This is a genomic window from uncultured Microbacterium sp., from assembly GCF_937927635.1.
In the GTDB taxonomy this organism is placed as follows: Bacteria; Actinomycetota; Actinomycetes; order Actinomycetales; family Microbacteriaceae; genus Microbacterium.
The window spans coordinates 1-49,448 of sequence record NZ_CALBRW010000046.1 but is presented as its reverse complement, the minus strand read 5'-3'; the positions used below and the strand labels follow the sequence as shown (position 1 = coordinate 49,448).

The 49,448-nt window shown below is 69.2% G+C and carries 44 protein-coding genes; 35 read left to right on the top strand and 9 right to left on the bottom strand.

Going from position 1 to position 49,448, the window contains the following annotated elements; all coding sequences use genetic code 11:
* The 7 genes from Q0568_RS17160 to Q0568_RS17130 all read left to right on the top strand — a co-directional run.
* Nucleotides 1-961: CDP-glycerol glycerophosphotransferase family protein (locus tag Q0568_RS17160; RefSeq protein WP_298868734.1), on the top strand; the 961-nt coding region annotated here is incomplete at its 5' end.
* The gene (locus Q0568_RS17155) at nt 961-1,749 is read left to right on the top strand and encodes a biotin--[acetyl-CoA-carboxylase] ligase (RefSeq protein ID WP_298868732.1); all 789 of its coding nucleotides are present in this window, start codon (nt 961-963) and stop codon (nt 1,747-1,749) included. The genes Q0568_RS17160 and Q0568_RS17155, both read left to right, overlap by 1 nt.
* 72 nt (nt 1,750-1,821) lie before the next feature.
* Nucleotides 1,822-2,367, top strand: a complete 546-nt coding sequence (locus tag Q0568_RS17150; protein WP_298868730.1) for a PH domain-containing protein — start codon at nt 1,822-1,824, stop codon at nt 2,365-2,367.
* A gap of 25 nt (nt 2,368-2,392) precedes the next feature.
* Nucleotides 2,393-3,553 carry a 5-(carboxyamino)imidazole ribonucleotide synthase gene (locus Q0568_RS17145; protein WP_298868728.1) on the top strand — a complete coding sequence of 387 codons (1,161 nt, stop codon included), beginning with the start codon at nt 2,393-2,395 and terminating at the stop codon, nt 3,551-3,553.
* 281 nt (nt 3,554-3,834) lie between these two features.
* Nucleotides 3,835-4,152 carry a hypothetical protein gene (locus Q0568_RS17140; protein WP_298868726.1) on the top strand — a complete coding sequence of 106 codons (318 nt, stop codon included), beginning with the start codon at nt 3,835-3,837 and terminating at the stop codon, nt 4,150-4,152.
* 105 nt (nt 4,153-4,257) lie between these two features.
* The gene (purE, locus tag Q0568_RS17135; RefSeq protein WP_298868736.1) at nt 4,258-4,725 is read left to right on the top strand and encodes a 5-(carboxyamino)imidazole ribonucleotide mutase; all 468 of its coding nucleotides are present in this window, start codon (nt 4,258-4,260) and stop codon (nt 4,723-4,725) included.
* Complete coding sequence (locus Q0568_RS17130; RefSeq protein ID WP_298868724.1) at nt 4,722-6,179, top strand: LCP family protein; 1,458 nt, start codon at nt 4,722-4,724, stop codon at nt 6,177-6,179. Before purE ends, Q0568_RS17130 begins: the two co-directional genes overlap by 4 nt.
* Before the next feature lie 123 nt (nt 6,180-6,302).
* Here the strand turns inward: Q0568_RS17130 and Q0568_RS17125 are convergent, their stop codons facing one another.
* Both Q0568_RS17125 and Q0568_RS17120 read right to left on the bottom strand, forming a co-directional pair.
* Nucleotides 6,303-6,857 carry a hypothetical protein gene (locus Q0568_RS17125; protein ID WP_298868722.1) on the bottom strand — a complete coding sequence of 185 codons (555 nt, stop codon included), beginning with the start codon at nt 6,855-6,857 and terminating at the stop codon, nt 6,303-6,305.
* Nucleotides 6,858-6,996: 139 nt separating this feature from the next.
* The gene (locus tag Q0568_RS17120) at nt 6,997-8,775 is read right to left on the bottom strand and encodes a DUF4012 domain-containing protein (RefSeq protein WP_298868720.1); all 1,779 of its coding nucleotides are present in this window, start codon (nt 8,773-8,775) and stop codon (nt 6,997-6,999) included.
* Nucleotides 8,776-8,867: 92 nt separating this feature from the next.
* Here Q0568_RS17120 and Q0568_RS17115 point away from each other — a divergent pair, with 92 nt between their 5' ends.
* The 18 genes from Q0568_RS17115 (at nt 8,868) to Q0568_RS17030 (ending at nt 29,945) form a co-directional block, all read left to right on the top strand.
* Entirely contained in the window at nt 8,868-9,941 is a 1,074-nt protein-coding gene (locus Q0568_RS17115) for a glycosyltransferase (RefSeq protein ID WP_298868718.1), read from the top strand.
* A gap of 107 nt (nt 9,942-10,048) precedes the next feature.
* The gene (locus Q0568_RS17110) at nt 10,049-12,517 is read left to right on the top strand and encodes a VCBS repeat-containing protein (RefSeq protein ID WP_298868716.1); all 2,469 of its coding nucleotides are present in this window, start codon (nt 10,049-10,051) and stop codon (nt 12,515-12,517) included.
* 118 nt (nt 12,518-12,635) lie between these two features.
* Nucleotides 12,636-13,571 (top strand): ABC transporter permease, encoded by a 936-nt coding sequence (locus tag Q0568_RS17105; protein ID WP_298868714.1) that lies wholly within the window; start codon nt 12,636-12,638, stop codon nt 13,569-13,571.
* Nucleotides 13,568-14,302, top strand: coding sequence for an ABC transporter ATP-binding protein (locus Q0568_RS17100; RefSeq protein WP_298868712.1), 735 nt, complete (start codon nt 13,568-13,570; stop codon nt 14,300-14,302). The genes Q0568_RS17105 and Q0568_RS17100 overlap by 4 nt, the downstream gene beginning before the upstream one ends.
* On the top strand, nt 14,299-16,224 hold the full coding sequence (locus Q0568_RS17095) for a DUF6541 family protein (protein WP_298868710.1): 1,926 nt from the start codon (nt 14,299-14,301) through the stop codon (nt 16,222-16,224). The genes Q0568_RS17100 and Q0568_RS17095 overlap by 4 nt, the downstream gene beginning before the upstream one ends.
* A 32-nt stretch (nt 16,225-16,256) precedes the next feature.
* Nucleotides 16,257-16,985, top strand: coding sequence for a glycosyltransferase family 2 protein (locus tag Q0568_RS17090; RefSeq protein WP_298868708.1), 729 nt, complete (start codon nt 16,257-16,259; stop codon nt 16,983-16,985).
* On the top strand, nt 16,982-17,392 hold the full coding sequence (locus Q0568_RS17085) for a DUF2304 domain-containing protein (protein WP_298868706.1): 411 nt from the start codon (nt 16,982-16,984) through the stop codon (nt 17,390-17,392). The genes Q0568_RS17090 and Q0568_RS17085 overlap by 4 nt, the downstream gene beginning before the upstream one ends.
* Nucleotides 17,389-18,621: a glycosyltransferase family 4 protein gene (locus Q0568_RS17080; protein WP_298868704.1), complete on the top strand. Its 1,233-nt coding sequence runs from the start codon at nt 17,389-17,391 to the stop codon at nt 18,619-18,621. Before Q0568_RS17085 ends, Q0568_RS17080 begins: the two co-directional genes overlap by 4 nt.
* Nucleotides 18,618-19,229 (top strand): acyltransferase, encoded by a 612-nt coding sequence (locus Q0568_RS17075; protein WP_298868702.1) that lies wholly within the window; start codon nt 18,618-18,620, stop codon nt 19,227-19,229. Before Q0568_RS17080 ends, Q0568_RS17075 begins: the two co-directional genes overlap by 4 nt.
* Nucleotides 19,226-20,323: a DegT/DnrJ/EryC1/StrS aminotransferase family protein gene (locus tag Q0568_RS17070; RefSeq protein ID WP_298868700.1), complete on the top strand. Its 1,098-nt coding sequence runs from the start codon at nt 19,226-19,228 to the stop codon at nt 20,321-20,323. Before Q0568_RS17075 ends, Q0568_RS17070 begins: the two co-directional genes overlap by 4 nt.
* Complete coding sequence (locus Q0568_RS17065; RefSeq protein ID WP_298868699.1) at nt 20,323-21,312, top strand: Gfo/Idh/MocA family oxidoreductase; 990 nt, start codon at nt 20,323-20,325, stop codon at nt 21,310-21,312. Before Q0568_RS17070 ends, Q0568_RS17065 begins: the two co-directional genes overlap by 1 nt.
* Entirely contained in the window at nt 21,309-23,090 is a 1,782-nt protein-coding gene (locus Q0568_RS17060) for an ABC transporter ATP-binding protein (RefSeq protein ID WP_298868697.1), read from the top strand. Before Q0568_RS17065 ends, Q0568_RS17060 begins: the two co-directional genes overlap by 4 nt.
* Nucleotides 23,087-24,175, top strand: a complete 1,089-nt coding sequence (locus Q0568_RS17055) for a glycosyltransferase (RefSeq protein WP_298868695.1) — start codon at nt 23,087-23,089, stop codon at nt 24,173-24,175. Before Q0568_RS17060 ends, Q0568_RS17055 begins: the two co-directional genes overlap by 4 nt.
* Complete coding sequence (locus Q0568_RS17050) at nt 24,172-25,314, top strand: glycosyltransferase (RefSeq protein ID WP_298868693.1); 1,143 nt, start codon at nt 24,172-24,174, stop codon at nt 25,312-25,314. Before Q0568_RS17055 ends, Q0568_RS17050 begins: the two co-directional genes overlap by 4 nt.
* Complete coding sequence (locus Q0568_RS17045) at nt 25,311-26,579, top strand: hypothetical protein (protein WP_298868691.1); 1,269 nt, start codon at nt 25,311-25,313, stop codon at nt 26,577-26,579. Before Q0568_RS17050 ends, Q0568_RS17045 begins: the two co-directional genes overlap by 4 nt.
* On the top strand, nt 26,569-27,624 hold the full coding sequence (locus Q0568_RS17040) for a glycosyltransferase family A protein (RefSeq protein WP_298868689.1): 1,056 nt from the start codon (nt 26,569-26,571) through the stop codon (nt 27,622-27,624). The genes Q0568_RS17045 and Q0568_RS17040 overlap by 11 nt, the downstream gene beginning before the upstream one ends.
* A gap of 25 nt (nt 27,625-27,649) precedes the next feature.
* Entirely contained in the window at nt 27,650-28,729 is a 1,080-nt protein-coding gene (gene wecB, locus Q0568_RS17035; protein WP_298868687.1) for a non-hydrolyzing UDP-N-acetylglucosamine 2-epimerase, read from the top strand.
* A gap of 1 nt (nt 28,730) precedes the next feature.
* Nucleotides 28,731-29,945, top strand: a complete 1,215-nt coding sequence (locus Q0568_RS17030; protein WP_298868686.1) for a hypothetical protein — start codon at nt 28,731-28,733, stop codon at nt 29,943-29,945.
* Here Q0568_RS17030 and Q0568_RS17025 read toward each other — a convergent pair.
* The gene (locus Q0568_RS17025; RefSeq protein ID WP_298868685.1) at nt 29,924-31,054 is read right to left on the bottom strand and encodes an acyltransferase; all 1,131 of its coding nucleotides are present in this window, start codon (nt 31,052-31,054) and stop codon (nt 29,924-29,926) included. The two genes, Q0568_RS17030 and Q0568_RS17025, sit on opposite strands and share 22 nt — an antisense overlap.
* Before the next feature lie 62 nt (nt 31,055-31,116).
* On the opposite strand from Q0568_RS17025, the gene Q0568_RS17020 reads away from it, so the two are divergent.
* From Q0568_RS17020 to Q0568_RS17005, 4 genes are all read left to right on the top strand, one after another.
* Nucleotides 31,117-32,412, top strand: coding sequence for a nucleotide sugar dehydrogenase (locus Q0568_RS17020; protein ID WP_298868684.1), 1,296 nt, complete (start codon nt 31,117-31,119; stop codon nt 32,410-32,412).
* An 81-nt stretch (nt 32,413-32,493) separates the two neighbouring features.
* Complete coding sequence (gene glf, locus Q0568_RS17015) at nt 32,494-33,642, top strand: UDP-galactopyranose mutase (protein ID WP_298868683.1); 1,149 nt, start codon at nt 32,494-32,496, stop codon at nt 33,640-33,642.
* 7 nt (nt 33,643-33,649) lie between these two features.
* Nucleotides 33,650-34,468, top strand: a complete 819-nt coding sequence (locus Q0568_RS17010) for an ABC transporter permease (protein WP_298868682.1) — start codon at nt 33,650-33,652, stop codon at nt 34,466-34,468.
* Entirely contained in the window at nt 34,468-35,205 is a 738-nt protein-coding gene (locus tag Q0568_RS17005) for an ABC transporter ATP-binding protein (RefSeq protein ID WP_298868681.1), read from the top strand. Before Q0568_RS17010 ends, Q0568_RS17005 begins: the two co-directional genes overlap by 1 nt.
* Nucleotides 35,206-35,212: 7 nt before the next feature.
* Here Q0568_RS17005 and Q0568_RS17000 read toward each other — a convergent pair whose 3' ends face one another.
* From Q0568_RS17000 to Q0568_RS16990, 3 genes are read right to left on the bottom strand one after another with little or no spacing between them, the layout of a single operon-like run.
* Nucleotides 35,213-35,827, bottom strand: coding sequence for a hypothetical protein (locus tag Q0568_RS17000; RefSeq protein ID WP_298868680.1), 615 nt, complete (start codon nt 35,825-35,827; stop codon nt 35,213-35,215).
* Nucleotides 35,827-36,783, bottom strand: a complete 957-nt coding sequence (locus Q0568_RS16995) for a glycosyltransferase family 2 protein (protein WP_298868679.1) — start codon at nt 36,781-36,783, stop codon at nt 35,827-35,829. The genes Q0568_RS17000 and Q0568_RS16995 overlap by 1 nt, the downstream gene beginning before the upstream one ends.
* Entirely contained in the window at nt 36,780-38,690 is a 1,911-nt protein-coding gene (locus Q0568_RS16990) for a glycosyltransferase (protein WP_298868678.1), read from the bottom strand. The genes Q0568_RS16995 and Q0568_RS16990 overlap by 4 nt, the downstream gene beginning before the upstream one ends.
* Nucleotides 38,691-38,765: 75 nt before the next feature.
* Here Q0568_RS16990 and galE point away from each other — a divergent pair, with 75 nt between their 5' ends.
* A complete protein-coding gene (gene galE / locus Q0568_RS16985) occupies nt 38,766-39,755 on the top strand; it encodes a UDP-glucose 4-epimerase GalE (protein WP_298868677.1) in 990 nt (329 codons plus the stop codon).
* Between the two features lie 3 nt (nt 39,756-39,758).
* Here galE and Q0568_RS16980 read toward each other — a convergent pair whose 3' ends face one another.
* Both Q0568_RS16980 and Q0568_RS16975 read right to left on the bottom strand, forming a co-directional pair.
* Nucleotides 39,759-41,060 carry an O-antigen ligase family protein gene (locus Q0568_RS16980; protein ID WP_298868676.1) on the bottom strand — a complete coding sequence of 434 codons (1,302 nt, stop codon included), beginning with the start codon at nt 41,058-41,060 and terminating at the stop codon, nt 39,759-39,761.
* Nucleotides 41,057-42,475, bottom strand: coding sequence for an O-antigen ligase (locus tag Q0568_RS16975; RefSeq protein ID WP_298868675.1), 1,419 nt, complete (start codon nt 42,473-42,475; stop codon nt 41,057-41,059). The genes Q0568_RS16980 and Q0568_RS16975 overlap by 4 nt, the downstream gene beginning before the upstream one ends.
* A 70-nt stretch (nt 42,476-42,545) precedes the next feature.
* Here Q0568_RS16975 and manA point away from each other — a divergent pair, with 70 nt between their 5' ends.
* From manA to Q0568_RS16955, 4 genes are all read left to right on the top strand, one after another.
* Nucleotides 42,546-43,664, top strand: a complete 1,119-nt coding sequence (gene manA, locus Q0568_RS16970; RefSeq protein ID WP_298868674.1) for a mannose-6-phosphate isomerase, class I — start codon at nt 42,546-42,548, stop codon at nt 43,662-43,664.
* A gap of 161 nt (nt 43,665-43,825) precedes the next feature.
* Nucleotides 43,826-44,143 carry a WhiB family transcriptional regulator gene (locus tag Q0568_RS16965; RefSeq protein WP_298868673.1) on the top strand — a complete coding sequence of 106 codons (318 nt, stop codon included), beginning with the start codon at nt 43,826-43,828 and terminating at the stop codon, nt 44,141-44,143.
* 105 nt (nt 44,144-44,248) lie between these two features.
* Nucleotides 44,249-47,212, top strand: coding sequence for a glycosyltransferase (locus Q0568_RS16960; protein ID WP_298868672.1), 2,964 nt, complete (start codon nt 44,249-44,251; stop codon nt 47,210-47,212).
* On the top strand, nt 47,209-48,594 hold the full coding sequence (locus tag Q0568_RS16955) for a DUF5719 family protein (protein ID WP_298868671.1): 1,386 nt from the start codon (nt 47,209-47,211) through the stop codon (nt 48,592-48,594). Before Q0568_RS16960 ends, Q0568_RS16955 begins: the two co-directional genes overlap by 4 nt.
* Nucleotides 48,595-48,626: 32 nt before the next feature.
* Here Q0568_RS16955 and Q0568_RS16950 read toward each other — a convergent pair whose 3' ends face one another.
* Nucleotides 48,627-49,058: a hypothetical protein gene (locus Q0568_RS16950; protein WP_298868670.1), complete on the bottom strand. Its 432-nt coding sequence runs from the start codon at nt 49,056-49,058 to the stop codon at nt 48,627-48,629.
* A 78-nt stretch (nt 49,059-49,136) separates the two neighbouring features.
* Between Q0568_RS16950 and Q0568_RS16945 the strand changes: the two genes are divergently transcribed.
* Nucleotides 49,137-49,361 (top strand): DUF3499 family protein, encoded by a 225-nt coding sequence (locus Q0568_RS16945; RefSeq protein ID WP_298868669.1) that lies wholly within the window; start codon nt 49,137-49,139, stop codon nt 49,359-49,361.
* The last annotated feature ends 87 nt before the right edge of the window (nt 49,362-49,448 follow it).

Below are 49,448 nucleotides of genomic sequence, written 5' to 3'. Positions count from 1 at the left end.
GCAGGACATCCGCGTGGTGCTGTACGTCAATCAGAACACCCGCAACTTCCAGATGTTCCGGTATGGACGTCGCTGGCACGTGTTCATCAACCACGGCGAGTCCGACAAGATGTACATGACCACCAACCAGTACAAGGCGTACGACTACGCGCTGATCGCCGGGCAGGCCGCCCGCGAACGGCTCAGCCGCACGCTGTGGGACTACGACCTCGACCGTCGCACCATCGAGATCGGCCGCCCGCAGGCAGACCACTACTCCGGCACGCTGCCGTTCACGCCCGATGAGCGCACCGTCGTGCTGTACGCGCCCACCTGGGAGGGCGACCGGCCTTCGGCGCACTACGGCTCCATCGCCACGCACGGCGAGGCACTGGTGGGCGCGCTGCTGGCCAGCCCGAAGCACCGGGTCATCTACCGGCCGCACCCGCGCAGCGGCGTGGTCAGCGACGAGTACGGCGCCGCGCACCGCCGCATCCTGGCCGCGGTGGCAGAGGCCAATGCGGCGGATCCGACCGCGCACCACGTCTACGACGACGGTCCCGAGCTGGGCTGGCAGCTGGCGGTCGCTGACGTCGCCGTCGTGGACATCTCGGCGATGGTCTACGACCGGCTGGCGGCGGGCAAGCCGCTGCTGATCACCCGGCCAGCGGATGAGCGCGCTTCGATCGACGAGTCCGGCTACCTGTCGGCGTGCGAATGGCTGCCCGCGGATCGTGCGGCCGAGATCGTCGCCGAGGCCGAGCGCGTGAGTGCTGATGCGGATGCCGTGGAGCGCCTGCGCACCTGGGTGCAGCACTACTTCGGCGACACCGCGCCGGGCGTCGCTACGGCGAAGTTCCACGCCGCCATCGAGCAGCTCATGCAGAAGTGGGATGAGTGGCACGCCCGCGACGCGGCCGCCGCGGCGGAACTCGACGACGCCGACGTCAGTGACGAGGACGAGGACGAGGACGAGGACTGATGCGACTGCCTCTCGCGGAGCGCATCGCCGCACGCCTGCTGGTGCTGCCGGAGTGCGCCTCCACCAATGCCGAGCTCCGCGCACGCGTGGCGGATCAGGCGTCCTGGCCGCACCTGTCGGTGCTGCTGACCGACACGCAGACCTCCGGCCGCGGCAGGCTGGACCGCACCTGGAGCACGCCGGCCGGGACGGCGCTGGCCGTGTCGGTGCTGCTGCGCGACCTGCCCGCCGATGCGGACGCGTGGGGGTGGATCCCGCTGGCGGCGGGCGTGGCGATGACGGATGCCGTGGCCGCGCAGCTGCCCGGGCACGAGGTCGGCCTGAAATGGCCCAACGACGTGCTCGTGGACGGGCGCAAGATCTGCGGCATCCTCGCCGAGGTCGCGGGCGGCGCGGTGATCGTCGGAACCGGGATCAACACCACGATGACCGCCGCGCAGCTGCCGGTGCCCACCGCGACCTCCTTCGCCGCGCTGGGCGCAGAGGTGGATGCTGATCGGCTCCTGGCCGACTACCTCACCGGGCTGCAGCGCGGCATCCGCTCTCTGGGAACCGACGCGCTGCACGCGGAGGCGACCGAGCGCTGCCGGACCCTCGGGCAGGCCGTCACCGTGTCGCTGCCCGGCGGCTCGATCCTGACCGGCACCGCCGTGCGCCTGGCCGCCGACGGCAGGCTGGTGGTCGACGACGGCGCCGGGCTGCACGAGGTCGCCGCGGGCGATGTGGTGCACGTGCGCCGCGCCTGGGATCCGTCGCAGCGCCGCTGCTCGCGCACGGTCGGCGGCTGAGCCGGTCCGCTCACCAGGCCCGCTGAGCGCGCCTGCGCATCGAAATCGTCGCTCTCCGGGCACAATGGACACATGACCCAGCCCGTGACGCTCGGCGGACGGCCGATGATGCCGCCGCCCGGTGCGCCCGTCGAGGAGCTGCTGGTCGCCCGTTTCCGCAGTCATGCGCGTCGGCTGTTCTGGTGCGCGCTGGTGCTGATCGGCGTCGCCGGCGCGGTGGGGTTCCTGTTCGGCAACCTCACACCGCCGTTCGAGGACTGGATGCTGCTGGGCGGCGGCGTCGTCGCGCTGGTACTGCTGGTGATCGTGCCGTTCCTGGTGTGGCTGTCGCGCACGTGCACGATCACCACGCGTCGCGTGATCGTGCAGGATGGGATCGGCTCCCGCCGTCGCCGCGAGTTCTCGCACACCCGCGGCTATTCGATCGCTGTGCGCCGGGGGCCCCTCCAGCGCCTGTGGGGTGCGGGGACCATCACGCTCAGCAACGGCGTGGATGCGCCGCTGCGGCTCGTGAACGTGCCCAGCGTGAACCTCGTGCACGAGGTGCTGGCCGACCAGGTCGAGGTGAATCAGATCCTCGCGCACCGCGACGCGCAGTCCGGGTTCGCCGCCGACTGATCCTTCGCGTTCCGTTCCTCCCCGCATGCGGAAGAATGGTCACCGACGAGAGGAGCCGCGGATGACCGTGCGTGTGGGAGTGATCGGTGGGGGCCAGCTGGCCAGGATGATGATCGCCCCGGCGGTCGAGCTGGGGCTGGAGCTGCGGGTCCTCGCCGAGGACGAGGGGATGTCGGCCAAGCTCGCAGCCACCGCCGTCGGCGACTACCACGATCTGGAGACCGTGCGCGCGTTCGTGCGCGACGTCGATGTCGTCACCTTCGATCACGAGCACGTCCCGCAGGAGGTGCTGCGCGCCCTCATCGCCGACGGCGTGCAGGTGCATCCCGGTCCCGATGCCCTGCAGTTCGCGCAGGACAAGCTGCTGATGCGCCGCCGGATGGCCGAGCTCGGCATCCCGCAGCCGGACTGGGCCCCCGTGCGGAACGCGGACGAGCTGCAGGCCTTCATAGACGACCACAACGGCGGTGCGGTGGTGAAGACGCCGCGCGGCGGCTACGACGGGCACGGGGTGAGGGTCGTGCACGCCGGCACCGAGGCCGAGGACTGGTTCGCGCAGCTGGCCGACGGCGATGCGCTGCTGGTGGAGGAGCTGGTCTCGTTCACCCGCGAGCTCGCGCAGCAGATCGCCCGCCGGCCCGGTGGCGAGATGGTCGCGTACCCGATCGTGGAGACCGTGCAGCGCGACGGCGTCTGCGCCGAGGTCATCGCCCCCGCGCCCGAGGCGAGCGCGCGGCTGGCAGAGGTCGCCGAGTGGATCGGCCGCACCGTCGCCGAGGGCGTCGGCGTGACCGGGATGCTGGCCGTGGAGCTGTTCGAGACCGACGACGAGCGCATCCTCGTGAACGAGCTGGCCATGCGTCCGCACAACAGCGGGCACTGGAGTCAGGACGGCGCCGTCACCGGCCAGTTCGAGCAGCACCTGCGCGCCGTCGCGGATCTGCCGCTGGGCCGCACCGAGACGCGTGCGCCGTGGACCGTGATGGTCAACATCCTCGGAGGCCCCGCCGATGGGGCGCTGGAGGACCGGTTCGCGCAGGCGATGACCGAGCATCCGGATGCCAAGATCCACACCTATGGCAAGTCGCCGCGCCCGGGCCGCAAGGTCGGTCACGTCAACGTGTCGGGCGCCGACCTCGACGACGTGGTCTACACGGCCCGCTCCGCAGCCTCCCAGTTCCTCTGAGCATCGCCCTCAACGTCTGAGGCCGCGCCTATGGTGAATCCGGAGGGGGTGGCCACGATGCCAGAACGGCCCAAACATCCGGACAAGGAACTAGAGTCGGTCATACGAGAAGCTGAATCGCACGGTTGGAACTTCGAGAAGCGCCGGAAGTACTACGTCGGAAAGTGCGCCTGTGGCCGTCATCTGAAGACAGTTCACATGACCCCATCGGGTGGCAGGTACGTTACGAATCTTTCAGCGTGGTTCCACCGGACCGATTGCTGGAACGGAAGGGAGCCGAGATGACGAACGAGAACGAGTACGCCATCGAGGTGAAGGTCGGCACTGCGTACCCGCTCACGGAGCGTGAGTTCGTGACCGTCGCCGACGCATTCTTCGACCTCAGCGGCATCTTTGATCATGACCTGGCGACGGCTGACGACGTGCTCACTTTCAGCATGGTCACCCCTGGAGCTGACGAAGTCGAGGCACTGGCTGTCGCAATGTCGGCAGTGCGTACGGCGATCCATGCGGCAGGCGGTGCCACGCCCGGGTGGGAGACGGGCATCAGGATGCTTCGGACGATCATCGAGAAGGATGCCACTTCGGAACTCGTCTGAGCCGAGTGCTGCGCGCCGCTGCGAGGAACTCACAGCGGCGCGCCGTAGCCTGTCAGGGTGACTGAGCCGCTGCATTCCTCCAGCTCGCCCCTCGTCGGCGTCGTGATGGGTTCCGACTCCGACTGGCGCGTGATGAGCGACGCCTCGCAGGCGCTGACCGACTTCGGCATCCCGCACGAGGTCGAGGTCGTCTCGGCGCACCGCACTCCGGACAAGCTCATGAGCTACGCGCGCGAGGCGCGCGGCCGCGGCATCCGGGCGATCATCGCCGGAGCCGGGGGAGCGGCCCACCTGCCGGGCATGCTGGCGTCGATGACCGCGCTGCCCGTGATCGGCGTGCCCGTTCCGCTGGCATACCTGGACGGCATGGACTCGCTGCTGTCCATCGTGCAGATGCCCGCGGGCATCCCCGTCGCCACGGTGTCCATCGGCGGCGCGCGCAATGCCGGCATCCTCGCCGCCCGCATCCTGGGAACAGCGGATGCCGCCCTCGCAGACCGCATCGAGGCCTACGCCCGCGACCTCGAGGGCCAGGTGGAGCAGAAGAACCGGCGGCTGAAGGAAGCCCTGTGACCCTGACGGCGCCGCGCTCCCCGCAGCAGCGCACGCGTCCACTGATCGAGCAGCATCCGCTGCGGCATCCGGATGTGCAGGACTCCGCGACGATGGGGCGCCGGGCGTGGTGGCTGGTGGTGCTGAACGTGCTGGTTCCGGGTTCCGTGCAGGTGCTGGCGGGCAACCGCCGCCTGGGACGGTTCGGCCTCGGCGCGACCCTGGTGATGTGGCTGCTGGCGATCGTCGCCGCGGGGCTGGCGCTGTTCGCGCAGCTGGCCGCGATCTGGCTGTTCAGCGGCTGGCCGTCCTGGTTCGCGCTCACCATCGTTCAGGTGCTGCTGCTGGGCTACGCGCTGCTGTGGGTCGTACTGACCGTCGACACGCTGCGGCTGCTGCGGCTGGTGAAGCTGCCGGCGATCACGCGGTGGCTGGCACCGATCGCGTCGCTCCTGGTGCTCGCACTGGTCGCCTCGGGGGCCGTGTACGGCTCGGGCATCGCGGCGGCCAGCCGCGGCGCGTTCGGCAAGCTCTTCGCCAACAGCGGGCCCAGCGTGCCGCCCAGCGACGGCTACTACAACATCCTGCTGCTGGGCGCCGACAGCGGTGACGGCCGCGATTCCATGCGCTTCGACAGCATCTCGGTGGTCTCGGTCAACGCCACCTCCGGAGCTGTCACGATCACCGGCATCCCGCGCGAGCTGCCCGGGGTGCACTTCCCCGACGACAGTCCCATGCACAAGCTGTACCCGAACGGGTTCGAGGGGCACGGCTCGGCCACCTGCGGCTGGAACGGCTGGATGAACCACGTGCGCGCCGCCGCCGAGGTATGCCGTCCCGACCACGGCAAGAGCCTGTACCCGGATGCCGCCGCGCACGGCTCCACACCGGGCATCGAAGCCACCAAGGACGCGGCCGAGGGCCTGCTGGGCATCAAGATCCCGTACTACGTCTTCGTCGACATGAACGGTTTCGCCGACCTCATCGATGCGCTGGGCGGTGTGGACATCAACGTGACGGAACGGCTGCCGAAGGGCGGGCCGAAACCCGGGCAGGGTGCGAAGGACGTGAACGACTGGGCCATCGGGTGGATCGAGCCCGGTCAGCAGCACATGAACGGCGACACCGCGCAGTGGTACGCCCGTTCGCGGTACACCACGAGCGACTACGACCGGATGAAGCGGCAGCGCCAGCTGCAGGAGGCGATCCTGGCCCAGTTCACGCCGCAGAATGTGCTCACGCACTTCACCGACGTGATGAACGCCGGTACGGCGCTGGCCAGCACCGATCTGCCGCAGGACAAGCTGCCGGAGTTCTTCGACCTGATGATGAAGGCGAAGAAGCAGCCGGTCAAGCAGCTCGAGCTGACTCCGGAGAACGGCATCGCGGAGAAGACACCCGACTTCGCCCTGATCCTGAAGATGGTGAAGGACGCGCTGCATCCGCCGACTTCGACGCCCGCGCCCACGAACTGAGGGTCAGCGCCTCCCGGGCATGGAGAAGTCCGCATCCGGGTCGCAGGACCCGGATGCGGACGGACCTCCCGGTGATGGTGACACGAGGGGGAGGTGTCACCACCACCGGTGGCTCGGCGGCGCTCAGCCCTGTCGGCTGCGGCGCTTCGCGCCGACGACCACGAGTGCGCCACCGGCGACCAGCGCGAGTGCGCCGCCTCCGAGGACCCAGCCGGACACCGTGCCGCCGGTGATGGCGAGCGTGGTGCCGGAGTTCGTGGATGCGAGGGCGGCGACGTTCGGATCGTGGTCGCAGTTCGCGACGGCGTCGTGCCCGTGGGACACGACGATCGTGGCGACATACGGACGCGATCCGCCGAACGACAGCTCGTAGGCGCCCTGCCCATCAGCCGGGGGACGGAACGAGGCCACCATGCTGCCGTCGGCATGCGCGGTGTTGTCCGTGATGCTCGCGCTCGACGCGTTCGCGCCGGCGATCGAGACAGGGACGTGCTCGTTCGCCTGGAAGAAGCCCGCGCCGAAGATGACGGAGGACACCTCGCAGACACCGATACCCGGGTGATCGACGGACACATCGGGCCCGTCGGTGTAGGTCGCCGCCGAAGCGGCCGTCGGACCAGCCAGCACGAGTGCGGCAACGGCAAGGCCGAGCGCAGCCGTCTTTCTCTTGTTCAGCATGATTCTCCCCAGAATCCATGCGGAATCACATCCGATGACTCCCCAGCCCCCGGATGCTGGGCCCTTCTGCCCCCACGGCAGAATCAGTGAGCCCGGTATTCCCCAGTACGAGAAAAGCTATCGCATCCGGAGTCGAATGTCACGACGCGCAGGAGAGTTTTACGGATTCCACCTTCGGATCGGATGCCATCGGCGTGTGCACGATGTCGGTCGACCGGATGCCGGTGCCCGTGCCGATGTAGTCGACGGTGATGGTGCTGGTGGCGCCGGGCGCCAGAACGAAGTCGTGCTGGATGGCGATGCGCCCGTCGAGGTCGGCGGTCTGCACCTTCTCCTCGACGCCATCGCGTCGGATGTTCGTGGGTGTGGCTCCTTCGGGGCCGTACACGGCGATGCGCGTGCCGATGCTGCCCGGCTCCACGCCGTAGTGGCCGCCGCCGGTGACGTACTCCGACAATGACGTGGCGGCATCCGCCGGGGCCGTGTTGGTCCAGGTGACGCTGACGCGCGTGGTCGGGTCGCCGTGGCACACGCCGGTGGCGACGGTGATGCTCGCCTTCGCGTAGTAGTCCATCTTTCCGCCGGTTGTGTCGTTGATCAGCACGCCGACATGCGGATGCTCGGCCGTGTCGCGGGGGAGTGCACCGCCGAGAGCGGATGCCGCGATGATGCGCTGCTCGTCGTCGCGGGCACTCCATAGTCGGATGCGGTTCTCCGCGGCGGCATCCGCCATCGCGGTGACGAGTGCGCGGGGATCCTGGCTGTGCAGCGCCGCGGTGAACAGCCGGCCGGCGACGCCGGCGAACACGGCATCCTGAGCACGCGGATCGGGCACGAGCCGGTAGACGTCGGAGAGCAGGGTGCGCAGCACATTGTCGGCGTCGAGCCGGAGTGGGCCGACCTGCTGCGGCCCGGTGACGCGCAGCAGGTGCTGGGCCACGACCGTGTCGATGGCGACGGCCCCGTCGATGCGGGCGCCGAACCTGTCCTGCCAGCGGGTGGCGAGCAGCGGTGCGGCTTCGGCGAAGTCGGGGATGCTGGAGATGTTCTGGATGTAGCGACCGGGGCCGTCGCCGAACAGTGCCGTGGTCGAAGCTCTCAACGGAAGCGGGTCGGCGAGGGCGGGGAAATCGGCTGTGGATGCCTGGCCGGCGATGCTCAGTGATCCGTGATCTGCCTGCACGACCGCCAGCGCTCCGACGATGCCGCCGTCGGAGCGCAGCTCGGCGTTGTTGAGCATGGCGATGACATAGGTTCGGGGACCGTCGATGCCCAGCATCGACGGGATCAATGCTGCCGCGTCGTGCAGCGTCCCGACGATCCCGTTCGCCTCGTCGACGGTGCTTCGGAGTTCGGACACGGCATCTGCCAGCGGCGGGAGCAGGGAGTCGGTGCCGATGCGACCGGCGTCGGCGGAGGCGCGCGAGAACGCGGCTGCCGCGGCGGCGAGCGGCTTCTGCGCCTTCGTGAACGGAGCGAGGTCGATCGCGCCGTCATGCAGGCCGAAGCGCTTCAGGTCGATCCCCTCGGATGCGGCCAGGAGGGGCGTCATCCCCTCGGTCGCGATGTCGTCGGCGATCCGGGCGGCCTCGCGCACGGCGGTGAGGTTCGGGCCGAGCCAGGGGACGATCTCGAACGCCCGCCAGATCGGGTCGGAGGTCAGTCCGCGTGCCGAGTCGGCGTGCTTCGCGAGGCTGTGGGCCTCGGCGGTGGCGGTGCTGAGGTCCCCGGCGGCGACATCCGTGCGCAGCTGAGATGCGGAGGTCTTCACCGCCTGCAGGTCGGTGACGGCGTTCAGCCCGCGCACGACGACCCACCCGATGCACAGCAGCAGAAGCACCACGAGAGCGGTGATCGACCACCCGATCCACCGTCTGCGGTGCGATGCGGGAGGGAGCGCTGCGGAGTCGTCGGTCACCGGAGCATTCAAGCACGAACCGGTGGGCTTCGTTCGGGCTCTGCGCGGTCGCGCCTCGGGCGTTCTCGCGGGTGCGCACTTAGGCTTGCCTCATGAGTGTGCAGTTGCGGGTGGTGCTCGATCAGGTGTCGCAGGTCGTGGACGCCGATCAGGCGGCCGCGGCGCTGTCGCTGACGGCCGGCCTGATCGCCACAGCCCCCCGGGGCTGTGCGGTGGCGGCGCTGGTGCCGCGCGGCGCCGAGCTGCGGCTGAAGGGCGTGCAGGATGTGCACACGCTGCCGCTGGCGAGGGCCGAGCTGACGGCCGCCTGGCAGCTGGGCATCACCGCCGGTGTCGGGGGCGGGCTCATCCACGCGCCGAGCCTGATGGCCCCGCTGGTGCGCCATGATCGCAGCAACGACAACGACCAGACCACGGTCGCGCTGTGGGATCTGCGGGCCTGGGAGCATCCGGAGTCGCTGCCGAAGGCCAACGTCGCGTGGCAGCGGGGCATGCTCAAGCGCGCCGCGAAGCATGCGGATGCCGTGGTCGTCCCCTCGCACGCGATGGGACGCCGGCTGGGTGAGATCGCGCGGCTCGGCGACCGCATCCGCGTGATCGCCGGGGCAGCGCCGGAGGACTTCCGCGTGCCCGCCGACGCGGTCGCGCGACGGGGTGAGTTGCAGCTTCCCGAGCGCTACGTCGTGCTGTCCGGCGATGCGGAATCCCTCGCGGTCGGGTTCCAGGCCGCCGCTCGCGCAGGGGTGGATGCCGTCGTGCTGGACGTCGCCCCGGGCGGGGAGCCGCTGCTGGCGGATGCCGCTTCTGCCGCAGGACTGCCGGAGCATCGTGCGCACCTGCGCGGTGAGCTGGGTGTGGAGGATCGCGCGGCCGTGCTCGGCGGTGCGGCGGCGTTCGTCGCGACGTCAGACGAGTCTGCATGGCCCTGGCGGGCCGTGGAGGCGATGACGCTGTCGGTGCCGCTCGTGGCGGTGTCCTCCGGCGTGCACCACGACGTGATCGCCGATGGCGGTGCGGTCGTGGATGCGCGGGAGGTTGCGGATGCCGTCATCGACGCGGTGGGTGCGGGGGAGAAGCGGTTGAGGGTGCTGGCCGCCGACCGCGCGCGGGCGTTCTCGTGGGCGAGCTCCGCCGAACGGCTGTGGGCGCTGCACGCCGAACTGTGAACGTGCGAGGCTGAGTGGGGCCTTCGAATCTCGGCGAAACGCCGATGCGGTTGCGGCCGGAAATGTTCCCACTGGCATCATTGCGCGACTTCCGTCACACTAGTCACATGCATTCCCGCGGTATCCCCAACGCGCGCGCGTTCCGCTCGGGTCGTCTGACGGTGGTTCTGATCGCCATCCTCGCGACGATCTTCGGTACGGCTGTGCCTGCTTTCGCGACTCCAGCCTCAGTCGCGGCGACGTCGACGCCTCCTGCCCAGGCGACCGTCGGAGGGCCGGTGCAGGCATCGCTCGCCGGGTTCTCGGCAGGGAACATCATCAGCGACGCGGTCTTCACGAGCAAGTCGACGATGACCGAGGCGCAGATCCAATCGTTCTTCAACTCGAAGGTGAAGACGTGCCTGGGTGGTTCCGACCAGTTCGGCCCGATCGTCTGTCTGAAGGACTATCGCACCACGTCGGTGAACCGGCCTGCGGACAAGTACTGCAGCGGATACACCGGCGCGGCCAACGAGACCGCTGCGCGGATCATCTACCGGGTGGCTCAGTCGTGCAGCATCAATCCGCAGGTGCTGATCGTGATGCTCCAGAAGGAGCAGGGCCTGGTCACCCACACGTGGCCCAGTGCATGGCGCTACGACAAGGCGCTCGGCCAGGGCTGCCCTGACGATGCGGCGTGCAATCCGGCCTACGTCGGATTCTTCTACCAGATCTACGGCGCAGCCCGTCAGATGCAGATGTACATGGAGGGGAAGTACTTCACCTGGTACGCGCCTGGCCACACGTGGAACATCCTGTACCACCCGAACAGGGCCTGTGGCTCCTCGCCGGTATACGTCGCGAACAAGGCGACCTCCGCGCTCTACTACTACACGCCGTATCAGCCGAATGCCGCGGCACTGCGCGCCGGCTATGGCACCGGTGATGGATGCTCCAGCTACGGCAACCGCAACTTCTACAACTACTTCACCGACTGGTTCGGGTCGACGCAGACCATTCCCCCGGTCGCACCGACCCCGCCTCCGCCCACGCCGACGCTCGCTTCACTGGACAGGTCCGACTTCGTCGGAGCCATCGACTCCACGGGAGTGCTGTGGGGCTACCCGTTCGGGCAGAGCGTCTGGGGAGCGCGCAAGGAGCTCGCCACCGGACTGCCGACCTCGGGCCAACTGCTGAGCGTCGGTGATCTCGACGGTGATGGATACCGGGATCTCGTCGTGCTGGATCGGACGAAGTCGGCGGCCTATCTGCTCCGCGGTAACGGTACGAACCGCTTCTCGGCGAAGACCGCGCTGGCCGGCTCGTGGGCCGGCATCGTGCTGGCGACCTCGGCCGGAGACGCCAAGTCTGAGGGCGTGTCGGGCATGTACACCACCGATGCGGCCGGACGGCTCTTCCTCCGCGCAGGCGACGATCGCGGGGGATTCCGCGCGCCCGTGCAGATCGGCTCCGGATGGGGCGGGTACGACCAGATCACCGGCGGTGTGGACCTCGACAACGACGGGTATCCGGACGTCCTGGCCCGAGACCGCTCCGGCGTTCTCTTCTTCGCTTCGGGAACCGGCCGGGGAACGCTCAACGCGCCTGTGCAGATCGGCACCGGGTGGAGCGGAATGACGACGTTCTTCTCGCCCGGAGACTTCACCGGCGACAACCGCGCGGACATCCTCGCCGTGTCGACGGACGGCCAGATGTCGCTGTACCGTGGCCTCGGCAATGGTTCGGTGGCGTACGTCGAGCCCGTCGGGGCCGGGTGGCAGACCATGGTGACGATGGCCGGCGGCGGCGATTCCGTCACACTGCCGCGCGTGCCCATCGCCGGTGCAGGGAACGTGGACGGCGCCGGCGGCGCTGACGTTCTGGCGCTGACGGCGACCGGGCAGGCGCTGGTGTACGGCGGCAACGGTTCCGGCTCGTGGACGAAGACGACGACGATCGGCCAATGGGGCGCCAAGGACCGTGTCGTCGCGCTCGGCGACTTCAGCGGCGACGGCAACCGTGACATCGCGCGCATCGACTCCGCCGGAGCGCTGCTGCTGCTTCGCGGACGCGCCTCCGGCGGGTTCGACCCCGCCGTGCGGATCGGTACCTCATGGGGCGGTTTCCTGCAGGTCATCGGAGGACTCGACTTCGACGGCGACCGCAACGCCGACGTGCTCGCGGTCGCGAAGAACGGCGGACTCTGGCTGTATCGCGGCAACGGTCGCGGCGGGTGGCTGACGGGCGTCGGACAGCAGGTCGGACAGGGGTGGGTGCCCTTCAGTGATGTCTTCTACGCCGGTGACCTGAAGACTGACGGCAGCAGCAACCTGTTGGCGAGGCTCCCCGACGGGCGGCTGTTCGCCTACCCGATCAGCCGCACCGGCAAGTGGGGGACCGCGCGACAGGTCGGCAACGGCTGGCAGGTGATGAAGAACGTCCTCAGCCCCGGCGACTTCGACGGCGACGGTCATCCCGACCTGCTCGCAGTCTCGGCCGACGGCACGATGTACCTGTACCCCGGAGACGGCAAGGGCAGCTGGAAGCCGAGGAAGCAGGTCGGCTCCAGCTGGCAGTCCATGGCGCAGATCCGGTGACGCGAGACGCGTCGCCGGTCAGAACGTGCCTTCACAGCGAGCGAGGCGGGGCTTCTTCTAGGATGTGGGATAGCCGGTGCGACACCCCCGTCAGCACCGGATCCGAGCGAGTGGCCCTGTGAGCACAACCAGAGATCTTTTCACTGCCGTCCCGCGCACCGAGTTCGAAACCCCTGGAAAGAGCCATGGGCTGATCGATGTCGTGCGCTGGCGCTATCTGCTGCGCCTGCTGGTGCGCACCGGCGTCACGACGCGCTATCGCAATTCGGTGCTGGGCTGGGCATGGTCGTATGTGCGCCCTGCGGCGCAGTTCCTGGTGTTCTGGGTCGTCCTCGGCATCTTCATGAACCTGGATCGCGTACCCAACTACGCGGTCTACCTCTTCTCGGGCATCGTCGTCATCAACCTCTTCTCCGAGGGGTTCAAGAACGCGACGACGGCGATCGTGGGCAACGCGGCGCTGGTCCGCAAGGTCTTCCTGCCGCGGCAGCTGTTCGGGGTCTCGGCCGTGCTCGTCTCCTTCGTGCACTTCCTGCCGCAGATGGCCCTGCTCTTCCTGGTGTCCCTGCTGATGGGATGGTGGGCGCACGCGTCGATCCTCGGAGTCCTCGGCATCCTGGCCGGCATGGCCATCGTGATGGTCTTCTCGCTGGGGCTCGGGCTGTTCTTCGGCGCTCTGAATGTGCGATACCGCGATGCGGAGAACATCGTGGAACTGCTGCTGCTGCTGGCCACGTGGGCCTCGCCGGTGCTCTACGCGTGGACGATGGTGCATGATGCCATCGTCGGAAAGCTCGGTTGGCCCAACTGGGTCGTCGAGCTCTACATGCTCAACCCGATCACGCAGGGCGTCGAGCTGTTCCACTACGGATTCTGGCGTCCGGCCAGCGAGACCGTCGTGGCTGCGGCAGGGTATGCAGGCGACGCGCTGACCGCGGTGCCGCCGGGGCTGGCGATCAACACGCTGTGGACGGCGCTGATCGCCATCGCGACGCTGCTGATCGGCCAGTTCGTCTTCCGCAGCCTTGAGGGAAAGTTCGCCCAGGATCTATGAGCACCGCAGCCATCCGCCCCAGCATCGTCATCGACGGCGTGCGCAAGACGTTCACGCTCAACCATGCCTTCTCGCTGAAGGACACCGTCGTCTCCTGGGTCCGGCGCCGCAAGCTGACGTCGACCTTCGAAGCGCTGAAAGGCGTCGATCTCGTCATCGGAGAGGGGGAGTCCGTCGCGATCCTGGGGATGAACGGGTCCGGCAAGTCGACGCTCCTCAAATTGATCTCCGGTGTCATGGAGCCCGATGCCGGCGAGGTCCTCACACGAGGGCGGGTGGCAGGCCTCATCGAGGTCGGAGCGGGGTTCCACCCGGAGCTCTCCGGACGAGAGAACGTGTTCCTGAACGCCGCGATCCTCGGCATGAAGAAGCACGAGATCGAGGCGCGGTACGACGAGATCGTCGCCTTCAGCGAGATAGAGGAGTTCATCGATCAAGAGGTGAAGCATTACTCCTCCGGCATGTTCCTGCGGCTGGCTTTCGCGGTGGCGATCCACGTCGAGCTGGACGTTCTGCTGATGGATGAGATCCTCTCCGTCGGAGATGTGCCCTTCCGCGAGAAGTGCCGGCAGAAGTTCGAAGAGCTCATCGAGCGAGGCAAGACCCTGGTGGTCGTGAGCCACGACATGGAGATGGTGCGGGAGCTCTGCACGCGCGGTGTCGTGATCAGCAAGGGCGAGGTCATCTACGACGGTGAACTCGAGGGCGCGATCGCGCTGGTCGAGGCGTGATCCTCGACTGGCTGGCACAGGCTCCGGTGCTCCTCGGAGCCGTTCTGATCGTCTTCCTCCCCGGCATCGCGGCGCTCTATGCCGTGCGGATGCGCGGGCTCGCGCTGCTCGCGACGGCACCGCTGTTCTCCACCGCTGCCACAGCCATCATCGCCATGGTGCTCGGTGCCGCACGGATCTCCTGGTCGCCGCTGAGCTGGGGGATCGCGTCGCTGACGCTCGTGGGTCTCGCCGTGGTGCTCGGCAGGCTGATGCGAGGCGCACAGCACGAGCGGGGGGACGGTGGACGACGCTGGCTGATTCCGACGGCCCTGACCATCGGCATCATCCTCGGAACCTGGCGACTGGTCTCGTACATCTCCGACCCATCGGGCATCTCTCAGACCAACGATGCGGTGTTCCACATGAATGCCGTGCGGTACATCCTCGACACCGGGGACGCGTCCTCCATGCACGTGAACGCGGTGATCGGCGCGTCCTCGTTCTACCCGGCGGCCTGGCACGGCATGGTCGCGCTGATCGCGATGGCCACGGGCGCGGCCATCCCCGTGGCCGCCAACATGTTGACGCTCGTCATCGGCGCGCTGATCTGGACCCTCGGGCTCGCGTGGCTGGCGCGCGCGGTGACGGGGTCGAACACCGTCGCGGCATACACGGCAGTGCTCGCCGGGGCGTTGCAGACCTTCCCCCTGCTGATGTTCCAGTGGGGTGTGCTGTTCCCCAATGCCTTGTCCACGGCCATGATCCCCGCGGCGATCGGCGTTCTCGTCACACTGCCGCGCTGGACGGGGTCGGCGCGCTGGGCGACCGTGGCCAGGGCTCTGCTGCTCGTGCTGGTCTCCGTTGCCGCGCTCGCGCTCGCGCAGCCGGCCGGCATCCTGCCGTGGGCGGCGATCACGGCGGTCTGGCTGAGCGGGAACATCCTCGCGCGTCGGCGTGCGCTGGGACCTGTGGTGACTGTCGTGGCGATCGTCTCGCTGTGGGGCGCTGTGATCGGGATGTGGCTGGGGCTGTCGTCAGGGACCTCGGGCTCGCACTGGGCGCCGATCAGCGGCAAGCTCGCGGCGGTGGTGGACGTGCTGCTGAACGGGCAGGTGCTGATCCCCTTCGCGTTCGTGATCAGCCTGCTCATGCTGATCGGGCTCGTGCTGGCCGTCAGGTCCCCCCGGCTGCGCTGGTTCGCCGTGGCCTGGGCGGGCATCTCCGTGCTGTACCTGCTGGTAGCCGCGGTGGGTGCGCCGCTGATCCGCAACCGGGTTCTCGGGGCATGGTATGCGGATCCGTATCGCATCGCGGCGCTGGCGCCCATCGTCGTCATCCCACTGGCCGCGCTCGGACTCGACGGGCTCGTGCGCCTCGTCGCCAGGCGTCTGCATCGTGTCGAGAGCGGCGCGGGAGCGCTGGTGGGAGGCATGGTGGTGGCCACGGTGGTGATGATCGTCCTGATCCTCATCCGGCCGGTCGCGATGCCCGCGGTCACGCAGGGCACCTACGACCGCGACTCGCGGTACATCGCCGCCTCGGATTCGTACTTGAGCCCCGACAGGCGGGCGCTGCTGGAGCGGCTCCCCGAGCACGTCCCGGCCGGAGCGAGAGTGCTGGGCAATCCCTCGACGGGTTCGGGCTTCGGCTACTTCCTCAGCGGTGTCGACGTGTTCCCCCGCACCTGGTCGGCTCCGCAGAGCCCGCAGTGGCGTCTCCTGGCGCAGAGCCTGCGCGATGCGGCATCCGACCCCGCGGTCTGCGCCGCGCTGAAGGCCTACGGGGATCCGGAGTACGTGCTGGACTTCGGCCCCGGTGAAGAGGGCCCCGGCAGGTACGTCATGCCGGGGATGACGGACTTCGCCGGGCAGCCCGGCTTGCAACGCGTCGACTCCGTCGGAGACGCATCGCTTTGGCGCATCACGGCGTGCGCTCAGTAGTCCGGCGGATGCTCTCGCTAGAATCTGAGGCGATGCGTCCTGTTGATCAGCGCGTTCTCGTCGTCATCCCGGCGCTGAACGAAGAGGAATCCGTCGCGGACGTGGTCCGGGACGTGCGCGACGCATACCCCGCGGCCGATTGCCTGGTGCTGGACGACGGCTCCACCGACCGGACCGGTGCGCGTGCGCGCGAGGCCGGTGCCGAAGTGCTCCGGCTGCCCTTCAATCTCGGTGTCGGCGGTGCCATGCGAGCCGGCTATCGCTTCGCGGTCGACCACGGCTACGGCATCGTGGTGCAGGTGGATGCCGACGGTCAGCATGATCCGGCCAGCATCCCCGAGCTCATCGCCGCGCTCGCACGGGCGGACCTCGTCATCGGCGCGCGATTCGCCGGAAGGGGAGACTACGGCGTGCGGGGTCCGAGGCGGTGGGCGATGAGAGTGCTGTCGATCGTGATCAGCCGCGTCGCACGCACCGAACTGTCGGACGTGACCAGCGGCTTCAAGGCCGCAGGGCCCGCCGCCGTCGACCTCTTCTCGGTCGAGTTCCCCGCCGAGTACCTCGGAGACACGGTCGAGGCTCTCGTCATCGCATCGCGCGCAGGGCTGACGATCCGCCAGACCCCCGTAGAGATGCGCCGGCGGCAGGCTGGGGAGCCGTCCCACGGCCCGGTCAAGGCGGCGGTGTACCTGGTGAGGGCGTGCGTGGCGTTCAGCCTGGCGATGCTGCGCCCCCGGGCGAAGGCAGGGGGCCGCGCATGAACATGAGCACCATGACCTACATCTTCGGCATCGTCGCAGCCGTGCTGGCGCTCATCGCCATCATCGAGCTCATGCGTCGCGGTACGCTGCGGGAGCGGCACGCGCTGTGGTGGTCCGTCGGCGGTGTTCTCGCGCTCGTCATCGCGGTCTTCCCGCAGACGCTGAGCTGGGCCGCGCGCCTGCTCGGCATCGCGATTCCCGTGAACCTGGTCTTCTTCGTGGCCATCGCTCTGCTGTTCCTGGTCAGTCTGCAGTACGGGGCCGAGCTCACCCGCATGGAGGAGAAGCTCCGAGTGCTGGCGGAGCAGGCGGCGTTCCACGAACGCCGTATCCAGCTGCTCGAGAACGGCGCTCCGGATGCCACTGAGCCTGGCGCGGATCCACGAGAGGGGGACGTCGAGGAATGACATCGACTGCGCAGGTCGTGATCGCATCCAGGCTCTTCCCGCCCGAGGTCAATGCCGCGGCGTTCCGGCTGGGAGCCCTCGCCAGGGGGCTGTCCGCCCAGGGGATGGATGTCAGCGTGCTGACGACGACGCCGCCGCGGCAGGCCCCTCCTGTCCCCGATGAGAGCGGCATCCGCGTGCGGCGCTGGCCGGTTCTCCGGGATGCGGGGGGCAATGTTCGCGGTTATGTGCAGTACATGAGCTTCGACATCCCGCTCGTCGTCCGCATGATCGGACAGCGTTTCGACGTGGCTGTGGCGGAATCGCCACCGACCACCGGGCTCGTCGTGGCACTGATCTCGGCGCTGAAGCGTCGGCCGTTCGTGTACTACGCCGCTGATGTGTGGACTGACGGCGTGATCTCCATGGGAGCACCTGGGATCGTCGTGTCCGTCATGCGGGCGATGGAGCGTGCTGTGCTCCGACGCGCCCACGCGATCATCTCCGTGTCGGAAGAGGTCACCGACAGGCTCGTGCTGCTGGGAGCGGAGCGGAGCAGGATCTCCACGGTCGGCAACGGCATCGACACGGAGCTGTTCACGCCCGATGCGACACCGGCGTCCTCGGAGTCCTACTTCGTGTACACCGGGACGATGTCGGAGTGGCAGCAGCCCGACATCTTCATCCGAGCGTTCGCCCTGCTCTCCGATGAGTTCCCCGACCTGCGACTGCGCTTCTTCGGCCAGGGATCGGTCGAAGGGGATCTCAGAACGCTCGCACAGCAGCTGGTCTCCGGCCGGGTCGAGTTCGGCGGTGTGGTGAGCCCGCCCGAATCCGCATCCTGGATCCGCGGCGCGGTCGCGTCGCTGGTGAGCATCGTCCCGGGGATCGGCTACGACTTCGCCAAGCCCACCAAGACGTATGCCGCCGCGGCGATCGGCACACCGGTGCTGTTCGCGGGACCTTCCGCGGGTGCCGACCTGGTCCGCGGAGCAGGGCTGGGGCGCGCGGTGGAGTTCACGCCCACGGCGGTCGCGTCCGCGATGCGCGAGCTCCTGGCGAACGCCGGGGACGGCACGACCGAGAGAGAGCGGACGCGTCGCGCGTCATGGGCTGCGCAGCACGTGTCCCTGCGTGCGGTCGCGGAGCGCGTCGCCCGGGTGGTCTCACAGGCGGCGGGTTCACCTGCGCGTAAAATCGGAGACGATTCCGCCGGGACTCCCCGCGGTGACGAAAGGGCATCACAGTGACTTCACCCTCCAATGTGCGGATCGTCGACTCCGCGGACGTCTCCTCCGATGCCTCCATCGGTGACGGGTCATCGATCTGGCATCTCGCGCAGGTGCGCGAGGGCGTGCGCATGGGTGAGAACTGCATCGTCGGACGCGGTGCCTACATCGGCACGGGCGTGCAGATGGGTGACAACTGCAAGGTGCAGAACTACGCGCTGGTCTACGAGCCGGCCGAGCTCGGCGACGGCGTGTTCATCGGCCCTGCCGTGGTCCTCACCAACGACACCTACCCTCGGGCGATCAACGCCGACGGCTCGCTGAAGAGCGCGCACGACTGGGAGCCCGTCGGCGTGAGGATCGAGAAGGGCGCGGCGATCGGCGCCCGCGCGGTCTGCGTCGCACCGGTCACGGTCGGCGCCTGGGCTACCGTCGCCGCCGGCACGGTGGTCGTCAAGGACGTACCCGCCTACGCGCTGGTGGCGGGTGTTCCCGCTCGCCGCATCGGCTGGGTGGGGGAGTCCGGCGTGCCGCTGAAGGCGGGCGACGATGAGAAGACGTGGGTCTGCCCGGTCACGGGCGACCACTACACAGAACAAGACGGAATCCTGACCAAGGAGGTCGCGTGAGCGAGTTCATTCCCCCGGCGAAGCCGATCATCGGCGAAGAGGAGCGTGCTGCGGTCGACCGCGTGCTGCGCAGCGGCATGGTGGCACAGGGCCCCGAGGTCGCGGCCTTCGAGCAGGAGTTCGCAGCCCACTTCGTGCCAGGTCGTCCGGCCGTCGCAGTGAACTCCGGCACCTCCGGCCTGCACCTGGGCCTGCTGGCCGCGGGCGTCGGCGCGGGGGATGAGGTCATCGTCCCGTCGTTCACGTTCGCCGCGACCGGCAACTCCGTCGCGCTCGCCGGCGGCACTCCGGTGTTCGTCGACATCGAGCCGGAGACGTTCACGATGGATCCCGAGGCGGTGGCAGCGGCCATCACTCCGAAGACCAAGGGCATCCTGCCCGTGCACCTCTACGGGCACCCGGCGCGCATGCGCGAGCTGGAGAAGATCGCTGCCGACCGCGGCGTGGCGCTGTACGAGGATGCCGCGCAGGCACACGGTGCGTCGCTGGATGGCCGCCCGGTCGGCTCCTTCGGCGAGTTCGCGATGTTCAGCCTGTATCCGACGAAGAACATGACCAGCGGCGAGGGGGGAATGGTGACCACCTCGACCGATGAGATCGCACGTCGTGTCAAGCTGCTGCGCAACCAGGGGATGGAGCACCAGTACCAGAACGAGCTCATCGGGTTCAACACCCGCATGACCGACATCCACGCCGCCATCGGCCGGGTGCAGCTGACCAAGGTCGACGCCTGGACGAAGACGCGCCAGCAGAACGCGGCGTTCCTCGATGCGAACCTGCGCGGTGTGGTCGTTCCGCCGGTGGCCGCGGGCGCCGTGCACGTTTACCACCAGTACACGATCCGCGTTCCCGAGGACCGTGACGGCTTCGTCAAGGCGCTGAAGGAGGAGTACCAGGTGGGTGCGGGCGTGTACTACCCGATCCCGAACCACCGACTGCCGTCGCTGGCGCCGTACGCCCCGGGCCTGGAGCTGCCCGAGACCGAGCGCGCCGCGAGCGAGGTCGTCTCGCTGCCCGTGCATCCCTCGCTGAGCCAGGGCGACCTGGACCGGATCGTCGCCGCGGTGAACGCCGTGGCCGGAGCGGGTGCCTGATGGCCGATTCGCTGAGAGTCGGTCTGCTCGGCATCGGGATGATGGGGCGCCATCACGCCCGCGTGATCCGAGAGGTCGACGGCGTGGAGCTCGTCGCCATCGCTGACCCCGGCGGTGACCCGCACGGCGTCGCGGGCGATCTGGAGGTCCTCCCCGACATCGACGCGCTGATCGGCACCGGACTGGACATGGCTGTCGTGGCCGTGCCGACGCGGTTCCACGAGGACGCGGCGCTAAAGCTGGCGGCCGCCGGCGTGCACACGCTCGTGGAGAAGCCCATCGCGCATTCGCTCGAGGCGGGCCAGCGCATGGTCGACGCGTTCGCGGCGGCCGGCCTGGTCGGTGCCGTCGGACATGTGGAGCGCTTCAACCCCGCGCTGCAGCAGCTGCGTGCACGCCTGGAGGCGGGCGATCTCGGCGAGGTCTATCAGATCGTCACCCGACGTCAGAGCAACTTCCCCGCACGCATCGCTGACGTGGGCGTGGCGAAGGATCTCGCCTCGCACGACGTGGATCTGACGGCGTGGGTCGTGCAGTCGGACTACGAGCTCGTGTTCGCCCAGACCGCGTTCAAGTCGGGCCGCAAGTACGAGGACATGATCACGATCACCGGACGTACCGAGTCGGGCGTGATCGTCAACAACATCGTCAACTGGCTGTCCCCGATGAAGGAGCGGCTCACGGTCGTCACGGGGGAGAAGGGCACCTTCATCGCCGATACGGCGACCGGTGATCTGACCTTCTACGCCAACGGCACCATTCCGCTGGAGTGGGAGTCGATGACCACGTTCCGCGGCGTCTCAGAGGGAGACGTCACACGATACGCATTCCCCAAGCGAGAGCCGCTCCGTGTCGAGCATGAGGCGTTCCGCGACGCCGTCCTCGGCAAGAAGTCGCATCTGGTGACCATGGAGCAGGGTCAGCGGACACTCGTCGTCGTGGAGGCCGCCCTGGAGTCGGCGTCGAACGGAGCGTCGGTCCGGCTGTGATCCGAGTACTCGCGAAGCTGCGGGAGCTGATGCCGTATCTTCCCGCGGATGCCCGCAACTACCTGATCCGGTATGTGATCGTGTCGTGCCTGCTGGCGGTGCTCGACGTCGCCGCGCTGATGCTCCTGGCGATCACGCTTCCGGCGATGACCACGCAGCAGCCCATCGCCCTGCCGTTGATCGGGCGCATCACTCAGGACGCCTTCATCTGGGTCATCGTGGCCGTCGCCGCGCTGATCCTGCTGAAGTCCGCGCTGTCCGTGCTGCAGCAGTGGTTCGCGACCCGGCGCCTGGCGCAGTTCGAGCTGGAGATCGGCCGGCAGCTGTTCGATTCGTATATCAAGGCGCCCTGGACGCTGCGGATCACGCGCAACACCGCCCATGTCGTGCGCATCGCGGATGTCGGCATCGCCAACTCGATCACGGGCTTCGTGCTGCCGATCATCCAGTTCCCGTCGATGGCGGTGACGTTCGTGCTGATCCTCGGCGTGATCTTCGTCGCGCAGCCGCTGACGGCGATCATCACCGTGGTGTACCTCGGCGTGATCATGGCGGTGCTGTACTTCATCATCTCTCGACGCGTCGTGCAGGCGGGGCGGGTGGCGCTGACTTACTCGCTGCGCGTCGCCGCGCTGATGACCGAGATGATGCTGGCGCTCAAGGAGATCACGCTCCGTGACAAGACCGGCGAGATCGCCGGTGTCGTTCATCACAATCGCTCGTTCAGCACACGTGCGCGGGCGAACATGAACTTCCTGGGCTCGCTGCCGGGGTTCGTGCTCAACGCGGCGCTTGTGGGCGGGTTCCTGCTGGTGGGCGGTATCGGGATGGCGTTCGGCAGCATGGAGACCGCGCTCGCGTCGGTGGCGCTGTTCGCTGTGGCGGGGTTCCGTCTGGTGCCCTCGCTGACGGGCTTCCAGGGCATCGTCACCGCCACGACGGCGAACCTGCCGCACGTGGAGGGCGTCATCGAGGACATCCAGGCGTCCCGGGTCTACATGGACCAGCAGGAGCAGCTGGGCCAGGAGCCGCTGGCCGACGAGCCGCGCCACCTGCGCCTCGAATCGCTCTCGTTCACCTATCCCGGTGCCTCGGAGCCGTCGGTGCGCGACATCGACCTGACGATCCCCATGGGGTCGACGCTGGCGCTGGTCGGGGCGTCGGGCGCGGGCAAATCTACGCTGGTCGACATCATCCTCGGCCTGCTCACACCGCAGCAGGGCGGAATGCATCTCGACGATCAGTCGGTCATCGATGTGATGGCCGCGTGGCGCGCCAGGGTGGGGTACGTCCCCCAGGAGGTCGCGCTGTTCGACGGCACGATCAGCCAGAACGTCGCGCTCAGCTGGGACGAGGACGCCATCGACTACGACCTCGTGAAGAGGAGCCTCGCGAGCGCCCAGATGCTCGAGACGGTCATGGCGCGGGAAGGCGGGCTGCGCGCGCCGATCGGGGAACGCGGGATCGCGCTGTCCGGCGGCCAGCGTCAGCGACTCGGGATCGCGCGCGCACTCTACACGGATCCGCTGGTGCTGGTTCTGGACGAGGCCACCAGTGCACTGGACACGAAGACCGAAGCGCTGGTGAGCAAGGCGCTGAAGGATCTGAAGGGCCGCGTCACGACGATCTCCGTCGCGCATCGCCTCTCCACGATTCGCGACAGTGACATGGTCTGCTTCATGCAGGACGGCACCATCGCGGCCAGAGGGACATTCGACGAGCTCGTGGAGACCGTGCCGAACTTCGCCGAGCAGGCGCAGCTGGCAGGGCTGGCATGACGAGGCCGTTCGTCGACGTCGTCATCGCGTGCCATGATCCGTCCAGGCCGATCGCCCGCGCGGTGGGATCCGTGCTGGCCGACGACCGATCGCGCACACTGGCGCGCGTCACCGTGGTCGCGCACGGCCGGCGCGCGGTGGAGTTCGAGGAGCGCCTTGCCGGGATCGCCGGCGACTGGCGCGTGATCGAGCATCATGACGGCATCCGAAGTCCCGCAGGCCCGTTCAACAAGGGCCTGGACGAGGCCACGGCGGAGTACTGCGCGGTGATGGGCTCCGACGACTTCCTCGAGCCGGGCGCGCTGGACGCGTGGAGCACGGCCGCGCGCGATCGCCAGGCCGACATGGTCATCGCGCCGATGCGGATCGATGGCCAGCCGGTCATGCTCAACCCGCTGCCACGGGTTCGCCGAACTCGACGGCTGGATGCCGCGCGGGACCGTCTGCTGTACCGGACCGCGCCGCTGGGCCTGCTCCGGACGGCCACCGTTCGCAGGCTCGGGCTGCGGATGCACGAGGGCGTGCCGACTGGCGAGGACATCGAGTTCGGCGTGCGGATGCTCACCGAGGCCGATCGCATCGATTTCCCGCTCCGCGCTCCGTGCTACGTGATCGGAACGGACGCACGCGAGCGCACCTCGCATGCCGCGCTCGACATCCGGAGCACGCTGGAGCCGCTCGCAGCGCTGCTCGATGGCGCCGCGCCCGGAAGGATGACGGCGGAGCATCGGCGCGCACTGGCGATCAAATTCATCCGGATCAGCGTGCTGGGCGCGGCCAGGGCACGCCCAGCCGAGGAGGACTGGCAGGATGGCGACGTGGAGGAGCTGCGCGGGATGCTGGCACGGCTGATGTCGTTGAGCCCTGGCAGCGTCGGCCCGCTGTCGCGGAGCGAGCGGGTGCTCACGGATGCGATCAGCACGGCGACCCGCCCTGGTGACGTCATCGCCGCGATCGAGCGCTCATCGACCATGACCTCGCGCGCCGAGCGCCTGCTGCCGCGCCGGCCGCGCGCATGGCTGGACCGGGAGTCGCTGCTGCGCAGGTACGCGGTCCATGCGATCAGGGAACGGGGACTCGGATGACCAGGCCGACGATGCTCATCATCTCGTTCTCGCCCATCGCCTCGGATGCGCGCGTGCTGAAGCAGGTGCGCGGATTCGCCGACCGTTACCGGGTGACCACCTGCGGTTTCGGGCCTCAGCCCGACCCGCGCGTGGAGCACATCGAACTCGGCCAGGCGCACCCCGGGCAGGCGCGCCGGCTGATGGACGAAGCACTGGTGCGGATCGGCTGGTACCGCGCGGCGTACTGGGCGGGACCCACGACACGCGCCGCACGGGCGGCGCTGCGCGGCCGTCGCTTCGACGTCGTCATCGCAAACGACCTGGATACCGCCGGCGTGGCTGTCGCCATGTTCGGCGGTGGTCGTGTGCACAGCGACCTGCACGAGTACTGGCCCCAGTTGCATGGCGAGAACCCGCGGTGGATGGCGCATCGCTCGAAGCTGTACGCGTGGTTGCTGCGCGCCTACGTGCGACGCGCGGCGTCCGTGACGACGGTGAGTGCTCGCATCGCGGAGGAGTACCAGCGCGTGTACGGCATCCGGGCCGCCGTCGTCACGAACGCATCGCCGGCGCGTGACCTGTCGATCGGCGAGGTCTCTGCCCCGCTGCGACTCGTCTACAGCGGCGCGGGCGACGGCGAGCGGGGGCTGGAATCGCTTGTCGTGGCCGCCGCGCGGACGACGACGCCGGTGTCGCTGGATCTCTACCTCGTCTCCGCGACGCCGGAGTACCTGGCGGAGCTGCAGCGGCTGATCGACGACGAGGGCGCACCGGCACGGATCTGCGCCCCGCTGCCGTACGAGCGACTCGTTCCGACGCTGAACACCTACGACGTGGGCGTGTACCAGCCCAAGCCCATAAACCTCAACCACGCGTACGCGCTGCCGAACAAGGTCTTCGACTTCGTCCAGGCGCGATTGGCGCTGGTGATCGGTCCCGCCGAGGAGATGGCTCGCATCGTGCGTGAGCACCGGCTGGGAGTCGTCACGGAAGACTTCTCGACCGAGTCGCTGACTCGCGCGCTGGACGGTCTGAGCCCGGAGCAGGTGCGCGGGTTCAAGGCGGCGTCGGACCGGGCGTCGGCGGCGCTCTCCTCCCAGGTGCAGCAGCAGGGCTGGGAGCGCGCGGTGCATGCGATCGCCCAGGAGCGGGTGTGAGCGCCCGCTCCCGCGTGCGCGGGGCGGTGCTGGCTCCGCTCCGGGCGGCCTGGCGGTTCGTGCTCTCTCGCCGTCGGCGCCTGCCCGAGTTCGCGAACCGGTGGATCGACTCGATCGCAGAGAATCCGACATCCCCGCTCGGCCGTCTTGCTGGCCTGACCCTGTGGACGTACGAGGAGAGCGATGTCCCGGAGCCCGTGCGGGCGCCGGCTTCGCAGCCGGCGGTGCTCATCGGCCCCGTCAACTACTCGGCGCAGGCCGCGCAATGGGCGCGCAGCCTGCGCGATCGAGGGATCGACGCGGTCAACACGGCCATCGATGTTCCCGGAGGATACTCGTTCGCTGCCGACTCCATCGTGCCGCCCGCAGTGTACGAGATGTCGCAGCGCTGGCAGGATGCGGCGTTCCTGCGCGCGCTGGACTTCTCCCATGTGCTCATCGAGGCCGAGCGCTCGCTGTTCGGGAGGAAGTTCGGCCGTGACCTGCATCGAGAAGTCGCGGAGCTGACCTCACGCGGCGTCGCCGTGGCGATGATCGCCCACGGCACGGACGTTCGCCTTCCGCAGCGGCATGCGGAGTTGTCCGCACTGTCCCCGTACCGCGACCCGGATTGGTACTTCGGCAAGGAGGCGCGGGACGCTCAGCGCAACATCGCGCTGCTGGAATCCCTCGACGTCCCGGTGTTCGTCTCCACCCCCGACCTGATCGACTTCGTCCCGCAGGCGCTCTGGTGCCCCGTCGTCATCGACCCCTCAGCGTGGGAGGACACGCCGCGGGTCGCGGGGGACGGACCGCTGCGCGTGGTGCATGCACCCACCAACCCGCGGATCAAGGGCACTGACCTGATCGAACCGATTCTCACCCGGCTGCAGGACGAGGGGATCATCGAATACCGCAGGATCACCGGTGTGCCGCACGCCGAGATGCCCGCGCTGTTCGCCCGTTCCGATGTGGTCCTGGACCAGTTCCGGTTGGGCTCGTACGGCGTCGCGGCCTGCGAGGCCATGGCATCCGGATGCGTGACGATCGCGCATCTGGATCCCTGGGTGCGCGAGCGTGTGGCGGCGCAGGCCGGTCGCGAGGTCCCGCTGGTCGAGGCGACGCCGGACACGCTCGAGCGGGTGCTGCGCGAACTCGGCGGTGACGAGCGGATGCGATCGGACATCGCACGACAGTCGCGTGAGTTCGTCCGCGAGGTGCATGACGGGCGCCGAAGCGCCGAGGTCCTGATCGACAACTGGATCGGAGCCGTCGATGGGCGGTGAGATCGACGTGATCGTCGCCGTCCACGACATCGCGCGGCCCATCGGGCGAGCGGTGCGGTCCGTGCTGGGCTCGCACTCCGTGCATCGCGTGATCGTCGTGTGCCACGACCTGGACGCCGATGCCGTCCGCACCCGGCTCGGGGCCCTCGCAGACGACGAGCGCGTGCTGCTCACCGAGCACCGCGACGGCATCCGCAGCCCGGCCGGCCCGTTCAACCACGGTCTCGAGCTCGCCGACGCGCGATACGTCGCGGTGATGGGTTCCGATGACACCGTGACCGAGGGCGCGTTCGACTCCTGGCACGAGGTCGCGCTCTCGACGGGCGCGGACATGGTCATCGCACCGCTCAGGCACGCCGGCGGCGCGCGGGTGGCGACACCTCCGACCCGCAGACGACGCGGCCTGCGGGGCGAGCATGACCGCCTTGCCTTCCGCACAGCGCCGCTCGGACTCGTCTCTCGCGAGCGGTTCGGCCGGCTTCGCTTCACCTCGGGACTCGCGACAGGGGAGGATCTCGCGTACTCCACGAGGATCTGGTTCTCGGGGGCAGGGATCGCCGCTGCGGCGCCACCGGCGTACTACGAGATACACGACGACGGTGTCCGCGTCACCTTCAGCAGGCGTCCGCTGCGCGAGGATCTGCTCGCGGTGTCGCAGCTCATTGCGGAGCCGGACATCCTGGCGCTCTCGTCGGGACAGCGGCGGGCGCTCGCCGTCAAGCTGTGGCGCGTCAACCTCTTCGGCGGTGTGCACTATCGCGCAGGCGCCTGGGGCGAGGGGGACCGGGCTGCGGCCGCCGTCCTCGCGGCCGACCTCACCCGTTTCTCGCCGGAGAGCATCGGCGTGCTCTCCAGAGCGGAAGGCGCACTGCGTGAGGCGCTGCTGACCGCGAGCGTCACGGATGACGAGGTCGATGAGCGCTCCCGACGCCGCCGGCGCTTTCTCAGCTTCAGCGCGCTGGTCCCGGTGCGATCGGGCCTTGTGCTCTCCCGCGACGCACCACTGCGCTTCAGCGCGGCGACGTGGTGGGCGGGACGCGGCTGAGCCCGCACGCATAGACTGTGATCTCGTGAAGATCGTCAGTGTCGTGGGCGCCCGCCCTCAGTTCGTGAAGCTCGCCCCCATCCACAAGGCCGCCCGCGCGGCGGGCGTGGAGCACGTCATCGTGCACACGGGTCAGCACTACGATCCGATGCTCTCGGACGTGTTCTTCGAGGATCTCGGCATCGGCTCACCTGATGTGCACCTGGGCATAGGCAGCGGCTCGCACGGAGTGCAGACGGGCGCGATGCTGGCAGCACTGGATTCCGTGTTCGACGCGCACCGCCCGGACTGGGTGCTCGTCTACGGCGACACGAACTCCACGGTCGCCGCGGCGCTGAGCGCGGTGAAGATGCACATCCCCGTCGCGCACCTGGAGGCAGGCCTGCGCAGCTTCAACCGGCGGATGCCGGAGGAGCACAACAGGGTCGTCACGGATCACCTCGCCGATCTCCTGCTCGCACCGACGCGCGTCGCCGTCTCCCACCTCGCGGACGAGGGCCTGAGCTCACGTACGGAGCTCGTCGGAGACGTCATGACCGATGTGCTCTTCGAAGTCCGCGATGAGGTCGGCTCGCGTCCGTCCGTGCTCCTGGAGGAACTGGGCCTGGAGCCCGGCGGCTTCTATGTGGCGACCATCCACCGGGCCGACAACACCGACGACGGCGAGCGGCTCAGGGAGGTCATGTCCGCGCTCGCACACCTGGATCGTCCGACCGTGCTGCTCGCGCATCCCCGCATCGTCGCGCGAGCAGCCGAGCATGGGGTCGATCTCGATGCGGGTTCCCTGATCAGTCATGCGCCGCTGGCCTACCCCGACCTGATCGCCGCCTCGTTGGCGTCCGCGGGCATCGTGACGGACTCCGGCGGGCTGCAGAAGGAGGCCTTCCTGCTCGGCGTTCCGTGCACCACCGTCCGCACCGAGACCGAGTGGGTCGAGACGATCGAGCTGGGATGGAATGTGCTGGCGACGACAGCCGAGCAGATCGCCGCAGCCGTCACCCGTCCGAAGCCCGCGGCCACCGATGCCGCACCGTACGGCGATGGGCATGCTGCCGCCCGCGTGATCGACATGCTTCTCTCGCACGTCGGCCGCGAGGGCGGATGACGTGGCCGGCGGTCTGCCCGGCCGGCTGATCCGGCTGAGAACCGCCGCGCCGCCGTTCCTCCGTGACGCGATCGACCGCGCACTCGCCGTCGAGCACGGTCCGATCGCATGGGCGAAGGAGAAGGCCCTCGTGCGCGGCGACATCCCGTCCGCGCCCGCTCCGCTGACGACATCCGCCGTCCGGCTGCTGATCACTCCGATGAACTATGCGGGTCAGGGGCGGGAGTGGGCGCGCTCAGCGGCATCGGCGGACACCGAGGCCACGAATCTCGCCGTCCGCGTCGGCGACTCGCTCCGGGCGCCGTCGCAGTGGACCGTGCCCGCCGCCGTGTTCACCGCATCCCGAGCCTGGCGCGCGCAGATGCGGGAGTCGCTGCCGCTGTTCAGCCACGTGATGATCGAATCCTTCGCATCGCCGTTGGGCCGGGGCACAGGAGACGTCGTCCGCGAGGACATCGCCTGGCTCACGGAGCAGGGCGTGCGCGTCGGGCTCATCTGCCATGGCACCGATGTGCGCCGCCCGAAGGAGCATATCGGGTCGCACCGGCACTCGCCGTTCGCGCAGCTCTCGCCTGCGGAGCTGACCGCAGCCGAACGATCCGCGCAGACCAACGTGGGGATCGCCGCGGACTTCGACGGGCCGGTTTTCGTCTCCACCCCGGATCTGCTCTCGGACGTGCCGTGGGCGGCATGGCTTCCCGTGGTCGTCGAGCCCGCGCGCTGGGCGAATGCCCGTGGCGTGGATGCGGTCGTCCCGGTCGTCCTTCACGCGCCCAGCTCGGGTCCCGTCAAGGGGAGCGCCCACGTCGACAGCGCCGCCGGCGCACTGGCCGAGACGGGGGTCGTGCGGTACAGGCGCCTGCAGCGCGTGCCGGCGGAGCGGATGCCGGAGGAGGTGGGAGCGGCGGACATCGTGGTCGATCAGCTGCTGCTGGGCGGGTACGGCGTCGCGGCCTGCGAGGCGCTCGCTGCAGGGCGCGTGGTGGTCGGCAATGTTGATGCCTCGGTCCGTGAGACGGTCAGGGCGACGACAGGCATGGAGCTGCCGATCGTGCAGGCAGACCCGGACACGCTCTCAGACGTGCTCGAGAGGCTCGCTGCGGATCCTGGCGAGCGCACGCGCGTCGCGGGCGCCGGACCGCTTTTCGTCGAGCGGGTTCACGCGGGCGCGATGACCAGACGCGTGCTCGCCGACTACCTGGCCACCACCGCCTGAGCCTCGGCGCGGCGTGCGAGCCTGCGGTTCTGCCATGCGCGCATCCGCTTCTCCAGCGGCCGCTCGATGAACCGGTGCATGAGCCAGGCGGCGACGATCGCGGCCGCCAGCAGGACGGTCGCCCACAGCACCGTGCGCGGGTACGAGCCGTGCTGCGGCCCGGCGAACTCCATGACCGCGTAGATGATGGTCGCGTGGATCAGATAGAACGCGAACGACCACTCTCCCAGCGCGACCAGAGGCCGCCAGACGAGCAGTCCACGCCGCCCCGCGACGTCGGATGATGCCGCCGCCGCGATGATCAGCCCGCACAGCAGGGTGACGATCTCCGCCAGGTACGACTCCACCGGGCCGAGGTCGAACCGTGCGACCGCGAACAGCCAGGCGAGGAGCACCAGAGTCGGGAGGATCACGGGGAGGCGCAGCCGCCAGCCGTCCCGATACGCCCATGCCAGCAGCATCCCCAGCCCGAACGACGGCAGGTGCATGATCGGCTCGGGAATGTGGCCGAGGGCGCTGTCCGGCCACAGCACCATGGCGGTGCGCAGCAGCACGGTGAGGCCGAAGATGATCGCGCCGGTCATCAGTGCGCCACGCGCCCGCAGCGGTCTCAGCCACCGCAGCAGCGCGGGGTGCAGCGCGTAGAAGAACGCCTCGACGGTGAGGGTCCAGGCGGCGGGGTTCCCGGAGAAGAGCACTTCGGGGCTCTGCCACCAGCCCTGGATCACCAGCACGCTCAGCAGCAGGATGCCGACATCCAGCGGCTTGATCCACCACTGTCCGTCCGGAACGACGATCCGGTAGAACACCGGGATGGCGACGAGAAGAGCGAGGAAGTGCAGGGGATAGATGCGGGCGAAGCGCCGCCAGTAGAACGCTCGGACGGGCGTCGTGCTGCGCCACGACCAGGTCAGCACGAAGCCGGAGAGCACGAAGAAGAAGGTGACGCCGAGGTAGCCGTCCGCGGCCAGCCACTCGATCTGCGAGGGAAAGGTCACCATGTTCCTCATGTGGAACAGGAACACCCCGAATGCCGCGAACCACCTCAGGCTCGTCAGCGAGTCCAGGCGCACGCCGACGTGCGAGGGAGGGAGGGGCGGGACGGGCACCATAGAAGAATATGCGATCGCGCTCACCGGCCGTTCGGCAACGCCGTCATAGACTGGAGATCATGCGTATCGCCGTCGTGGCCCTCGGAAAGATCGGCCTTCCCCTTGCTGTTCAGTTCGCGTCCTCGGGGCATGAGGTGATCGGTGTCGATGTCAATCAGAAGGCGGTCGACTCGATCAACGCGGCGAGGGAGCCCTTTCCAGGAGAGGCGCACCTGCAGGAGCGGCTCGAGGAGCTGATCCCTGCCGGACGTCTGCGCGCGACCACGGACTACGCGGACGCGATCCCGGGTGCGGATGCCGTCGTGCTGGTCGCACCGGTATTCGTGAACGACGAGACGTGGGAGCCGGACTTCAGGTACATGGACGCGGCGACCAGGTCCCTGTCGGAGCATCTCACGGCGGGCACGCTGGTCTCCTACGAGACGACGCTCCCGGTGGGGACGACTCGCACGCGCTGGAAGCCGATGCTGGAGGAGGGCTCGGGGCTCGTCGAAGGCGAGGACTTCCATGTCGTCTACTCTCCGGAGCGTGTGCTGACCGGCCGGGTGTTCGCGGATCTGCGCAAGTACCCCAAGCTGATCGGCTCGCTCTCCGCCGAGGGCACGCGCAGGGCGCGGGAGTTCTACGAGGCCGTCCTGCAGTTCGACGAGCGTGCGGATCTGCCCCGCCCCAACGGCGTCTGGGATCTCGGCTCCACAGAGGCTTCGGAGATGGCGAAGCTGGCCGAGACGACCTATCGGGACGTGAACATCGGGCTGGCCAATCAGTTCGGCACGTTCGCGGCCTCGCACGGCATCGACGTCTACAAGGTCATCGAGGCCTGCAACTCCCAGCCGTACAGCCACATCCACCGCCCCGGCATCGCCGTGGGCGGGCACTGCATCCCCGTCTACCCTCGGCTCTACCTGTCGACCGACCCCGACGCAGACATCGTACGGGTCGCGCGGCAGTACAACGCGTCGATGCCCGAGCGCCTGGTCGCGCAGGCGGCTGACCTCCTCGGCGACCTCAGCGGACGTCGCGCGGTGGTGCTGGGCGCCGCCTACCGCGGCGGCGTGAAGGAGACCGCCTTCTCGGGCGTGTTCCCGACTGTCGCCGCGCTCGAGCAGCGCGGTGCCGAGGTCCTCGTGCACGACCCGCTGTACGCCGACGACGAGCTGCGCGCGCTGGGCTTCGAACCCTACGCGATCGGCGACGAGGCGGAGGTCGCGATCGTGCAGACCGACCACGCCGACTACAGGACTCTCAGCCCGGCGCAGATTCCCGGCGTGAAGCTGCTCGTCGACGGTCGCAACGTCTCGGACGCCGCACTGTGGGCGGGGACCCCGCGCATCGTGGTCGGCGCTGCAGGCTGAGCCCCGGAGCCACTGCCCCATGTTCGGCTCGACGATCGACTCCGCACGGGGCTGACGGTTTCCCCCGATACGATGGAGGACATGGATCTTCTCGTCGTCGGGTCGGGTTTCTTCGGCCTCACCATCGCCGAGCGCGCCGCAGCCGCGGGCCGCAAGGTGACCGTCATCGACCGTCGCTCGCACATCGGCGGCAACGCCTACAGTGAGGCCGACCCCGAGACGGGGATCGAGATCCACCGTTATGGCGCACACCTGTTCCACACCTCCAACGCGACGGTGTGGGAGTACGTCAACCGCTTCACGACGTTCACCGACTACGTGCATCGCGTGTACACGCACCACAACGACGTCGTCTATCCGATGCCGGTGAACCTGGGCACCATCAACCAGTTCTTCAATGCCGCGTACTCGCCGGCCGAGGCGCGCGCGCTCGTCAAGGAGCAGGCGGGGGAGTTCGACGTGAAGACCGCGTCGAACTTCGAGGAGAAGGGCATCGCCCTGGTCGGACGCCCGCTGTTCGAGGCGTTCTTCCGCGACTACACCGCCAAGCAGTGGCAGACCGACCCGCACAAGCTCTCCGGCGACATCATCAGCCGCCTGCCCGTGCGCTACACGTACGACAACCGTTACTTCAACGACACCTGGGAAGGTCTGCCGACCGACGGGTACACGGCATGGCTGGAGCGGATGGCCGATCACCCCAACATCGAGGTGAAGCTCGGCGTGGACTACTTCGACGCGTCGCAGCCGCTGAACAAGCGCGCCACCGTCGGGCAGCTGCCCGTGGTCTACACAGGGCCCGTCGACCGCTACTTCGACTATGCCGAGGGCGAGCTCAGCTGGCGCACGCTGGACTTCGAGCAGGAGGTGCTCGACATCACCGACTTCCAGGGCACCAGCGTGATGAACTACCCCGACCTGGATGTGAAGTTCACCCGCATCCACGAGTTCAAGCACTTCCACCCCGAGCGCAAGGACGTCTTCAATTCCGAGAAGACCGTCATCATGCGCGAGTTCTCCCGCTTCGCGACCCGTGCCGACGAGCCGTACTACCCCGTGAACACCGATGCCGACCGTGACGGTCTGCTGGCCTATCGGGAGCTCGCCAAGGGCGAGAAGGACGTGCACTTCGGCGGGCGCCTGGGCACCTACAAGTACCTCGACATGCACATGGCGATCGGCTCGGCGCTGTCGATGTGGCGCAACGATCTCGCGGGCCAGGACGACTGACTCGCACATGAGCAGGACCACGGTCGGCGGCCCCGGCACCCCGCAGCGCTACGCGCACTCACTGTGGCTGCTGTCCGCGCGCGACCTGAAGGTGCGCTACGCGACCAGCATGCTCGGCTACCTGTGGTCGGTGCTGGATCCGCTGGTGATGAGCCTCATCTACCTGATGGTGTTCACGTTCTTCTTCAAGAAGGATGTCGGCGCCGAGCCGTATATCGTCTACCTCATCGCAGGGCTCCTGCCCTGGGTGTGGTTCAACACCTCGGTGTCGGACTTCACCCGCGCGTTCCGCAAGGACGCGAAGCTCGTGCGCTCGACCTCCATCCCGCGCTCGATCTGGATCAATCGCATCGTGCTGAGCAAGGGCATCGAGTTCCTGTGCTCGCTGCCGGTGCTGGCGCTGTTCGTGATCATCGACATGCTGGTCGAGACCGACCCCGCCAGGACCGCCCATATCGGCTGGGGACTGCTGCTGCTGCCCGTGGCGATCATCATGCAGACGGTGCTGCTGGTCGGACTCGGGATGCTGGTCGCGCCGCTGTGCGTGATGTTCACCGACCTCGAGCGCACCACCGCGCTCATCCTGCGCGCGCTGTTCTACGCGACGCCGGTCATCTACTCGGTGCAGAACCTGCCCGAGCCGTTCCAGAGCATCCTGTCCTTCAACCCGCTCACCGGCATCTTCATGCTGTACCGGGCTGCGTTCTTCCCCGAGCTGGTTGAGTTGGGGCCCGTGCTGATCAGCACCGGGATGTGCGCGGCGTTCCTCGCTCTCGGGGTGTGGACGTTCCGCACCCTCGAGCGTCCCGTGCTGAAGGAGCTGTGATGACGACAGCCATCGAAGTCCATTCGCTGGGCGTGCGGTTCCGCCGCAACAGGCGGGGCAGGCGCAGCTTCAAGGACCTTTTCGCCGGTGCGCGTCGACGCTCCAGGCCAGGGGAGTTCTGGGCGCTGCGAGAGGTGTCGTTCGCCGTTCAGCCGGGGGAGTCCATCGGCGTCGTCGGACGAAACGGGCAGGGCAAGTCCACACTGCTGCGACTGGTGGCAGGCGTCCTGCTGCCCGACGAGGGCAGCGTGGCCGTGCACGGCGGTGTCGCGCCGCTGATCGAGCTCACCGGCGGTTTCGTGGGCGACCTGACGGTGCGCGAGAACGTGCGCTTGACAGCCGGCCTGCACGGCATGCCGCGCGAGGAGATCTCCCGGCGCTACGACGACATCATCGCCTTCGCCGAGCTGGCCGGCTTCGAGGACACCCCGTACAAGCACCTCTCGAACGGCATGAAGGTGCGTCTGGCGTTCTCGGTGGTCTCGCAGCTGGACGAACCCATCCTGCTGGTGGACGAGGTGCTGGCTGTCGGCGACAAGGCATTCCGCGACAAGTGCTACAAGCGCATCGACGAACTGCTGGCCGACGGCCGCACGCTGTTCTTCGTGAGCCACAATGAGCGCGACCTGCGTCGGTTCTGCACCAGGGGCCTCTACCTCGACAAGGGCGCACTGGTGCTGGACGCGGCCATCGGCGAGGTGCTGGACCGCTACAACGCCGACTACAGCCCGCGCTGATCGGGCATCAGCCGACGATGCCATCCAGTGAGTTCAGGGCCTTGGTGGCAGCGGCGAGCTCGGCGGTGCCCGCCTTGCCTGCGTCGTACGCGGCGCGCAGGCTCTGCAGCGCCGCAGAGTAGTTCTGCAGCGCCGCGCTCCACTGCTGTGCGATGGAGGCGGGCGGCACGGCATCCGAGAGCCGTCCGGCATCGTCCTGCAGGAAGCCCACGTTCTGTGCGGCCTGCTGCGGGTCGGACTGCGCTGCGATCTGCAGACCCCGGTGCGCATCGCTGAGCACGGGAGCGACCTTGTCACGGAACACGGCGATGCTGGGATCCTTGACCACGGGCGGGGCAGTCTGGACGGGCTGCGAGGGCGCGGCACTCGGAGTCGGCGGTGCCGGCGGAGTCACTGTCGGCGTCGGCGTCGGCGTCGGCGTCGGTGACGGGCTCGGCGACGCCGACAGTGTCGGCGTCGTGGTCGCTGCGGGTGCGGCATCCGGAGTACCCGGTCGCAGGAACAGCCACAGCACACCTCCCACGATCAGCAGAGCCACCACGACGAGGGCGACGAGCAGCCACACGCGACCGCGCTTGGGCTTGTCAGGCGTCGGCGCCCAGAGATACTGCTGCTCGCTCATCATGCCTCCAGGGCGGGCATCGGCTGCCAGGTGCGGTCGCGGCCGATCCGGCCGCCGTCGCGCAGGCCGCGGAACAGGTTGCTCGTGCCGCGCACGGTGCGCTCGACGAAGACCAGGCGGATCAGCTCCTTGAAGAAGGTCGCCGTGGTGCCCAGGCCGAACAGCACCGGACTGTAGGCGTTCTTGGTGCGGTAGTAGTTCTTGATATATGCCCGATTGCGCATGATGTAGTAACGATACGCGTTGCTGGATGCATTCATGTGCCGGATGCCCATGTCCCACTGCCGGATCTCGCGCGTGCGGCGCAGCACGAACTCGTTCACGATCACGGCCGTCGTCAGCCGCGACGCCAGCCAGCCGTACATCTGGTCATCCCAGTAGATGAAGAATCGCGGGTCGGGGAGCCCGATCTGAGCGACGATCGAGCGGTGGATGAACATGCCCTCGAAGCATCCGCTGTTCATCTCCTTGAAGCCGGAGTCGTCGAAGCCGCTCGGAGCGAACGGGATCGGGATGCCCATCCGGTCGGCGATGCGGTACTGCCAGTAGAACTCGCTGCCGTCGTAGTCGTAGCGGCGGCCCTGGATGCTCTTGAACCGGCGCGACCAGTGGCCCATCCGTGCCAGCCCGTCGGGGAGCACCTCTACATCGTCGTCCATCAGCCAGATCCACTCGGCGCCCAGCTCGTACGCGGTGCGCATGCCCTCGCTGAACCCGCCGGAGCCGCCCGTGTTGGTCTCCAGCCGCCGGTAGACGATCTCGGTGCCGAGTCCCTCGCGGAAGGACTCGACGACCTCGGTCGTGTCGTCGCTGGACGCGTTGTCGATGATGACGACGCGGCCCGGCTTCGGATCCATCGAGCGGATGCTGGTGAGCAGCCCGCGCAGGAGGTGCGTGCGGTTGTACGTGACGACGACGATCGCAGCGGATGCGGGATCGAACTCGGTGGTGGTCATGCCTGCTCCTCGAACGTGGCCCGCCAGGACTCGTCGGAGACCAGCTCCGGGAGTGCGTCACGGTACTGCTCGGCCAGTTTCGGCCAGTTCCGCTTCAGCTTGCGATGCAGCCGGACGGACTCGGCCAGCATCCGACGGTATTGGGCGCGGTCGCGGGTGTAGATGTTCTTGCCGGAGCCGTCGGCGGTGCTGACCAGCGCGCTGTCGAACAGCGGGACGCGCCACCAGTGCGCGTCGCCCTTGCCGAACTCCACCTCGGGCTGCGCGACGTTCTCGGGGGCCGGTGTGCGCAGCCAGTGCGAGAGGAGCGTGCGGAACGTGAACAGCCGCAGACGAAGTCCGGTGGGGCTGTCGAAGTCGTGCAGCTTGGCGCGCTTGAACACCTGCCGGCCGTGACGCGAGTGCAGCACGGCGGTCGGATCGCGATGCACGACCGTCTCGGGGAAGCCGGCCGCGAGCTTCCGAGCCTCCGGCATGGCGGTGGCGAGCGTGCGCCGCATGTGGTCGGGACCGGACAGCACGTCGCGCAGGGCCTTCGCGCGCAGCGCCACGGGGTAGTACTGCATCATCATCAGGTGCTTGAGATCCACGCGCTGGCTGTGCTTGATCAGCCGACCGCCATGAGGCGCTCCGGAGTGCAGCAGGCCGGCCACGATGCGATTGCGGGCGTGGAAGTACGCCTGCCAGTCGATCGTGTCGTCCTTGTTGATCCAGGACACGTGCCACAGTGCGACGCCGGGCAGGGAGACGGTCGAGAATCCGGCTCTCCCGGCGCGCAGGCAGAACTCCGCGTCGTCCCACTTGATGAACGCGGGCAGAGCCAGTCCCACTTCGCGGATGGCCTCCAGAGGGATCAGGCACATCCACCAGCCGTTGTAGTCGGCATCCATGCGCATGTGCAGCAGCGGCGACTGACGCAGGTTCGCCGCGCCGAAGTCGTGCGGCATCTCCTCCTGATAGAGATTGCGCCACATGAAGGGATCCTCGTCGACCACCTCGGCCCAGCCGTGCAGCTTCGGCCGATCCAAGAGGTCGAACATGTGTCCGCCCACCAGCACGGGAGTGGTCGCGTACTGCCCGAAGACGATGGATCGTCGCAGCGACTCCGGCTCCAGCCGCACATCGTCGTCCAGCAGCTGCACGAAGTCGCTCTCCGGGCGCTGCAGCGTCTCGTGCATCGATCGGGCGAAACCGCCGGATCCGCCGAGGTTCCCCTGCCTGATCAGCTGCAGCGTGTCGCCGAGCTGAGCTGCGACCTCGTCGTAGCCGTCCTGATCGGACACCGGCTGGGTGCCCTGGTCCACGAGGAAGATGCGGTCCACCAGCTCGAGCGCGTCGGGCGATGCCGCCAGTGCACGCAGAGTGTCGACGCAGTAATCCGGCTTGTTGTAGGTCGTGATGCCGAGCGATGCCTTGCCGGTGCGGGCCGGCTCCTGCTCGGTGGTCCATTCCGCACCCTCGAGGATGGCGCTCTTCTCATCGGCGACGACGTCGAACCAGATCCAGCCGCCGTCGCTGTACTCCGTGAGCGACAGGTCGAAGGATGTCGATGCCTCGCCGGCCACCTCGCGCGTGTCGATGCGCTGCCGGACCCCGCTGCCGTTGGAACGGTACACCAGCAGCGTGGCCGGACCGCTGGTGCGCACCGTCAGGCGCACCTGGCGCACGTTGGTCCAGTGCTGCCAGTACGATGCGGGGAAGGCGTTGAAGTAGGTGCCCAGCGAGACGCGGCGTCCCGAGACGATCCGTGCGCGGTGCCGCCCCAGGATGTTGCCCAGGTGCGCGCGATTGGAGACGCGCACCGGCTCCTCGTCGATGACGGACCAGGTCTCGGGGTCGGCATACAGCGGGAGCAGATCGGGGTCCCGATCGAGGGGGAAGACGACGTTCTGCAGGATGCGGGTCACGGACGTACAGCCTACCGGTGCCCGCCTTGGGATCTCTGGAGGGGGCGCGCGGAGCCACCGGCTACCATGGCCGGTGTGAAGATCCTCATCACCGGCGGGGCCGGCTACATCGGCTCGAGCGTCGCCAGTGCCTGCATCGACGCGGGGATCGAGGTCGTCGTGCTCGACGATCTGTCCACCGGCCGTGCCGATTTCGGTGAAGGCAGGAACCTGTACAACGGCGACATCGCCGACGCCGCGATGATCGACCGCATCGCAGACGAGCACCCCGACATCTCGCTCGTGATCCACTGCGCCGCACGCATCGTCGTACCGGAGTCGGTCGCCGATCCGCTGGGCTACTACGACGTCAACGTCGGCCGCACCATCACCATGCTGCGACTGCTGGCCGCGCGCGGTATCACGCGGGTGCTGTTCAGCTCATCCGCCGCCATCTACCTCGGAGAGTCGGGGGAGGGCGTAGACGAGGACGCCGCCATCGCCCCGGGCAGCCCGTACGCGAACACCAAGTGGCTCGTCGAGCAGATCCTGCGCGATGCGGCTGCGGCCGGGCAGCTGCGTGCGGTGGCGCTGCGCTACTTCAACCCGATCGGCGCCGACCCGCAGCTGCGCACCGGCCTGCAGAACCCCACGCCCTCGCACGCGCTGGGCAAGATCATGACCGCGCACGATTCCGGCATCCCGTTCACCGTCACCGGCACGGACTGGGCGACGCGTGACGGCTCCGGCCTGCGCGACTACATCCACGTCTGGGACGTCGCCCGCGCGCACGTCGCCGCCGTGCAGCGCTTCGACGAGATCGCCACCGACGCCTCGCCCTACACGGCGATGAACATCGGCACCGGCGACGGCGTGACCGTGCGCGAGCTGGTCGCCGCCTTCGATCGCGTCACGGGCGAGACGCTCGACGTCGTCGACGGCCCGCGTCGCCCCGGCGACCAGGCCGGCGCGTTCGCCCTGGTCGGCCGTGCGCAGCAGGCACTGGGCTGGAGGGCCGAGAAGAGCATCGACGACGGCGTGCGCGACGCCCTCGCCTGGGCGCAGAAGCTGAGGACTCTGGCCTGAGGTTCAGGGCCTCTCCGGCCCCACGGTCGGGATGACGCCGGTCTGCGCGTCGTCGATGTTCTGCCGCCACGACCGGGTCTGCCCGGCGCGCAGCGCGCACAGCACCAGCAGCAGCCACCCGGCGCCGGCGAGCGTGAAGCTCTCGAACATCGACTCCACCGCCAGTGTGACCAGCAGCAGCGGCGTCCAGGCGTACACGACCGAGCGCCGCACGCTGGCCACCAGCCAGGAGCGCACGGTCGCCACTCCTCCCAGCACCAGGAACAGCACCAGTCCCAGCCAGCCCAGCTGCAGCAGCACATCGAAGTACGCGTTCAGCGCCGACAGGTGGTGCTCGGACAGCGCGTAGTTGATGTACTGGAACGGGTACTCGCCGCCGCTCCAGGAGCCGAACCAGCCGTAGCCGGTCGTCGGCTTGTCGGCCACCCAGTCGAGGATCGTGTTCCACAGATCGGCACGCAGCGAGAAGTCCGAGCCGGCGTCCAGCATCGCGATGATCTGGTGCCGACGTGCGAAGGCCAGCACCAGCGCCGCGGTCACCAGCACACCCAGCGCCCACTGCGTCCCCACCCGACGGGCCGGCGGCGTGTGCCGCACGATCGTCAGCGCCACGGTGGTCACACCGACCGCGGCCGCCAGCACGACGACCGTGGGCGACGCCGACAGCAGCGCGAGGAATCCGGCCAGGCCCACCGACAGCACTCCCACCAGCCGCGAGACCGACTGGGTGCGCCATTCGATCACGAAGGTGATCAGGGCCACCACGGCCATGAAGCCCAGCATGTTGCGCGTGCCGAAGATGCCCTGGATCGGCCCGCCGTAGGCCAGGTCTCCGGTGATGCCCAGGGTCTTGAACGGGACGTTCAGCAGGATGCCGGAGAGGATCTCCAGCCCCAGGGACAGCGCGAGGAGCCACCGCATCGTGTCGCCGAGCGCGCGCACGGTCTGCAGCGTGTCGCGCACGTGCCCGATGGTGATGGCGATGACCGCGATGCCCAGCAGTGCCAGCCACCCCAGCACCGTGTGCGACTGGCGGGGGGACCACAGCACGCTGAGGATGGCCAGCGCGAGGAACCCGATCAGCGAGGTGGGGGCGAAGCGCAGCAGCGACAGCTCCTCGCGGCGCACGAACAGGATGCCCGCACCGAGCAGCGCGAGGAGCGCGAGGATGGTCACCAGCGTGGTCGTGGAGGTCAAGCGCTCGATCAGGAACGACGCGAAGACCGCCACCAGTCCCGTGATCGTGTAGGCGCGGGCGAACTCCGCCGACCCCAGCAGCGAGACGACGTACCGCCGCGGAGTCACGGCACCTGCCGGGGCCGGGAACCGTGGGCGACGAGCGGCGTGCGCTCGCTGACGCCGACGCCGATCAGCGGCACCGACTTCATCTTGAACGACAGCAGGATCAGCAGCATCCAGCCCCACAGCATGATCGGCGCCGACTCGGCGATGCCCTCGAACAGCAGGGCGACGGTCAACAGCAGCGGCAGCAGCGAGAGCGCGGAATACGGGCGCCTGTCGTCGAGATCCCACCGGGGGCGGTCCACCGCGAAGAACCAGGAGCGCCACAGCAGCGCGAGCCAGGCGACGACCATCACCACGACGCCGACGACGCCCAGCTGCAGGAACACGTCCAGCCACATGTCGTGCGCATGGAACACGGTGATGCCGTGGTTGAGGATCCAGCCGTCGAACGCCGGATCCCATGGCACCCAGGGGGAGGAGAAGCCGTTGCCGAACACCGGACGGGTGATGGCGCGCTGCCACACCGCCTGCCAGATCTCCACGCGCCCGGTCAGGTCGGACCCCTTGCCGAACAGCGCCAGCACGCGGTCGCGCATCAGGATGCCGCCCGCCGCGCCGCACACGACGACGGCGGCGAACACGATGTACACGGCGCGCCTGGTGCCCGGGCCCTTCGCCGCGCGGGCGATCAGCGCGGCGACGAGCACGACCAGCAGCACGACGATGCCCAGGTAGACGGTGGTGGACGCACCCTTGAACAGCAGCACCGCTGCCAGCACGGCCCAGGCGATCAGCATCCCGCGGCGGCGTACGCGCGCCGCGTACAGCACGGCGAACACCAGGATGGCGAACAGGCACATCATGGCCAGTTCGTGCGCGTTGCCGACCACGCCCTGGATCCGCCCGCCGTTGAACAGGTTCCCGCGCACCCAGTAGCTGACCGGATCGACCTTGCCCGGCGGCACCGTCGCGAAGTTGGGCAGGATCGGATGCCGCAGCACCAGCGCCACCCACAGCTCGATCAGCAGCGACAGCCCGAGGATGACCTTGAACGTCGTCGACAGCGCGCGGACGATCTCCTGCCAGGTGAGCATGGTCGCGATCATCAGCGCCGTCACGGTGATGGCGGCCATCAGCGTCCAGGTCAGCAGCGTCGCCGCCGGCCAGCGCGACCACAGCACCGAGACCAGGGCCAGCGCCGCGTAGCCGAGCGCTGCCCACGGCAGCCGGCGCCACCGGAAGCGGGTGGGCCGGTTCCTCACCACGGCGGGGATCCAGATGCCCAGCGCGCCGAGCGTGAGCACCGCGAGCACCACGACGGCGCCCACCGGGCCCACCAGGTTGTAGACGGCGGTGTGCCCGAACACGGCGAACAGGCACAGCACGCTGTACGCGCGCACCATCAGACGCCCCGTCGTCTCGCGGGCGGGGGGAGCGGGAGGCTCCGCCACAGGATGCTTGGTGTACACGGCCATCGCGTTCAGGCTACCGCCCGCAGCCCGCCACCCCCTGAGGAACACCGGCACACGCCATAGGCTGAGGACCATGCTGCTGACCATCACGAATGAGCCGCGCGACTACGCCTGGGGATCCACCTCGCTGCTGGCGGGCTTGGAGGGGCGCGGCCCCTCCGAGTCGCCCGAGGCGGAGGTGTGGTTCGGCGATCACCCGAGCGACCCCGCCGACGTCGAAGGCTCGGGCACACTGGATGCCGTCACCGGCGGAACGCTGCCGTATCTGCTCAAGCTGCTGGCCGCGGCAGAACCTCTCTCGATCCAGGTCCATCCGACTCGCGAGCAGGCGCGAGCAGGGTTCGCGAAGGAGGCGGGGATGGATGCCGCCGATCCCACTCGCAACTACCGCGACGACAATCACAAGCCCGAGCTCATCGTGGCGCTCAGCGATCGCTTCGAGGCGCTGGCAGGTCTCCGCCCGGTGGCGGACACGCTGCGGCTGCTGGCGGCGCTGCCCGAGTCCCCGGGAGTGCGCGAGCTGCAGGAGCGGCTCGCGGCGGGCTCCGAGGCCGACGCGCTGCGCGCGACCCTCGGCTGGCTGCTCTCCGGTGGCGCCCAGGCGGCCGTCGACGACGTGATCGCCGGGCTGCGGAACGCGGATGCCGGGGATCTCCCCGACGCGCTGCGGGCCGTGCGCGGCATCGCTGAGCACAACCCCGGCGACCCGGGCGTGGCCGTGGCGCTGCTGATGAACTTCGTCGTGCTGCGCCCCGGGGAGGCGATCTTCCTGCGCGCGGGCCTGCTGCACGCGTACGTGTCGGGGCTCGGCGTGGAGATCATGGCAGCCAGCGACAACGTGCTGCGGGGCGGGCTCACACCCAAGCACATCGACGTGGACGAACTGCTCGCCGTCGTCGACACCGAGCCCGGTGCGGTCCCGGTGCAGCGCGGCGGCGGCGACGAGACCGTCTACGAGATCCCGGTTCCCGACTTCGCCCTGCGGCGGATCGAGCTGGCGGGCCCCCGAAGCGTGGAGGTCGAGGGTCCGGCCATGGTGCTGGCGACCGCCGGTGACGTCGCGGTGACGGGGGCTGCCGGCGTGCGGACTCCGGTGCGCGTGGGCGCCGCGGTGTTCGCCTCGGCGGATGAGCGCGTGCTGACGCTCTCCGGCTTCGGAGAGGCGTTCGTCGCCGAGCCCGGACGCGCGTGAGATCCGGCGTCGATGCCGCGACACGCCGAGGAACTCGCGATGAACCTTGAAGTCGCGCTTGAGGGTTTACCATCTGCGACTTGACCCGAGCGAATGACACGGGTGTAATTAGGGGGAAGGACAGCCCGAGGGGGGCTTGGAGCAGGGGTTGGAGGATCGACATGACGGGTTACCGCTCAGACGTTCCCGAGAACTGGTTCGTCGATCCGGTGAACCTCGGCGTCCCCGGTGTTCGCCGGGCGGATGCCGATGAGACCGGTGCACTGGCCTGGCAGGTCGATGCGCTGTGCGCACAGACCGACCCCGAGGCGTTCTTCCCCGAGAAGGGCGGCTCCACGCGCGACGCCAAGCGCATCTGCGCTTCGTGCGAGGTGCGCAGCGAATGCCTCGAGTATGCGCTGAACAACGACGAGCGCTTCGGCATCTGGGGCGGCCTCAGTGAGCGGGAGCGCCGCAAGCTCAAGCGTCGCGCGAGCTGATCGGCGCATCCGCTCCCGATTCAGAGCGGTCGCGAAGGGATTGTTCCCGAACGCGCCGAAGCGGTGACCGATATGGCGCGGTGTCCTGCTTAGGCTGACAGGGCCATGCCACCACGCGTCCACGCCATCATCGTCGCGCGCACCGGAAGTCCCGCGAGTGCGAGTCTCAGCCGAACCCTCGAGGCGCTGACCGCGCAGAGCGTTCCGCCCGCTGCCGTCACCGTCGTCGTGCTCGGCGATTCCGCCGCCGTGCGGGGCGTTCCGGGCATCGGGCACAGCGTCGAGGGGATCATCGAGGCGCGCGGCGGCACAACCTTCTCCGAGGCTGTCGCCCTCGCCCAGCCGCGCGTGCGCGAGAGCAGCGCGGTGTGGCTGCTGACCGACGACGCCGTGCCCGACCGCGACGCCCTGCAGCTGCTGGCAGGCGCGCTGGAGCGCTCGCCGTCCGCCGCCATCGCCGCGCCCAAGCTCGTGCAGCGCGATGACGACCGCGAGATCGTCTCGATGGGCGTCAGCATGACGCACGGCGGGCGCACGGTGGAGCTTGCCGCCGGTGAGCTCGACCAGGGGCAGCACGACGACGCAGAGGACGCCCTGGGGGCCGACGTGCGCGGCATCCTGATCCGCGGCGAGGCGCCGAGCGTGCTGCGCCCCGACCTCGCCCTGGCCGGTGCTGACGAGGGCCTGGACCTCGGCGTGCGTGCGCGTCTGGGAGGGGCCCGCCTGGTGCTCGTGCCGCAGGCGCGCATCGGCGTGCCCGCCGAGGGCTCCGCCACCCGCCCGCGCACGGCCATCGCCAGGACCTGGGCATCGCGTCGCTCGCAGCTGCACCGCAGGCTGGCCTACGCACCGGCCTCGCTCGTGCCGCTGCACTGGATCTCGTTGCTGCCGCTGGCGCTGTGGCGCTCCGTCACGCACCTGATCGCCAAGCGCCCCGGTGACGTCGCGCCGGAATGGGGCGCCGCGATCGCGACCATGGTCCGCCTCGGCGCCGTCGCGCGCTCCCGCCGAGCCATCCGATCCTTCCGGCGCACCTCATGGGCCGACATCGCGCCCCTGCGTGTGACCAGGGTGCAGCTGAAGGCCCGGCTGGACGACGGGCACGGCACCGAGCGCGGCGCGGTGAGCGAGCTGAACTTCTTCGGCGGCGGCGGTGCGTGGGCCGTGCTGGCCGCGCTGGTGGTCGGCATCGCGGCCTTCGTGTCGATGCTCGCGTGGCCGGCCATCGGCGGCGGAGCGCTGCTGCCCCTGCGGCAGACGGTCGCAGCACTGTGGACGGACACCGCGTGGGGGCTGCGTGACGTCGGCCTGAACATCGTGGGACCTGCGGATCCCTTCGCCGGGGTGCTGGCGGTCGTCGGCAGCCTGTCGCCTGCGTCGCCGTCTCTGGCCATGGTGTGGCTGTGGCTGCTGGCGCTGCCGCTGGCCGTGCTGGGCGGGTGGTTCGCGGCCACGCGCGTCACCGACCGGGCGGGACTCCGCATTCTCGGCGGTGTGCTGTGGGCTCTGGCGCCCACCTTCCTCACCGCCCTCGTGCAGGGCCGACCGGCCGCGGTGCTGCTGCACCTGCTGCTGCCGTGGGTGTTCCACACCGTCTCCGTCGCGCACCGCTCGTGGGGTGCCGCCGGTGCGGCATCCGTGCTCACCGCCGCGGCGCTGGCCTGCGCACCGTCGCTGGCTCCGGCCTTCGTGCTGATGTGGGTGCTGACGCTCGTGCTGCTGCTGGTCGGACGCCGCCTGCGCGGCGCCGCCCGGGTGCTGTGGACGTTGATCCCCAGCGCCGCGCTGTTCGCACCTCTGGTGGTGCGGCAGCTGCGGCACGGCAGCCCGTGGGCGCTGCTCGCCGACCCCGGCGTGGTGATCACGGGCGGTCAGGACGCTGCACGCGCCGACATCGCGATGGGATTCCCCTCGCCGGAGCGCGCGGGCTGGGACTGGTTCTTCGGGGGATCGCTGCTGACCTGGGCGCCGCTGCTGCTGGCTCCGCTGGTGCTGCTGGCGCTGGCCTCTGTGCTCTCCCCGCGCTGGCGCGCCGGATATGTGCTGCTGGTGACCGCCCTGCTGGGACTGGGCACTGCGCTGCTCGCCTCGCAGATCGTGGTGGCCTTCGCCGCGGGCGTGGGCGCTGCGGTGTGGCCGGGAACGGGGCTGAGCCTGGCCTGGCTGGGCGTCGTCGGCGCCGCCCTGGTGACGCTCGACACCGTGGTGGTGCTGGCACCGCTGCGCACGGGCGCCGCCGTCGTGGCCGGACTCACCATCGCGGTCTGCGCGCTGCCGGGACTGCTGGCGGTGCACACCGACCATGCCGCAGTGCAGAACGGCCCCACGAGCACGCTGCCCGCCCTGGTGGCGGCGCAGGCCGTCGGGGACGCCGACCGCGGCACTCTCGTGCTGACGCCCCGCAACGACGGCAGCCTCTCCGCGCAGGTGGTGTGGGGTGCGAGCGCCACGCTGAGCGCGCAGAGCACGCTGGTCAGCACCGCCACGCGCGTGCAGGGCGATGACATCGCGCCGACTGCCGTCGACCTGCTCTCCGGGCGCGACTTCGACGCGGCGAAGACGCTCGCCGAAGACGGCATCGGCTTCGTGCTGCTGGCGCAGACGCCCGACGAGCAGGATCGGGCGCGCGGCATGCGCGATCAGGCAACCACCTCCATCGACGCCCGCTCCGGCTTCATCAAGGCAGGGCAGACCTCCCGCGGCATGCTGTGGCGCGTCGATGCGAAGATCGCGTCTCGCGCTGCACTGACCGCTGCGCAGAGCACCGCCGCCTCGCTGATCACTCTGGTGCAGGTGCTCATCGTCATCGCTGCGCTGCTGCTGGCCATCCCCACGCGGGCCTCGCGCCGCGCCGCCCGCTCGCGCTCGCGCATCGTCGGACGCGAGCCCTCAGAGCCGATCGTGCTGCCGAAGCGCCGCATCGCCGACCACATCGACGAGCAGGCGGCGCCGCCACGGATGCCGGACGACGGCGCCGATGACGACGGCAGCGATGACGGCCGCACTGCCGGAGCCGCGTCGGATGCCGACGCATCCGCCGACCCTGCCGAGACGGAGGCCACCCGATGAAGCAGCGCACCCTGCGGCTCGCCGCCACCGGCGCGCGCCTGGTGACCGGCACCGTGGTCGCCGCGGCCTGCGTGCTCGGTGTGATCGCCGCGGCCGCCGCGCCATGGCCCGGCGTGCACGACGAGCCGGCCGCCACGACGGTCAAGCCCGTGCCGAGCGACGCGGTGCTGGTCTGCAACGGGGCCTTCCGGGCGCTCGGTCGCGATGCCACCCAGGCCGGTCAGATGGTGTCCGCCTCCGCGACGAGCGCGCGCACCGACGGGTCGATGGACGATGTCGTCACCGCCGACCTCGCGATGCCCGACGTGCTCGGGGGCACAGGCGCGGTGTCGCTGACCGGCAGGGTGAAGGACCGCGAGGTGCCGCTGTTCTCCGCATCCGAGTCGGTGCGGCTCTCAGACCCCGACGCCAGCGGCTTCGCTGCCGCACCCTGCCGTGAACCCGGACTGGAGAGCTGGCTGGTGGGTGGGGACGTGTCCGTCGGCGCATCCGACATCATCCTGCTGAGCAATCCGGGCGCTGTGACGGCGACCGTGGAACTGACCGTCTACGGCGACAAGCCCGCGGCATCCACCGTCGTCATTCCCGCCGGCACTCAGCTGGGCGTTCCTCTCGCATCCGTCGCGGCCGGCTCGCGTCTCCCTGTGGTGCACGTGGCCTCCTCCGGCGCACCCGTCCGTGCGACGCTGCAGTCCACTCTCGTGCGCACCCTCGACGCGGTCGGCGTCGACCTGCAGGACGGCGTCAGCGGCCCGCAGAACACTCAGAGCATCCTCGGCGTGGTGTCGTCTCCGGCCACCGAAGGCGATGACACCACCGGCATCCAGGTGCGGATGCTGGCACCGGGCGCCGACGCGAAGGCGGCGATCAGGATCACCGCCGCCGGCTCCGACTCGGTCATCGACGAGTATCCGATCGATCTCGCCGCGGGCAAGCCCGCCGAGGTGTCGCTCTCCGGTCTTCGACGGGGCGCGTATGACATCGAGGTGTCCTCGGACGAGCCGGTGGTCGCCGGCGCCCGACAGATCGTCCGGGCGGGCGATGGCGAGGATCTGGCCTGGTCCCTGCCGTCACCCCAACTCGACGAGAACGCCACCACGATGTTCTCCGTGCCAGGTGGTGCGCCCGCGACGCTGTACCTGCGCAACCCCGGCGACGCCGCGCTCAGCGTCAAGATCGGCGGGGATGCCTCGCAGACGGTCCAGCTGGGACCAGGCGCCTCGGCGACTGTGGCGATGAGAGCCGGCGGCTACACACTCACGCCGACCGGGCGCGTGAACGCCGCGATCGGCATGCTCGGAGGCGGCGGATCCGCCGCCGTCGCGAGCTGGCCGCTGTGGCCGGGAGCGGCCACCACGCAGCCGATCGTCGTGCGTCCCTGACCGGGGCGCTGCTCCCGACCCGCGGTGCGGGCCTAGTACTCGCGCCCGCCCGCGCCGAGCTCCCACGGCTCGCGGCCGACGTACTCGGCGGCGGCGTGGAACACCGCGGATTCGATCGCGACGCGGCGGTGCAGCGCATCGTCGTGGCCCTTGGGCAGCAGTCGCTCGATGGGCACGCGGAACAGCGACACACGGCGGGCGGCGTGGTCGATGCGCCAGCGCGGGATGCCGTCCTCGCGGTCGTGCACGGGCATCGCCGAGATCTCGAACCGCACGTCGCGCAGCTCCTCCCATGAGTCGCGCAGGTACTCGACGGCGCTGCCGACGGTGATCTCGAATCTGTCGAGACGGCCGTCAAGGGGCGGGAGCGGAGGGCGGACCACCTCGCTGCGGCCCAGGCGGCCGTGCCTGCCGTGACGCGCACCGCTGCGGGTGTCAGGACGGGATGAGCGACGACGGGGCATGAGCACGAGTCTAGGCTCCTGGGCCGTGCGCCGCGCGGCACCGACGGATGCGGCATCCGGCGTCCTACCCTGGGCGGGATGGACGATTCACTGCGCACCGACGAACGGCTCTGCTCCAAGGTGACGTGCACGCGAGAAGCCGTGGCGACACTGACGTTCGACTACGGCGATCAGATGGCGGCCCTCGGGCCGCTGGGCCCGGGCGACGACCCGCAGGCGCGCGACCTGTGCGCGCTGCACGCGGAGCGCGTGTCGATGCCCGCCGGCTGGCTGGTCGTGCGGCACGAGTCGCTGCGGGGCTGAGCACCGCCGTCGCCTCATCCGCGCGGAAGAGCGGGGATGCTCCTATGGATGTCAAGCAGTGAGGACGTAGTAGATCTCGCGGGCGAT

What these genes read in the sequence shown, in the direction of transcription:
- Q0568_RS17090 (WP_298868708.1), top strand. Translation starts at nt 16,257, where the DNA reads ATGCGTCCTGTTGATCAGCGCGTTCTCGTCGTCATCCCGGCGCTGAAC.
- Q0568_RS17000 (WP_298868680.1), bottom strand. Translation starts at nt 35,827, where the DNA reads ATGAGCGAGCAGCAGTATCTCTGGGCGCCGACGCCTGACAAGCCCAAG.
- Q0568_RS16960 (WP_298868672.1), top strand. Translation starts at nt 44,249, where the DNA reads ATGCCACCACGCGTCCACGCCATCATCGTCGCGCGCACCGGAAGTCCC.
- Q0568_RS17140 (WP_298868726.1), top strand. Translation starts at nt 3,835, where the DNA reads ATGACGAACGAGAACGAGTACGCCATCGAGGTGAAGGTCGGCACTGCG.
- purE (WP_298868736.1), top strand. Translation starts at nt 4,258, where the DNA reads ATGGGTTCCGACTCCGACTGGCGCGTGATGAGCGACGCCTCGCAGGCG.
- Q0568_RS16955 (WP_298868671.1), top strand. Translation starts at nt 47,209, where the DNA reads ATGAAGCAGCGCACCCTGCGGCTCGCCGCCACCGGCGCGCGCCTGGTG.
- Q0568_RS17150 (WP_298868730.1), top strand. Translation starts at nt 1,822, where the DNA reads ATGACCCAGCCCGTGACGCTCGGCGGACGGCCGATGATGCCGCCGCCC.
- Q0568_RS16945 (WP_298868669.1), top strand. Translation starts at nt 49,137, where the DNA reads ATGGACGATTCACTGCGCACCGACGAACGGCTCTGCTCCAAGGTGACG.
- Q0568_RS16975 (WP_298868675.1), bottom strand. Translation starts at nt 42,475, where the DNA reads ATGGCCGTGTACACCAAGCATCCTGTGGCGGAGCCTCCCGCTCCCCCC.
- Q0568_RS16965 (WP_298868673.1), top strand. Translation starts at nt 43,826, where the DNA reads ATGACGGGTTACCGCTCAGACGTTCCCGAGAACTGGTTCGTCGATCCG.
- manA (WP_298868674.1), top strand. Translation starts at nt 42,546, where the DNA reads ATGCTGCTGACCATCACGAATGAGCCGCGCGACTACGCCTGGGGATCC.
- Q0568_RS17010 (WP_298868682.1), top strand. Translation starts at nt 33,650, where the DNA reads ATGAGCAGGACCACGGTCGGCGGCCCCGGCACCCCGCAGCGCTACGCG.
- Q0568_RS17145 (WP_298868728.1), top strand. Translation starts at nt 2,393, where the DNA reads ATGCGGAAGAATGGTCACCGACGAGAGGAGCCGCGGATGACCGTGCGT.
- Q0568_RS17100 (WP_298868712.1), top strand. Translation starts at nt 13,568, where the DNA reads ATGAGCACCGCAGCCATCCGCCCCAGCATCGTCATCGACGGCGTGCGC.
- Q0568_RS17110 (WP_298868716.1), top strand. Translation starts at nt 10,049, where the DNA reads ATGCATTCCCGCGGTATCCCCAACGCGCGCGCGTTCCGCTCGGGTCGT.
- Q0568_RS17085 (WP_298868706.1), top strand. Translation starts at nt 16,982, where the DNA reads ATGAACATGAGCACCATGACCTACATCTTCGGCATCGTCGCAGCCGTG.
- Q0568_RS17020 (WP_298868684.1), top strand. Translation starts at nt 31,117, where the DNA reads ATGCGTATCGCCGTCGTGGCCCTCGGAAAGATCGGCCTTCCCCTTGCT.
- Q0568_RS16950 (WP_298868670.1), bottom strand. Translation starts at nt 49,058, where the DNA reads ATGCCCCGTCGTCGCTCATCCCGTCCTGACACCCGCAGCGGTGCGCGT.
- Q0568_RS17155 (WP_298868732.1), top strand. Translation starts at nt 961, where the DNA reads ATGCGACTGCCTCTCGCGGAGCGCATCGCCGCACGCCTGCTGGTGCTG.
- Q0568_RS17055 (WP_298868695.1), top strand. Translation starts at nt 23,087, where the DNA reads ATGACGAGGCCGTTCGTCGACGTCGTCATCGCGTGCCATGATCCGTCC.
- Q0568_RS17080 (WP_298868704.1), top strand. Translation starts at nt 17,389, where the DNA reads ATGACATCGACTGCGCAGGTCGTGATCGCATCCAGGCTCTTCCCGCCC.
- Q0568_RS16995 (WP_298868679.1), bottom strand. Translation starts at nt 36,783, where the DNA reads ATGACCACCACCGAGTTCGATCCCGCATCCGCTGCGATCGTCGTCGTC.
- Q0568_RS17040 (WP_298868689.1), top strand. Translation starts at nt 26,569, where the DNA reads ATGGGCGGTGAGATCGACGTGATCGTCGCCGTCCACGACATCGCGCGG.
- glf (WP_298868683.1), top strand. Translation starts at nt 32,494, where the DNA reads ATGGATCTTCTCGTCGTCGGGTCGGGTTTCTTCGGCCTCACCATCGCC.
- Q0568_RS17050 (WP_298868693.1), top strand. Translation starts at nt 24,172, where the DNA reads ATGACCAGGCCGACGATGCTCATCATCTCGTTCTCGCCCATCGCCTCG.
- Q0568_RS17125 (WP_298868722.1), bottom strand. Translation starts at nt 6,857, where the DNA reads ATGCTGAACAAGAGAAAGACGGCTGCGCTCGGCCTTGCCGTTGCCGCA.
- Q0568_RS17115 (WP_298868718.1), top strand. Translation starts at nt 8,868, where the DNA reads ATGAGTGTGCAGTTGCGGGTGGTGCTCGATCAGGTGTCGCAGGTCGTG.
- Q0568_RS17005 (WP_298868681.1), top strand. Translation starts at nt 34,468, where the DNA reads ATGACGACAGCCATCGAAGTCCATTCGCTGGGCGTGCGGTTCCGCCGC.
- Q0568_RS17065 (WP_298868699.1), top strand. Translation starts at nt 20,323, where the DNA reads ATGGCCGATTCGCTGAGAGTCGGTCTGCTCGGCATCGGGATGATGGGG.